This is a genomic window from Azospirillum rugosum, from assembly GCF_017876155.1.
In the GTDB taxonomy this organism is placed as follows: domain Bacteria; phylum Pseudomonadota; class Alphaproteobacteria; order Azospirillales; family Azospirillaceae; genus Azospirillum; species Azospirillum rugosum.
On the sequence record NZ_JAGINP010000037.1, the window covers coordinates 1 to 54,341 of the forward strand.

Sequence of the window (54,341 nt, forward strand, 5' to 3'; positions counted from 1 at the left end):
ATCGCGTGGTCGTTCTGGCGAAGACGCCACCAGCAGCGGGCGCGGCGCTCTCATTGGAAACGCCGCACCCAAACCGATAGAGCCCGGCTGTAGTACTAGGGTGGGGGCCCAACGCGATCACCTCCCACGACCACCTCACTCCGCGATCGGCTCGTAGAACTCAGGCCCGAAATCGGCTGCCTGCCGGCTGGTCACGTTGAAGGGCTTCTTCAGACCGCCGCGGAAATAGCGCTTCACCAAGTCCTGCCAAGTCTCCACCGGGTCCACCCCGCGCTTGGCGCAGAGGTGGCCGAACCAGCGGCGGCCGGCGGCGACGTGGGTGATTTCCTCGTCGTGGATGGTCTGGAGCAGGGCGGCGCTCTCTTCGTCGCCGAACTCGCGCAGGCGGCGGACAGTGTCGGGGGTGACGTCCAGGCCGCGGGCTTCCAGCACCATGGGCACCACGGCCAGCCGGGCGGCGAGGTCGTGGGCGGTGGTGGTGGCCGCCTGCCAGAGGCCGTCATGCGCCGGCAGCTCGCCGTAGGCGGAGCCCATCTGGTTCAGCCGCTCTTCCAGCATCTGGAAATGCCGGGCCTCGTCGTCGGCGACCTGGACCCAGTCGTCGGTGAAGCCCTTGGGCATCCCTTCACCGACGAAGCGGCTGACGAGGTCCCAGGCGAGGTCGATGGCGTTCAGCTCGATGTGGGCGAGCGCGTGCAGCAGGGCGACGCGGTTCTGCGCGCTGCCGCCGCGGCCGCGCTTGGGCATGTCGCGGGGCAGCATCAGCGGCGGACGCTCCGGCCGGGCGGGGCGCTCCGGCGGGACGGCGGCGCCGAACTCCGAAATCCGGCCGTCGCGCCAGGCAGCGGCGTAGTCCCGCGTCAGGCGCACCTTCTCCAGCGGCGCCGCGGTGGTCAGCACCGCGACAGCCGCGTCGCACAGCGTGGTCACGATTGGTCCTTTATTGCCAGCCGTAGGCGATGAAGTTGGGGTTGAGAATGTCGGCCTTGCCGTAGACGAGCGGCGAGCCGTCCGGCTGCTCCACCCGGCCGCCGGCGCCGACCAGGACGGCGTGGCCGGCGGCGGTGTCCCACTCGCTGGTCGGGCCGAAGCGGGGGTAGAGGTCGGCCTTGCCCATGGCGACGGTGCAGAACTTCAGCGAGCTGCCGCAGCTGACCCGGTCCTTCACGGTGTAGCGGGACAGGAAGCTTTCGATCTCGCTGCCGCTGCCGTGCGAGCGGCTGGCGACGACGGTCAGGCCGTCGGCGGGCGGCCGGCGGACCTGGATGGGATAGTCGTGGCGGCCCTCCACCCAATGCACGGCGGTGCCCGGCCCGGCCGCGGCGAAGAGGTCGCCGGTCGCCGGGGCGTAGACGACGCCCAGCACGGGCTTGCCGGCGTCGATCAGGGCGATGTTGACCGTGAACTCCCCGTTGCGGCTGATGAACTCCTTGGTGCCGTCCAGCGGGTCGACCAGCCAGAAGCGCCCGCCGGAGATGTCCGGCTTGTGCCCGGCGGCCATGGCCTCCTCCGCCACCACCGGCACGCCGGGAGCGATGTGGTGCAGGGCGGGGGTGATGACGTGCTCCGCGGCCAAATCGGCCTGGGTGACCGGGCTGCCGTCGACCTTGGTGGCGGCGTCGATCCCGCCGTTGTAGAAGCGCAGGATCACCTGACCGGCTTCGTGCGCGATGGTCCGCACCTTGGGCAGCAATCTCGCGACGTCGGCATCGGTCATGAAGGGAACTCCGTAGGGCAAAGTCGAACGACCACCATAGCGCGCCCGGCATGTGGGCTGGAAGTGCCGGAAAGGGCTGGGACGAAAGGAGAATGCGGATGAGGACGGGCTGGCGGGCGATGGAGCCCGCGGACCTGGACCGGGTGATGGCGATCGCGGAGGTCGTCCACCCCGACTACCCGGAAGAACGCGCGGTCTTCGCCGAGCGGCTGGCTCTGTTCCCGGACGGCTGCCTGATGGCTCTGGCCGAGGGCACGGCGGTCGGTTACGCGGTCATGCATCCGGGCCGGCTGGGCGCGCCTCCTCCGCTCGATTCGCCGTTGGGAGCCCTGCCGGAGGGCGCCGACTGCCTCTACCTTCACGATGTGGCGCTTCTGCCGGCCGCGCGCGGGCTGGGGCTGGGCGTGTCGGCGCTGGAGCGCATGGAGGGCATCGCGGCCGGGCGCGGATTCGCGTGGCTGGCCCTGACCTCGACGCCGAAGGCGCGGGCCTTCTGGGACCGGAACGGCTTTACACCATATGACGGCGGGCCAGCCCTGGCCGCGAAGCTCGCCTCCTACGGCGGTGGAATGGCCTACATGACGCGGCCGGTCAGGAAAGCCCTGGCCTGAGCATCGCTCAGGCCGGTTCGTAGGCCGTGTCGGTGCGCGGCACCAGGGCCTCCAGCGCCGGCTTGGCGAACAGGTAGCCCTGCATCAGCGTGATGCCCAGGTCGCGCAGCGCCCGCGCCTCGGCGGCGGTCTCCACGCCCTCCGCCACCGGCGTGATGCCGAGGTCGCGGCACACCGTCAGGATGGCGGCGACGATGCTGCGCCGCGTGCGGTCGGCGTCGATGTTGCGGGTCAGCTCCATGTCCAGCTTCAGGATGTCCGGCTGGAACTCCGCCAGCAGGTTCAGGCCGGAATAGCCGGAACCGAAATCGTCGATCGCGGTCAGGAAGCCCTGGCGCTTGTACTCGGTGAAGATGCTCTGGAGATGGGCGCGGTCGACCACCCGCTCGTTCTCGGTCACCTCGAAGATGATCCGGTCGGGCGGGAAGCCGGTGCGGGCGGCGGCGGCCAGCGTCGCCCGGATGCAGGTCTCCGCCTCGTAGACGGCGTTCGGCAGGAAGTTGATCGACAGCTTCGCGTCGCGCAGGCCCAGGCGGGAGGCCAGCTCGATCGCCTTGACCCGGCAGCTCTGGTCGAAGGCGTAGCGCGTGTCGTTGGTCACCTGGCCGAGCACCCAGCCGGCGCCCTGGCCCGCGGGGCCGCGGACCAGCGCCTCATGAGCCCAGGGGGTGCCGGTGTCGGCGTCGACGATCGGCTGGAACGCCATGGTGAAGTCGAAACCGACCCCTTCGGCGCACAGCCCGCCGCACCCCTTGCCCGTTTTCGCCGACACCATCACCGCTTCCTTCGTTTGATTACAAACAGGAAATGAAATTGCGGAGACTTTGCATCAATTGCTATCTGTCCGAGGTGTGACATTGCGACCAAAATCGGCCTATGACCGAATCGGCTACTCCGCCGCCTGCCTTAGGCTGTGCTCCTGAATGGCCTGCCAGACGGCCTGCGGGGTGGCCGGCATGTCGATGTGGGTGATGCCGTACTCCGACAGGGCGTCGACCAGCGCGTTGATGACCGCGGGCGGCGCGCCGATGGCCCCGGCCTCGCCCGCGCCCTTCATGCCCAGCGCGTTGGTCGTGCTTGGTACGCAGTTCAGCTTCACTTGGATCGGCGGGATGTCCAGCGCGCGCGGCAGCTGGTAGTCCATGAAGGAACCGGTGAGCAGCTGCCCGCTCTCCGGGTCGAACACCACGCGTTCCTGCAGGGCCTGGCCGATGCCCTGGGCGACGCCGCCGTGCACCTGGCCGATGACCAGCAGCGGGTTCACGACCGTGCCGAAATCGTCCACGACGCTGTAGCCGACGACCTCCACCACGCCGGTGTCGGGATCGACCTCCACCTCCGCCACGTGGCAGCCGTTGGGGAAGGTGCTGGCCGGCGGGGTCCAGCGGGCCACCTCGCTGAAGGCGATGCCGCCGTCCGCGGCGGCCTTCGCCGCCACCTCCTTGAAGGTGACGCTTCGGTCGGTGCCGACGACGCTGAACAGGCCATCCTTGAACTCCACGTCCACGGCGGCAGTCTCCAGCAGGTCGGCGGCCACCTCGCTCGCCTTGGACACGACGCGCGCCGCCCCCTCCGCCAGCGCCGAGCCGCCGACCGGGACGGATCGGGAGCCGCCGGTGCCCGCACCCCAGCTGACGCGGTCGGTGTCGCCCTGCACGACCTCGATGTCCTCCGGCGGGACGCCCAGCCGGTCGGCGAGGATCTGCTTGTAGGCGGTCTCGTGTCCCTGGCCGTTGGTCTGGGTGCCGATCATCAGGACGATGCGGCCGTCGCCGTTGACCTGGACGGTCGCCTGCTCCGCGCCGCCGCCCGAGCAGGCCTCGATGTAGGTGGCGAGCCCGGCGCCGCGCAAGCGTCCGCGGGCCTTCGCCTCCGCCTTGCGGGCGGGCAGGCCGGCGAGGTCGGCCAGGGCCAGGCCATCCTCCAGGTTCTGGCGGAAGTCGCCGGTGTCGTAGGTCTGCCCCATCGGCGTGGCGTAGGGCATGGCGGACACGGGGATGAAGTTGCGGCGGCGGATCTCCGCGGGCCCGAGCCCGGTCTCGCGGCCGGCGTGGTCGATCAGCCGTTCCAGCAGGTAGGCGGCCTCCGGTCGGCCGGCGCCGCGGTAGGCGTCCACCGGCTGGGTGTTGGTGAAGACGCCCTTCACGCGCACATAGACCGCCGGCGTGATGTAGGAGCCGACCAGCATGGCCGAGCCCGCGTCGGTCGGGATGAAGGGCCCATAGTTGGACAGGTAGGCGCCGAGGTTGGCGACGGTGTCCACGCGCAGGCCCAGGAAGCGCCCGTCGGCGTCCAGCGCCAGCCGGGCGCGGCTGACGTGGTCACGCCCGTGGTCGTCGCTGAGGAAGCCCTCCGTCCGCTCCGCCGCCCACTTCACCGGGCGCTTCAGCCGGCGCGCGGCGAACAGGCAGACGACATATTCCGGGTAGTTGAACAGCTTCATGCCGAAGCCGCCGCCGACGTCGGTGGTGACGACGCGGAGCGCCTTCTCCGGCAGCTTGAACAGCTTGGCGAACTGGCTGCGCAGCCCGTGCACGCCCTGGCTGGTCACGTAGATCACAAGCCGCCCGGTCTCCGCCTCGACATCGGCGACGCAGGCGCGGCCCTCCATCGGGTTGGCGACGACACGGTTGTTGACGATCTGAAGCTCTACGACGCGGGCCGCCTTGGAAAGCGCCGCCTCGACCGCGGCCTCCTCGCCCTGCTCCCAGTCGAAGCAGAGGTTGTTTGGTGCCTCATCCCAGACCAGCGGCCGGCCGGCCTCCAGCGCCTCCACGGTGCCGGTGACGGAGGGCAGGTCGTCGTAGTCGACCATCACCAACTCCGCCGCGTCGCGGGCGGCCTCCGGCGTTTCCGCCACCACCACGGCGACGGGATCGCCGACGTGCCGCACCCGCCCCTTGGCCAGCGCCGGGCGCGGCGGCGATACGTAGGAAGAGCCGTCGCGCTGCTTCAGCGCGGCGTTGCAGGGGATCGGGCCGATGCCCTCCGTCTCCAGGTCGTCCACGGTGAAGACGCCCAGCACGCCCGGCTGGCCCGCCGCGTCCGCGCTGTCGATGCCGCGGATCACCGCGTGCGCGTAGGGGGAGCGGACGAAGGCCGCGAAGGTCTGGCCGGGGAGCGACACGTCGTCGGTGTAACGCCCGCCTCCGGTCAGAAGGCGCGCGTCTTCGGTGCGGGGGACCGGCTGGCCGATGCCGAACTTCATCATGGGGCTGGCTCTTTCCTTTGCCGCGGGCGGGGCCGTCTCGAATGGCCTAGGCACGGTAAGGTAGGGGGAAGCCGGGCCGCCGGGAAGTCCCCTTCGCGGCGACGCAGCGCCCCGCCACGCTCACGCCGGCCGTTACACCGGCGCGAACAGGTCGAAGCCCAGCGCCTGCTGCACCACACCGCTCACCGACTCCAGCACCGCCTTGATGGCCGCCTGGACGGCGATCTCGATCAGCTGCGCCTCGGCGATCAGCGTGTTCTGCAACGAGGACAGCTGCATGCCGAACAGAAGCTTGGCCGCCTCCGGCGTGTAGGCCGGGGGAACCTGGGCGAGGTCAGATTCGATGCCGGCGATGGTCTGGGCGATCTGCCGGAACTCCGCCGCGGCATAGGCGGAGGCGCGCGCCCAGTTGTCGCCGAAGGCGCTGGCGCCGGCCGACAGCATCTGCTGCACGAGGGTGTCGACGTTGAGTGCCATGGTGGGGCCTCCGCTCACATCTGGTTGCGTTTCTTGGCGAATTCGACCGCGAGGATGGCGCGCAGCGATTGCGCGGTGATGTCGCGGGTCCGCTGGGCCAGCGGGCCGGTCAGGTAGGTTTCGACCTGATGGATTTGCGCCAGCGTGTCGATCTGGCCCCGGACGTTCCGCAGCATCTGGACCGTGCAGTCGACGCCCCCGCCGCCGGCGGCCGGTGTCGTGTCGGAGGCCGCCGTGACCGGTGCGGGCAGGGCGCCGCCCCCGGCCGCGCCGAGGACCTGGCGGACGACGTCGGGAACCACGCAGCTGTGGGTGACGTCCTGCGCCTCCGCCCGCAAGGTCAGGGTGTCGACCGTCGCCCGCGCGTCGTCGTAGAAGGCGAGGTTGCCGTCGTAGCGGCCGGCCGGGTCCTTGGTCCGGCCGAGGCGGTCCATCTTCAGGATGAAGCTGTCGAGCGACTGGTGATAGGCGGAGACGCCCTTTTCGATCTCCGGATCATAGGGCGTCATCGGCTGCAGCATGGAGCAGGCGGCGGACAGGACCATCAGCGCCAGCAACGCCGCGGCTCGTGCAACATGTCTGTGGATGACGGTCATCGGTGTCCCGTGGAATTCCTTCGGATTGATGATCTTACCGATAACTCGCCATGCGGAAGAAGAATATTCCGCCATTGCTCGTGAGGCGACGTTCAATGTCCGTAGGTTGGGTGGAGCGCAGCGCAACCCAACACACGTTGCCATGCCGACTTTGTTGGGTTGCGCTGCGCTCCACCCAACCTACGGATCTCGGGCACGGAGGGCCCGGCCTGGAAGAAAGAGCGGCGTTCCCTTATCTTTGAGGCCCGGATTTCTCCATCGGTCAGGATGACGGCAGGCCATGTGCGGACGCATGCTTCTCACCACGCCCGTGGCGGAAATCCAGAAGGTCTTCGGCTTTCCGGAACGCCCGAACCTGACGCCGCGCTGGAACGTCGCCCCGACCCAGGAGGTGCCCGCCGTGCGGCGGGAGGAGGACGGGCGGCATCTGGCTCTGCTGCGCTGGGGGCTGGTGCCCTTCTGGGCGGACGACCCGTCCATCGGCGCGCGGCTGATCAACGCGCGCGGTGAATCGGTGGCGGAAAAGCCGTCCTTCCGCGAGGCGTTCCGCAAGCGGCGCTGCCTCGTCCCCACGGACGGCTTCTACGAGTGGAAGGCCGAGGGCAAGCGCAAGCAGGGCTACGCCATCCGCCGGCGCGACCGCGCCCCCTTCGCCTTCGCCGGCCTGTGGGAGCGCTGGAACGGCCCGAAAAGCGGGCCGGCGCTGGAACGGCCGCTGGAGACGCTGACCATCGTCACCACCACGGCGAACGCGGTGCTGAAGCCGCTGCACGACCGCATGCCGGTAATCCTGGACGCGGCGGACTGGGACCTGTGGCTCGACTCGGCGGCCCCGGCCCCGGTGCTGGAAGGGCTGCTGAAGCCGGCGCCGGACGACCTGCTGGAGGCCTACGCCGTCGGCCCGCGGGTCAACAACGTGCGCAACGACGACGAGGATTGCGCGGCGCCGCTCGATGACGCTCCTACGTTGTTCTGATCGGCGCTGGTCACTGGCCTTATGCCTTGCGGCGGCGCTCCTCGGCGCGCTGTCCGTAGGCCGTGCCGGACCGGCTTATGCCCAGGGGGGCACGACCAAAGGAAAGGTCGCCAGCACACCCAATGAGTTGTTAAAAGGTAGGGCGGTTGCCGTGGAAGGCGATCTTCTGTCGCTGAACGGCACGCCGGTTCGCCTGATGGGCATCGACGCTCCCGACCAGGAGCAGAAATGCAAGAACCGGTACGGCCACGAACTCGACTGCTTCCGCATCGCCACGGCCGTGCTGGCAAGCTTGGTCAAGGACGAGGAGGTTTCGTGCACGATCGCCGAGCAGGACAGGTTCGGGCAGAGGATGGGCGAATGCCGCGTCCGCGGCGTCGACCTGGGCGCGGCGATGGTGTCCCGGGGCTGGGCCTTTTCCTACAGAAGCCTGTCGCCGGCCTACACCTCCGGCGAGGCCTTCGCGCAGAGCCGCCGCCTCGGCCTGTGGTCGGGCAAGGTGGAGAAGCCATGGCAGTGGCGATCGCGCCAGTTGCGGGAAAAGGCGCGCTGACGCCGGTTTACACTTTTGGCCCCGTCTTGACCTCTGCCAACGGGGGAAGGGGCACTTAGCTTTTTTTCGGTTCGCCCGTCGGGGTCGGCCGTGATAGTGTTTCAGAGTGTTAACAGTTGATTAAAGTTGCCAAACTCCGACCAGGTCCGGCGCATGGGGCGCCGGGGTCCGGCGGGGGCCAACGAACGGCGCGGAAGAACGGGTCATGCGAGTCTACGCACGCCAACTGTACGATCATTTGCCCTACCTGCGCCGCTACGCGCGCGCCTTGACCGGGGCGACCGAACGCGGGGATGACCTGGTGACCCGCTGCGTCGAGGTCGCGGTGATGGCTCCCTCGCGGTTCGGGCTGGAAAAAGGGGCGCGGGTGCCGCTCTACGCCCTGCTAAACCTGCTGTTCGACGATGAAGGCGAGGGGCGCCCGGCCCCGTCGCCCCATCCCATCGAACGGGCGCTCGCCTCCCTGCCGGAGGGGGAGCGGCGCATGTACCTCCTCATCACGCTGGAAGGCCTGTCGGTGCCCGAGGCGGCGCAGGTTCTGGCCATCTCCACCGCCGACGCCCAGGAACGGCTGACCGTCGCCCGCGACAAGGTGCGCAACGCCCTGACCCAGCGCGTGCTGGTGGTCGAGGACAACCCCGTCCTGGCGATGGAAATCGGGGAACTGGTCACCGACATGGGCCACGTCGTCTGCGGCACCGCCAACAACGAGCAGGAGGCGCTGGAGCTGCTGGAGGCGGAAAAGCCGACGCTGGCGCTGCTCGACGTGCGGCTGGCCGACGGCGGCAGCGGGGTGGAGGTCGCCCGCCGGCTGCGCCAGAAGCGCTCCATGCGGACCATTTTCGTCACGGCCTTCGACGGCGACCTGGAGGAGGCGGACGCCCGCCACCTGGGCCAGATCGTCCGCAAGCCCTTCACCAACGAGGCGATCCAGGCGGCCATCTCCCGCGCCGTGTTCATGCCGACGCCGGTGGCGCTGGCCTGACGGATCGGAATGAAGCGGTCATGAAGAGAGGGCGGCCCGCGGGCCGCCCTCTTGGTCTTTGCGGTCGGGGTGCGGGTGGTCGGACCCCTTATGGATCAGACCCCCCTTGATGGATCAGACCGTCGTGCGGCGGCCGACGACCATGCGGTAGATGGCCAGGATGACGATGGCCCCGACGATCGCGCCGATGAAGCCGGCCCCTTCGCCGGCCCGGTACCAGCCGACCGCCTGGCCGAGATAGGTGGCGACGAACGCACCGGCGATGCCGAGAAGCGTCGTGATGATGAAGCCGCCCGGATCGCGACCAGGCATCAGGAACTTGGCGACGATGCCGGCAATGAAGCCGATGATGATCGTCCAAAGGATACCCATAACCTCTCTCCCTGCTGTTGCGGGACCCTTCCCACGGCTCCATAACGCCCAATGCGCCGGTTTGGTTCTGCCCGAATGGGGGAACCTTTGCGGATGACCCCATGTTGTCGGGCCAAACCCAAACGTTCCTCAGCAAGGGAAACGCCGCATGAATCGCAACCACGCCAAGACTTTGGCCGCCGCCTTCGTGGCTCTGTCCGTGTCCGCCTTCGGCGCCGCCGCGCAGGCGCAGTCCCTACCGCCGACCACCCGTCCGAGCGTCAGCGGCGATCTGCTGTTGCAGGAGGGGGCCGCCAAGGGCATCGCCGATCCCAGCTCGTCGCTCGCCGGCAAGGTCCGGACCCTCGGCGAGGCCTCCACGGCCGACAGCTTCGCGCAGCAGGCTGCGGCCAGCGGCCTCTTCGAGGTCGAGTCCAGCCGTCTGGCCATGGACCGCTCCAACCAGGACGGCATCCGGGCCTTCGCCCGGCAGATGGTCCAGGATCACACGGCGGGCAACCAGCAGCTCATGGCGCTGGCGCGCGCCAACGGCAGCAACCCGGCGCCCATGATGACCGGCCAGCAGGAGCAGATGATCACGCAGCTGCAGCCGCTGTCGGGCCGCGACTTCGACCGCCAGTACCTGGTCAACCAGATCCTGGCGCACCAGGAGACGATCCGCCTGTACGAGACGGCGCGCACCTCCAGCGATCCGGGCATGCAGCCCTACCGCGAGTTCGCGGCGCAGACGCTGCCGATGCTGGGACAGCACCTCCAGCACGCCCAGGCGCTGGCGGGCTCCGGCGTGCCGACGGCGTCGCAGTAACCTTCAAGGATTTTCACCACGGAGGCACAGAGACACAGAGTGGGCTCCAGGCGGGACGACGTTCGGCCGGTGGCCGACGAATCTCCCGGTGAGCTCTGTGTCTCCGTGTCTCTGTGGTAAATCCGTTATCAGCTCATCAACGCAGCTTGCTGATGTTTTCGGCGTAGTGTTGCGGGCCGCCGGTGAAGGTGGCGGTGCCGGCGACCAGGACGTCGGCGCCTGCCTCGATGGCGATGCGGGCGGTTTCGGCGTTGATGCCGCCGTCCACCTCCAGGTCGATCGGCTTGCCCAGCGCGTCGATCCGGCGGCGCAGCTCGCGGATCTTTGGCAGCTGGCTCTGGATGAAGCTCTGCCCGCCGAAGCCGGGGTTGACCGTCATCACCAGGACGAGGTCGATGTCTTCCAGGATGTAGTCCACGACCTCCAGCGGGGTGGCCGGGTTCAGCGAGATGCCGGCCTTCTTGCCCAGCGACTTGATCAGCTGGATGGTCCGGTGCACGTGCGGACCGGCCTCCGGATGGAAGGTGATGATGTCGGCCCCGGCGTCGGCGAAGGCGGCGACATAGGGGTCCACCGGCGCGATCATCAGGTGCACGTCGAAGGGCTTCGCCGTATGAGGCCGCAACGCCTTCACCACCGCCGGGCCGATGGTGAGGTTCGGCACGAAATGGCCGTCCATCACGTCGATGTGGATGTAGTCGGCGCCCGCCGCGTCGACGGCGCGCACTTCCTCGCCGAGCCGGGCGAAGTCGGCGGAGAGGATGGACGGGGCGATCTTGACCGGGCGCATGGGCGGTGTCCTCGAAAGGGCTGTCGGAAAGGCGCCTTCCCATATCACGCCTCGCCCGCGCCCCCAACCCGCGAAATCGCACCCTTTCAGCGCGCCGGGGAACCGGGTTGCGCAGCGTCCCGTGAGAGGGCCTTCGCCAGATAGGACCGGCAGCCGTCCAGCGTGGTCAGCTGCGGATAGTCCAGCTCCGGCACGCGGACGTTCAGGGCGATCTCCAGCTTCATGACGAAATTCAGGAAATCGACGGAGTCGAACTCGAACTGGTCGCGGAACGGCCGGTCGGGTACCAGCGTCGCAAGGTCGGCATCGGGCGCCACCGCGCCGAGGCAATCCAGCACCGCCCGTTCGATCCGATCCGCATCGGTTCCGGTCCCATCGGTTCCAGCCATGGCTTGTCCTCCCGCCTGTCCTGATCCCGCGCTCATTGGCCTGGCTTCCGTCGGCCGCAACTCCAGGGCATCATATCGCAAAAGGCATCACACCCGTCGCCCCAAGGCAATGGTCGGCACCGTGACCGGGCACCCGGCAAAAGGCAAGGCGTGTGAGAGCCGCGAGGGGGAGTGAAACCGCATGCCGGTGCGCGATCTGGATGCCCTGTTCCGCCCCAAGGGGGTGGCGGTCGTCGCCGACGGCGACCCGCCGCTGGCCCGCGTCGCCGCCCGCAACCTCGCCGGCGGCTATGGCGGAGTCGTGCAGCGGGTGGAGACCTCGGCGTTGGGCGGGCTCGCTTCCGTGCCGGAGCTGGTGCTGATCGCAGCGCCCGCGGAGCGGCTGCCCGCGCTGGTCGCGCAGGCCGGGAAGGGCGGGGCGAAGGCGGCGATCCTGCTCGGCGGGCACGGCGATGGCGATCCCAACCTTGCGGACGCGTTGAAGGACGCGGCCCGCGGTTCCGGCCTGCGGCTGCTCGGGCCGGGGAGCCTGGGCGTCGCCATGCCCGGCAAGCGCTTCTGCGCCGGGGCGTTCCACCGCGCTCCGCCGGCTGGGCGCGTGGCGCTGGTGGCGCAGTCCGGCACGCTGGCCGGCGCGGTCGTCGACTGGGCGCAGCGGCGCTCCGTCGGATTTTCCCACGTTGCGGTGACGGGCGACGGGGCGGACATCGGGCCGGGCGACCTGCTGGACTATCTCGCCGCGCAGGACGACTGCCACGCCATCCTGCTGGTGCTCGACCGCCCGCCGGAGGCGCGCCGATTCGTCTCCGCGGCGCGGGCGGCGGCGCGCCAGCGGCCGGTGATCGTCCTGCGGACCGGGCGCGGGGAGGGCGGGGACGCCGTGTTCGACGCGGCCATTCGTCGCGCCGGCCTGCTGCGCGTCTTCACGCTCGAGGAGCTGTTCGACGCGCTGGAGACGCTGGCCGTGGCCGCGCCGATCCGCGGCGACCGGCTCGCCATCGTCGCCAACGGGCGCGGGGTGGGACGACTGGCCGCCGACGCGCTGCTGGACGGCATCGGGCGTTTGGCCGTGCCCGCGGGACTGTCCAACCCGCTGGACCTCGGGGAGGGGGCGGAGGGGGCGGCCTACGCCGGGGTGCTGTCCCGCCTGTGCGCAGACCCGGCGGTGGACGCGGTCCTGCTGCTGCACGCGCCGACCGCGCTCGTTCCGGCGGGGGAGATCGCGCGGACGGTGGCCGCGGCCATCGACACCCACAGCCGCACGCCGGTGCTGACCAGCTGGCTCGGCGAGCGCGACGCCGACCATGCCGCGGCGGAGCTGGCCCGCCACCGCATTCCCGTCTTCGACACGCCCGACCGCGCGGTGCGCGCCTTCCAGCATGCGCTGGCCTTCCGCCGCAACCAGGAGCTTCTGGCCGAAACCCCGCGCTCGACGCCGGAGGACGTCCGCCCCGACCTCGAGGCCGCCCGCCGCGCGGTCGCCACCGCGCGGGAGGCCGGGCGCGTGGCCTTGACCGAGGCGGAGGTGGGGGCTCTGCTCGCCGCCTACGGCGTGCCGTTGGGCGGCGCGGACGCCGTTCCCGGCCACGACCTCGCCGTGGGCTTGAGCGAGGACCGGCATTTCGGTCCGGTGATCACGGTGGGGCACCTGACGGCCCGTCTGGCCGGCGAGACGGCCGTGGCGCTGCCGCCGCTGACCATGACGCTGGCCTGCGACGCGCTGCGCCGCGTTCCCGCCGTCACCCTCGCCGAGGAGGAGGGGCTGGCGCCCGCGGCGCGCGACGCGGCGGCGGCGCTGCTGGTCAAGGTGGCGCAGATCGCCGTCGACCTGGAGGATGTGGCGCACCTGACGCTGGCCCCGCTGCGGCTGGGGCCGGAGGGGCCGGTGGTCGGCGGGGCCTCCGTGCGGCTGGTCGAGGCCGGGCGGCGGCGCGCGCCTTTCGCGATCCTTCCCTACCCGTCGGACCTGGAGCGCCCGCTGCCGCTCGCCGATGGGCGCAGCCTGCTGGTCCGCCCGCTGGTGCCGGAGGACGAGCCGGCCATGAAGGCCCTGTTCAAGCGGCTGACCCCGGCGGAAATCCGCCTGCGCTTCTTCACCCAGAAGCAGGAGCTGAGCCACGGCATCGCCGCGCGCATGAGCCAGCTCGACTACGACCGCGAGATGGGTTTGGCGGTCGCCGACCCCGGCCGGCCCGGCACCACGGCGCTGCATGGCGTGGTGCACCTCGCCCGCGCCGCCGACGGAGAGCGGGCGGAGTTCGCCATCATGCTGGCCCACGACATGGCCGGGCTGGGCCTCGGCCCCGTGCTGATGCGCCGCATCCTCGACCACGCGCGGGCCAAGGGGCTGAAGGAGGTCTATGGGGAGGTGCTGCACGAGAACCGCGCCATGCTGCGCCTGTGCGAGGCCTTCGGCTTCCAGCGCCGCAGCTCGCCGGACGATCCCGGCGTCACCCACGTGGTGCTGGCGCTGTGACCGCCGCCGCGCCGGATCGGGCGGCCTATTGGGCGGCCGAGGCGGTCCCGCTGACCGGGCCGTGGGGCGGCGTCAACATGGCCTGGGCGGCGGTGGACCGGCATGTGGCGGCGGGGCGGGGGGACCGCCCGGCGCTGCGCTGGACCGGGCGCGACGGTGCCACGGCGACGCTGAGCTACGCCGACCTGTCCGAGGCGAGCGGGCGCTTTGCCGCCCTGCTGCGCGGGCTTGGCGTGGGGAAGGGGAATGTGGTGGCGTCGCTTCTGCCGCGCCGGCCGGTGCTGTACGCGGCGGCGCTTGGCGCGCTGAGGGCCGGCTGCGTCCACGCCCCGCTCTTCGCCGCCTTCGGGCCGGAGCCGCTGCGGCTGCGCCTGACGCTCGCCGGGGCGCGGGCGGTGGTGACCACTTCCGCCCTGTGGGCGCGCAAGGCGCCGGCGTCCCTGCCGGACCCGTTCGACGCGCTGCTGGTGGACGGGGAGGGCTGGGAGGATCGGCTGGCCGCCCTGGAACCGGCGCCTTGCGTCTCCACCGGCCCGGACGACCCGGCGCTGCTGCATTTCACCAGCGGCACCACCGGCGCGCCGAAGGGGGCACTGCACGGCCACGGCGCCATCGTGGCGCAGCACGCGACGGCGCGCGACGCGCTCGGCCTGCGGGCGGGCGACGTCTTCTGGTGCACGGCCGATCCCGGCTGGGTCACCGGGACCGTCTACGGATTGCTGGCGCCGCTGGCGGTGGGCGCCACCCTGGTCGCCGACGAGGGCGATTTCGATCCCGCCCGCTGGTACGCCCTGCTGGAGCGGGAGCGGGTGTCGGTCTGGTACACCACGCCGACCGCCATCCGGATGCTGATGCGCGCCGGCTTGGATCTTCCGCGCCGCCACGACCTCTCCGCGCTGCGCCACGTCGCCAGCGTGGGCGAGCCGCTGAACGCGGAGGCGGTGACCTGGGGCGAGGCCGCCTTCGGCCGGCCCATCCACGACACCTGGTGGCAGACGGAGACCGGCGCCATCATGCTCGCCACGCCTCCGGGGCAGCCGGTGGTGCCGGGCACGCTCGGCTTCCCGGTGCCCGGCATCGAGGCGGATGTGCTGGCGCAGGCGGGCGAGGCCGGGGAACTGGTTCTGCGCCCGCCCTGGCCGTCGATGTTCCAGGGCTATCTGCACGACGAGGCGCACAGCCGGGCCTGCTTCACGGACGATGGCTGGTACCGCAGCGGCGACCTCGCCCGGCGCGATCCGGACGGGCGCTTCCGCTTCGTCGGGCGGGCCGACGACATGATCAAGACCTCCGGCCACCTCGTCGGCCCGTTCGAGGTGGAGAGCGTGCTGCTGGAACACCCGGCGGTGGCGGAGGCCGCGGTGATCGGCCGGCCCGACCCGGTGGCGGGGGAGGTGGTGGAGGCCTTCGTCGCGCTGAAGGCTGGTGTCGTGGGGGACGACGCCCTCGCCCGCGACCTGGTCGCCCACGCGCGCCGCCGGCTCGGCCCCGCGCTGGCGCCGCGCGCGATCGCCTTTGCGGACTCCCTGCCGCACACGCGCAGCGGCAAGATCCTGCGCCGCCTGCTGAAGGCCCGCGAGCTGGGACTCCCGGAGGGCGACACGTCGACCCTGCAAGACGGCGGGAGATAAGGCGCGGCGTTCCGGGTTAAGGTGGCAGTCTTTCGCCAGTCGAGCGCCTCATGTCCTTCTTCGTTCCGCCGACGCCCCGGCGCCCCTGGGGACACCGCCTGTTCTTCCCGGCCGCCGCCCTTTACGCGGCGCTCAGCGTGCCGCTGTGGGTGGCCGGCTATTTCGGCTGGCTCGGCATCGGCTGGACGCCGGCGCTGCACGCGCACGAGATGCTGATGGGATACGCGCTGGCGGTGGTCGGCGGGTTCCTGCTGACGCGTCCGTCGAAGGCTGCGCTCGGCCTCGCCTTCGCGGCGTGGCTGGCCGGGCGCGTCGCGGTGCTGGGCGGGGTGCCGCCGGCGATCGCGGCGCCGCTGGCGCTGGCCTATCCGGTGGTGCTGTTCGCGGTGGCCGGGGTGCCCTTCCTGCGCGCGGCGAAGAGCGGCCACAACACGCTGTTCGGCCCGGTGATCGGCGCCTTCGCACTGGCCGAGGCGCTGGCCTGGTGGGGCGGCGACGGCGGGCGCACCGGCGCGCTGTTCGCCCTGCACCTCGTCGGCATCCTGATGCTGGTGATGGGGGGCCGGATCATCCCCTCGGCCACCGCGGGGGAGGTGCGGCGGCAGGGCGGCAAACTCGTCGAGCGCGTGCAGCCCCGGCTGGAATGGGCCGGCGCCGCCGGCGCGATCCTGGCCGCGCTGACGGTCGCGGCCGGCACCTGGCCCTGGCCCGTGCCGTGGATCGGCGCCGCGGGCGCCTTCGTCGCCGGCCTGACCGCCTGGGCACGGCTGGCCCGCTGGCGCACCGACGCGGTGCTGCGCCGGCCCGACCTGTGGAGCCTGCATCTCGGCTATGGCTGGCTTGGGCTCGGCTGGCTGTTCCTGGGGATCGAGCGGCTGGACCCGCTGGCCGACGGGGCGGCGTGGCACGTGATGGGGGCGGGGGCGCTCGGCACCCTGGCAGTGACCATGATGGTCCGCGCGACCTTGCAACGGGAGTCGCTGCCGCCCGATTTCCCGCGCCCCGCAACGGCGGCCGTGGCGCTGGTCAGCCTCGCCGCCGCGCTGCGCGTCGCCGCGGCGAGCACCGCCCCGGAATGGCTGATGCCCGCCGCCGCCGCGGCCTGGGCCGCCGCGCACCTGCTGGTGCTGTGGGTGCTTCTGCGCGTGCCGAAGCGGTTGTGGGTGTAGCCCGCGTTCGTCATTCCCGCGAAAGCAGGAATCCAGCAAGAGCCGCGATCAGCGGCGATATGAGTCGACGCCCGATTCATATGACGCCCGGACGGGCGTCTGGATTCCCGCCTTCGCGGGAATGACGAGAGAGTCTGTTTCGATCCGCGGGCCGGGCGGGAATCCGTGTCCGTTCGGTTCCGTCGCCCAGCGGATCGCCTCGCCCAGGCGGGCGAGCGCTTCGCGGCTTTCCGGCAGTTCCCGGCCGTGCGCCTGGAATTCGTGGGTCATGTGCTCCCAGACCTCCAGCCGGACCTGGGCGCCTTGCTCCTGCACCGTCCGGGCGAAGTCGCGGATCATGTCGACGAGGATTTCCTTGCCGCCGGCCTGGAGGTAGAGCGGCGCCAAGCCCCGGAAGTCCTGGGCGATGGGCGACAGCTCCGCGTCGGTGAAGCCGCCCGACCCCTTCAGCCATTCCGCGAATTGCAAGGTCATGTAGCCTTGCACGAGGTCGTAGCGGTCGTTGCCGAACTGGCTGGCGCCGCGCCGGCCGACGTCGGTCCAGGGGCTGAGGGCGATCCCGATCGCCGGTTGGGGAAGGCCCTCGCCCGGCAGCGCGGCGATGGTCATCAGCGTGAGATGGCCGCCGGCGGAATCGCCGCACAGCACGAGGCGGGCCGGGTCGATCCCCTGGCCGAGCAGGAAGCGGTAGGCCGCCAGCCCGTCCTCGATCTGCGCCGGGTGCGGGTGTTCGGGCGTCAGGCGGTAATCGGGGGCGAAGATGGGCAGGCCCAGCGTGTCGGCCAGCATGGCGATGAAATGGCGCGTCACGGCGGCGTAGAAGCTGTAGCCGCCGCCGTGGAAGTAGAGCAGCGTGGCGTCGCCTTTTGGTGAGTGCGGGATGAACCAGTCGCCGCGCGGCTCGCCGGGGCGGCTCGGCCGGATGTCGACCGCCGGGTTCGCCTCCACCACCGCGACGAGGCTGTCGAAATAGGCCCGGCCCTCGGCGATGTTCCCGAGCGCGAAGGCGTGGTTGAACTGCGCGCGCCAGAACAGGTTGCCGACCTCGAACGGGATCGGCCATTCCGGCACCAGCGGCCGGCCCACGGCGCGGCGGGCCAGCACGCGGAGCGTGGCGAGGGCGAGGGCGGCGAGGCTGCGGGCTTTGTGGCGGAAGCGCCCCTGGAGTAAGATCTTGGACATGGTCGGGCTCCGATGGTCGGTCGGCGCCATCTCGCCGGACGCCCGGCCGGCCGTATAGAACGGAGACGTCAACCCGCCATGGCCTCCACCAGATCCGCCCGCCTGCTGTTCCCGCGCGCGGCCCTGGGCGCTTGCGTCTTTGTCGGCATGGAGCGGGACACGCGCGGGCGGACGCTGACCGACGACCAGCGCTTCAATCACTTCCCGGCCTCGCCGCTGGCGGTGGTCTCCTGGATCTTTGACGGGACGCTCCACATGGTGGAGGAACGCGAACCCGAAGGTGCGCCGCAGCTCGGCCAGCCGCTGCCGCGGCTGTTCCTGACCGGGCCGCAGCGCCGCCCCTTCGCCAGCTGGTCGCCGGGGCCGGTGCACGCCCTGTCGGTCGCCTTCTACCCGGAAGCCCTGGCGCGCCTGACCGGGGCCGGTGCGGACCAGCTGATCGACCGCATCCGGCCGCTGGAGGAGGTGGCGTCCGACCCGTTTCTCGCCGCCTGCCGGTCTCTGTTCGACGCCGGCCCGGACGACGCGCCGTTCCGCCGGCTGGAGGAGCAGTTGGATCCGCTGTGGTCCGGTCCATGCCCGCGCGACGCCCGCGTGGCGCCGTTGCTGGGGGACTGGCTGCGCACATTGGCAGCAAAGGCCGTGCTGTCCAGGGCGGGCCGCGGCGTGCGGCAGATCCAGCGCCGCATCAAGGAGGCGACCGGACAGAGCCAGCGCGACCTGCAGCTCTTCGCCCGCGTGGAGGAGGCGGTGGTCCGCGCCAGCGCCGCGCGCGACGGGGCGCCCCTGGACCTCGCCGGGCTGGCCGGCGACGCGGGCTTCGCCGACCAGTCGCACATGGGCCGGGACATCCGCCGCGTCACCGGCCTGCCGCCGGGACGGCTGGACGAGCGCGTCGCCCGGGACGAGGCCTTCTGGTTCTACCGGCTGATCGGCGAGAGCCTCGGCGGGAAATGACGCTCAGCGCTCCACCGACTCCAGCCCTGCGCCGTCCCCAAGATCGTCCCATTGGCCGGTGCGGAAGAAGGCGTCGATGCGCTCCACCCACGGGTCGATGTCCAGGCCGTTGGCGGCCAGCCAGTCGCGGTTGAAATAGGTGCCGGCGTAGCGTTCGCCCGGATCGCAGATCAGCGTCACGACGCTGCCCTGCCGCCCGGCGCGCATCATCTCGGCGATCAGCTGGATGGAGCCCACCATGTTCGTGCCGGTGGAGCCGCCGCAGGACCGGCCCAACCTCTCCCGCAGGACCCAGACGGCGGCGACGCTGGCGGCGTCCGGCACCTTGATCATGCGGTCGATCACGCCCGGCTGGAAGGACGGCTCCACCCGCGGCCGGCCGATGCCCTCGATGCGCGAGCCGCGGTCCATTGTGGCTTTGGGGTCGTGGTTCCGGAATCCGTCGAAGAAGGCGGAATGCTCCGGGTCGGGCACGCAGACCCGCGTCGCCATCCGGCGGTAGCGCACGAAGCGCCCCATGGTGGCCGAGGTGCCGCCGGTGCCCGCCGCACAGACGATCCAGTCCGGCACGGGGTTCGGCTCCTGCGCCATCTGCTCGAAGATGGACTGGGCGATGTTGTTGTTGCCGCGCCAGTCGGTCGCGCGTTCCGCGTAGGTGAACTGGTCCATGAAGTGGCCGTCGCAGGCCTCCGCCAGCCTCATCGCCTCGGCGCAGACTTCCGACGCGCGCTCCACCATGTGGCAGCGGCCGCCGTAGAACTCGATCTGCGCGATCTTGGCGGGGGAGGTGCCGCGCGGCACCACCGCGACGAAGGGCAGGTCGAGCAGCTGGGCGAAATAGGCCTCCGACACGGCGGTGGAGCCCGACGACGCCTCGATCACCGTGGTCCCCTCGCGCACCCAGCCGTTGCACAGCGCATAAAGGAACAGGGAGCGCGCCAGCCGGTGCTTCAGGCTGCCGGTGGGGTGGGTGGATTCGTCCTTGAAGTAGAGCGTGACGCCCGGCGCCGCCGGGATCGGCAGGCGCAGCAGGTGCGTGTCGGCCGACCGGTTGAAGTCCGCCTCGATGCGGCGCAGCGCCTCGTCCAGCCAGGGACGCGCGGTCGGAAAAGCTCTGGTCATGGCATCCTATCCAACGATGATAGGTACTCGAATAACCGCCTTTTCGACAGTTTGCACCTGTGAAATGGTTGGGCTCAATGGGTGCTTCCCAGATCCTGGACGGAGCCGAAACCGATCAGACCGCGCACATGGGTCAGGAGGTCCACGGGCGAGACCGGCTTGTACAGCAGCGAAATCCCCCGGTCCTTGACGATGGCCGCGGTCTGCCGGGACGTGTCGCCGGTCAGGACGGCGAGGGGAGCGTCGGGAATGTCGTCGGCCAGCAGTGACAGCCGCGCGTCGAACGACAGCCCGTCGTGGAGGTGGTAGTTCAGGACCACCGCCGCCGGGGTGATCTCGAAGCGTTTGCACAGCCGCAGGGCTTCGCCGATCGAGCGGAACGCCAGCGTCTCGTAGCCGGCGGCGGAAAAGAAGACCTGAAGGCTCATAAGAACCAGATCGTCGTCGTCGACGAACAGAAGTATGGGAACGTTCCCTGGTGTTTCCGGCATCGAGTGCTCCTTGTCATCTCCCCGCATCGCGCCCCTTGTCAGGGCAGGAGGCGGTTCGCGAGATCCAGCGCGCTGGCCGGGTCCTGCGCGACGGCGGTCCCCTCCAGCCGGTCGGCGATCCCGGGGGCGGCCGCAAGGGCTTGTCCGCCGATGAGCACGGGCAGGTCGCGCGTGTCGGGGTGCGCGCGGATGGCGCGCAGGATGGTGCGGGCGCTGCGCAGATGCATGCCCATGGACACGGACAGGAGGAGAAGGTCCGGCCGCGCCTCCGCCGCCATGCTGACGATCCCGGCCATGGGCACCGACGCGCCGAGGTAGGTCGTCATCCACCCCGCGGCTCCGAACCGGTCGCAGACGAGGCGCAGCCCGAGGTCGTGCTGGTCGCCGCCGACGGAGGCGGCGACCAGCGACCGGCCGTTCCGGTGCTGTTTGCGCAGGGTGACGATGCGGGGATAGAGCTGCGCCACGGCCAGCTGGGTGATGGCGGAGCAGCGGTGCTCCTCCGCCACGGTGATGCGGTTCAGCTCCCACAGGCGCCCGATTTCATGCTGCACGGGGGTGATGATGCTCTCGCACACCTCCTGAAGCCCGAGGCCTTGCGCGAAGGTCCGCTTGACGAGGGCGATGGCCTGGTCGGTCCGCCCTTCCATGGCCGACAGGAAGTAGCGCCGCGCCAGCCCGTCGAGAGCATCGGGCCCGACGGGCTCGTCGGGGTCGGGAAGGACCGGCGCGTCGTCCAGCGCGGCCCGCGCGGCGGCCAGGATGGGAAGGATCGCCTCGGCCGACGGCTTGGGCAGCAGCCCCGCGATGGCGTCCGTCAGGCAGTCGAGGTTTGCGGCAAGGTCGGCGGGCTGCACGCCCCGGCTGGCCAGGACACGGCGGGTCCACAGCGTGTAGCCGGTGAACAGGGCGGGGCTGTCGAAGGCCGTGGCGTTGACGAGGAAGGCGAGGTGGAAGGTGTTGTCCAGCGTGCAGGAGGCGCGAACCTGTTCGGCCAACGCTTTTGGAATGATGGGCCGCGTGCGGAACAGCTTGGTCATCGTCGCGTCGATCACCCACCAGCTGCGGGCTTCCAGGCGTTCCGCCGCGTCTTCCCGATCCTCGATGGTGGTCATGGGCCGCCTCCAAAGGCCGCCTCGATGGGCTTGGGCGAAGACGCTGGGCGTGTGCACGGCTTCGACGTCTCCTTGGTCAACGGCATGCGTGCGGTGCAGTTCCGCCATCCGTCGGTAGGCGTACCCACCGCCGCGGCTTGACGCATCGTCGTCCGCCCCCGACACTTCCCGCCAACGCCGCGGCAGACGGCAACCGAAAGGCGCGGGCGAACCGCCCGCAGGGGGGACGATGAGCGACGACCACACCAAAGCCCGCGTCGCGGGCGTCATCGGGCTGGGCTCCATGGGCATGGGGGTGGCCCTGTCGCTGCTGCGCGCGGGCTTCCGCGTCATCGGCTGCGACGAGGCCCCGGCCAAGTGCATGAGCCTGGTCACCCACGGCGGGGAGGCCGCCGCCACGCCCGCCGAACTCGGCCGGCAGGTGGACCGCGTGGTGATCCTGGTGGCCACCGCCGACCAGGTCGAATCCGTGCTGTTCGGGCCGAACGGGATCGCCGCCACGCTGCCGAAGGGCGGCTGCGTCGTCCAGTCGGCCACCGTGCCGGCGGCCTACGCCGCGGACGCGGGACGACGGCTGGCCGATATGGGCCTTCTGATGCTGGACGCGCCGGTCAGCGGCGGCCCGGTGAAGGCGGCGGAGGGGCGCATGACGATCATGGCGTCCGGCCCGCAGGAAGCCTTCGCGCGGGCGGAGGATCTGCTGGCCGCAGCCTCCGGCACGCTGCACCGGGTGGGGACGGAGCATGGACAGGGCTCCGTCGTGAAGACGATCAACCAGCTGCTGGCCGGCGTGCACATCGCCGCGTCCGCCGAGGCGATGGCCTTCGGCATCCGCGCCGGGGTGGACCCGCAGCGCATCTACGACGTCATCACCTCCAGCGCCGGCAACAGCTGGATGTTCGAAAACCGCGTGCCGCACATCCTGAACGGCGACTACAGCCCGCACAGCGCGGTGGACATCTTCGTGAAGGACCTGGGCATCGTCGTCGATTCGGCGCGCCGCATGACCTTCCCGACCCCGCTCGCCTCCACCGCGCTTCAGATGTTCACCATGGCGGCCTCGGCGGGCCTTGGGCGGGAGGACGACGCGGCGGTCATCAAGATCTTCGAGCGGCTGGCCGGCATCACGCTGCCGGAGCCCAAGGACAACCCGGAAGGCTGACCACCATGAGCGAGCCCCTGAAGTCCCTCATCGTCACCGGCGGCAGCCGGGGCATCGGCGCCGCGGTCGCGCGGATGGCCGCGCAACGCGGCTACGCCGTCACCTTCTCCTACGTCGGCAACGCCGAGGCGGCGGAGGCCACCGTCAAGGCCATCACCGAGGCCGGCGGGCAGGCCCAGGCCGTCCGCGGCGACGTGGCGCGGGAGGAGGACGTGCTGGCCCTGTTCGACGCCGCGGAGGCGCGCTTCGGCCGCGCGGCCGGGCTGGTCAACAACGCCGGCATCGTCGGCCCCTACGGCCGGCTGGACGAGGCTCCGGCCGAGGGCATCCGGCGCATGCTGGACATCAACGTGCTGGGGGCGATCCTCTGCGCGCGGGAGGCGGTGAAGCGCATGTCCACGCGCCACGGCGGGGCCGGCGGGTCAATCGTCAACCTGGGCTCCATCGCCGCGGTGCTCGGCGCGCCGAACGAGTATGTCGCCTACGCGGCCAGCAAGGGCGCGGTGGACAGCATGACCGTCGGCCTTTCCCGCGAACTGGCGCGGGACGGGATCCGGGTCAACTGCGTGCGTCCCGGTCTGATCGATACCGACATCCAGCTGATCCCCGGCGTCGGGAGCCGGCTGGACAACCCGGCCCTGACGCCGCCCATGGGGCGTCCCGGCACCGCGGACGAGGTGGCGGAGAGCGTGCTGTGGCTGTTGTCCGACGCCGCGTCCTATGTGACCGGCGCCATTCTCAACGTTTCCGGAGGTCGCTGACCCATGACCGCCACCAATCTCGCCTTCGACTACCAGGACGTGGTGGAGGCCGCGCGCCGCCTGGACGGCTACGCGGTGCGCACGCCGCTGCTGGAGAACGCCTTGCTGAACGAGCGGGTCGGCGGGCGCGTACTGCTGAAGCCGGAGGTCTTGCAGCGCAGCGGCTCCTTCAAGTTCCGCGGCGCCTTCAACCGCCTGTCGCAGTTGAGCGAGGATGAGCGCAAGGGCGGGGTGGTCGCCTGGTCGTCGGGCAACCACGCGCAGGGCGTGGCCGCCGCCGCCGCGATCCTGGGCCTGCGCGCCGCAATCGTGATGCCCAAGGACGCCCCGGCGCTGAAAATCGCCAACACCCGCGGCTATGGCGCCGACGTCGTGCTCTACGATCGCTGGACGGAGAGCCGAGAGGACATCGCGCGGGGGATCGCGGAGGAGCGCGGCAGCGCCACCGTGCCGCCCTTCGACCACCCGCAGATCATGGCCGGGCAGGGCACCGTCGGGCTGGAGATCGTAGAGCAGGCGCAGGCGCTGGGCGCGGTGCCCGACGATGTGATCGCGCCGTGCAGCGGCGGCGGCCTCGTCTCCGGCATCGCCACCGCGGTGAAGCACTTCTTCCCCGACACCCGGGTGTGGAGCGCCGAGCCCGCCGGCTTCGACGACGTCGCCCGCTCGCTCGCGAAGGGGGAGCGCGTCGGCAACGAAGGCGGCCACGCGTCGATCTGCGACGCGCTGATGTCGCCGTCGCCCGGCGCGCTGACCTTCCCGGTGATGAAGGACAAGCTCGCCGGCGGCCTCGCCGTCACCGACGCGGAGGTCCAGGCGGCCATGGCCTATGCCTTCACCGTGCTGAAGCTGGTGGTCGAGCCCGGCGGAGCCGCCGGACTGGCGGCCGTGCTGTCCGGCAAGCTTCCCGCCCGGGGCCGCACTGTCGCCGTGGTGTTGAGCGGCGGCAACGTCGATCCGGACACCTTCGTGGATGCGCTGAAGGTCGGGTGAGGAAGCTCCCTCTCCCGCCCCGGGAGAGGGAACATCACTTCCCCTTGCACTTCGCCATCTCGTCCTCGCTGATCGAGAAGGCGTAGGCGTCGGTGCCCGACAGGGTGACGTTGCGCAGGACGCAGCTGCGCTTCTTCTTGTCCTTCACGCTGACGTCCCAGACGCCCGGCGTGACGTCGGACAGCTTCAGGCGCTCGTCCGCCTCCACCGTCTTGTCCTTGTCGTTCAGCGTCTGGTTCTTGCCCCATTTGTTGGTGTTGGGCTCGGCCAGCTTCAGCTCCGTGATCGTCTCGGTGGTCAGGTTCCAGAACTTCAGCGTCTGGGCCTTGGGGGTTTGGGCGTGGGCCGTGCCGGCGAGAGCGGTGGCGCAGAGAACGGTCAGGACGGTGGTGCGGAGCATCGGGATTCCCCTGGGGCGGGTGGCACGGACGCGCACAGCTTGCCCCCGGGCGAACCCGCCGCGACATTGGACGATGGTGCTACGTCCGTGGAAAGCCGGCGGCGGCACGATTATGTCTTACCGTCGAACAAACTATCAGCTACACTGACAATATAGCGAGCAAATCCCGGAGCAACCGGGACGCCGGTTTGGGAGGACGAGACATGCCCGTTTCCCGGTTCCGGGGGCCAACGCGCCTCCGACCCGGCGGGGAGGCGCCATGCGCGTGCTGATCCCCGACGCCAAGTTCACCGATCCCGCCGACATCGAACGAGAGGCCGTTGGGCTTCTGACGGGCGGCTCCGCCCTGGCCTTCATTCCGCACCACGAGGTCCAGCAAGCCGACATCGCGCCCGGCGAGTGGCCGTCCTGCGAGGGCGTGATCGCCTACGACGAGGTGCGGCTGGACGCGCCCTGGCTGAAGCGGCTGGAGCGCTGCCGGGTCATCGTGCGGGCCGGCGTGGGATTCGACAACGTGGACCTGGAGACGGCCGGCGCGCTCGGCATCGCGGTCTGCAACGTGCCGGACTATGGCACCACGGAGGTCGCGGACCACGCCATCGCCATGCTGCTGACCCTGGTGCGCGGCACCGCCAGCTACGACGCGGCGATCCGCGCCGACCTGGACGGGGGCTGGCACTTCGCGCGGGCGCCGCTGGTGCGCCGGACGCGCGGGCTGGTCTTCGGCGTGGTCGGGCTGGGGCGGATCGGGCTTGCCACCGCGCTGCGGGCCAAGGCCTTCGGCATGGAGGTGCTGTTCTTCGACCCGTACAAGCCGACCGGCACCGATCTGGCGCTCGGCTTCCGGCGGGCCGACAGCCTGTCGGCGCTGATGGCCGAGGCGGACGTGGTCAGCCTGCACACGCCGCTGACGCCGGAGACGCGGGGGATGCTGAACGCGACGGCCTTCGCCGACGCCAAGACCGGGCAGATCCTGGTGAACACCGCGCGCGGGCCGGTCGTGGTGCTCGACGCGCTGCTTGATGCCCTGCGCAACGGCCGGCTGGCCGGCGCCGCGCTCGACGTCATCCCGGAGGAGCCGGTGACCCGGATGGCCGACCACCCGCTGATCCGGGCGTGGCGGGCGCAGGAGCCGTGGATCGCCGGGCGCCTGCTGCTCAGCCCGCACGCCGCCTTCTTCGCGCCGGAAAGCATCCGCGACCTGCGCCGCAAGTCGGCGGAGACCGTGGCGGCGGCGCTGGGATCCGGTCGGCTCCTCAACTGCGTCAACCGCGCGTGGCTGTCGCCGCAGCGCGGCTGGTCAACCACCGCGTGACAGAAGGGGCGAACATGGCCTCCGTCGACATCCGTCAGGTCCGCAAGGCGTTCGGCACGTTCGAGGTGATCCACGGCATCGACGTGGACATCGGCGACGAGGAGTTCGTGGTTCTGGTCGGCCCGTCCGGCTGCGGCAAATCCACCCTGCTGCGCATGATCGCCGGGTTGGAGCCGATCAGCGGCGGCGAGATCGCCATCGGCGGCCGCGTGGTCAACATGGTGCCGCCGAAGGAGCGGGACATCGCCATGGTGTTCCAGAACTACGCGCTCTACCCCCACATGACCGTCTTCGACAACATGGCCTTCAGTTTGAAACTGCGCCACGCCGAACGGTCGGTGATCGAGCAGCGCGTGCGGCAGGCGGCGGACATCCTGGACCTGACCAAGTATCTCGACCGCTACCCCCGGCAGCTCTCCGGCGGGCAGCGCCAGCGCGTCGCCATGGGCCGGGCCATCGTGCGGGATCCGCAGGTTTTCCTCTTCGACGAGCCGCTGTCGAACCTCGACGCCAAGCTGCGCGTGCAGATGCGCACCGAGATCAAGGCGCTGCACCAGCGGCTGCGCACGACCTCCATCTACGTCACCCACGACCAGATCGAGGCCATGACCATGGCCGACAAGATCGTGGTGATGCACGACGGTCATGTGGAGCAGGTCGGCACGCCGCTGGAGCTGTACGACCGCCCGGTCAACCTGTTCGTCGCCGGTTTCATCGGCTCCCCCGCCATGAACTTTTTCGAGGGCCGGCTGCGCCGCGACGGTGACCGCGCCTGGGTGGAGGCGAAGGGCGATTTGGTGATGCCGGCGCCGCCCGGCGTGCGTGGAAACGACGGGCAGTCGGTCGTCTACGGCATCCGGCCGGGCCATCTGCGCCTCGCCTCCGACGCGGAGCAGGGCCTGCCCGCCGAGGTGGAGGTGGTGGAGCCGACCGGCGACAACACGTTGGTCTTCTGCCGGCTGGGCGACGCCGTCGCCTGCGCCGCGACGACCGAACGCTTCCCGCTACGGCCGGGCGAGCGGCTGCGGCTGGTGCCGCAGGTGGAAAACGGCCACGTCTTCGACGCGGCCACGGGGGTGCGTCTCTAGGATTTCATCGCAGGACCACCAAAAGCCGACCGGCATCCACAAGCCGGCCGACACGTCTCAACAAGGGAGGTGCGGTCATGGGTTTCAGGGAGGATGGTAAGGGAACGGAGTTCACGCGGCGCGATGTGCTGAAGGCGGGCGCCGCCGTGGCGGCCTTCGGTGCCGGACTTGCGGGCGCCGGCCTCGGGCATGTCGGCACGGCCGTGGCCCAGCAGCAGGACATGCATTTCGAGCCGGAAAAGGGTGCGGAGCTGCGCATCCTGCGCTGGAAGAAGTTCGTCCAGGGCGACGAGGACGGCTGGAACGCCAACACCCAGAAATTCACCGAGAAGACCGGCGTCAAGGTCCGTATCGACGCCGAGTCCTGGGAGGACATCCGGCCCAAGGCGGCGGTCGCCGCCAACGTCGGCAGCGGGCCGGACATCATCTTCGGCTGGTTCGACGACCCGCACCAGTATCCGGACAAGCTGGTCGACCTGACTGACCTCGCCACCTACCTCGGCAACAAGTACGGCGGCTGGTACGAGGCGCCGAAGCGCTATGGCATGCGCGACGGCAAGTGGATCGGCCTGCCGGTGGGGGCCGCCGGCAACTGCATCGTCTACCGCAAGTCCTGGCTGAACGAGGCCGGATTCGAGACGATGCCGCGGGACACCGACGGCTTCCTGAAGGCTTGCCAGGCCATGGCGAAGAAGGGCCACCCGGCGGGCTTCGCGCTTGGCAACGCGGTGGGTGACGGCAACACCTGGACGCACAGCATCCTGTGGGCCTTCGGCGGCCGGATGGTCGACGACCAGAACAACGTTGTCATCAACAGCCCGGAGACGGTCCGCGCGCTGGAGTATGTGGCGGAGCTGTACAAGACCTTCGCCCCCGGCACGCTGTCCTGGCTCGACCCCAACAACAACAAGGCCTTCCTGGCGGGAGAGATCGGTGTCACGGCCAACGGCATCTCCGTCTACTACTCCGCCAAGTCCTCGCAGGACCCGGCGATGCAGGCGATGGCCAAGGACATCGAGCACGCCAACATGCCGGTCGGTCCGGTCGGCCGCCCGACGGAACTGCACCTGTTCACCCAGGCCATGGTGTTCAGGCATTCCAAGTACCCGAACGCCGCCAAGGAATATCTCCGCTTCATGATGGAGAAGGACCAGTACGAGCCCTGGCAGCAGGCGGCCATCGGCTACATCACGCACCCGCTGGCGGCCTATGAGAGCAACCCGATCTGGACGGTCGATCCTAAGCATACGCCGTACCGCGACACGGTGAAGAACATGCTGTGGAACGGCTATTCCGGGAAGCTGGGGCCGGCGTCCGCGGCGGCGATGGCTGACTATGTGGTGGTCAACATGTTCGCCGAGGCGGCCAGCGGGCAGCAGACGCCGAAGGAGGCCGCGGCGAGGGCCGAGCGCCGGGCGGCGCGGTATTACAAGGTTTAGCGGCGTACTTTGCCCCCTCCCTAACCCTCCCCCGCCTTTGGCGGTGGAGGGAACGAGGCCCCCTCTCCCGCGCAAGCGGGGGAGGGATGGGGAGGGGGCCCCATATGGGGGCCTTCATGTTCGTCGACACGAAAACCCAACGCCGCGCGTCCGCGCGCGCCGCACCCGGCCCCCGGCGGTTCCGCCTGGGGGAGAGCCGGGGCGCCATGGGCTTGCTGTTCATGCTGCCGGCGGCGGCGGTGCTGCTGCTGTTCCTGGCCTATCCGCTGGGGCTGGGCGTCTGGCTCGGCATGACCGACACGCGGGTGGGGCGGGCCGGGCAGTACATCGGCATCGAGAATTACGAGATGCTGTGGACCGACAGCGTCTTCTGGACGTCGGTCTTCAACACGCTGCTCTACACCGTGGTGGCGAGCATCGCGAAGTTCGCGCTGGGGCTCTGGCTGGCGCTGCTGCTGAACCGGCATCTGCCGTTCAAGGCCTTCCTGCGCGCCATCGTGCTGCTGCCCTGGATCGTGCCGACGGCGCTGTCGGCCATCGCCTTCTGGTGGATCTACGACAGCCAGTTCTCGATCATCTCCTGGTCGCTGACCCGGCTGGGGCTGATCGAGCACAACATCAACTTCCTGGGCGACCCGGCCTGGGCGCGGGCCAGCGTCATCATCGCCAACGTCTGGCGCGGCATCCCCTTCGTGGCGATCACGCTGCTGGCCGGCTTGCAGACCATCCCGCCGTCGCTCTACGAGGCGGCGACCATCGACGGCGCCACGCCGTGGCAGCGCTTCCGCTACGTCACTTTTCCGATGCTGACGCCGATCATCGCCGTGGTGATGACCTTCTCGGTGCTGTTCACCTTCACCGACTTCCAGCTGATCTACGTGCTGACGCGCGGCGGGCCGCTGAACGCCACGCATCTGATGGCGACCCTGTCCTTCCAGCGCGCCATCCCCGGCGGCAACCTGGGCGAGGGCGCGGCCATCGCCGTCACGATGATCCCGTTCCTGCTGTCCGCCATCCTGTTCAGCTACTTCGGCCTGCAACGCCGGCGCTGGCAGCATGGCGGCAACGACTGAGGGGAGGCGTAGCATGGGCCTGTTCCGCAAGGGCGCCGAGGCCGAAGCGCCTGATGGTGCCGACTTCCTGGAATCGATCCCGCGCCGCGTGGTGACGCTGTGGATCCCGCTGGTCCTGTTCCTGGTCGTGCTGCTGTTCCCCTTCTACTGGATGGGGATCACGGCCTTCAAATCGAACGAGGAGCTGTACAACTACACCGACTTCAGCCCCTTCTGGGTCGTGCACCCGACGCTGGACAACATCCACCGGCTGTTGTTCCGCACCAGCTATCCGCAGTGGCTGCTGAACACCATGCTGGTGTCGGTGGTGTCCACTTTCCTGTCGCTGTTCTGCGCGGTCTGCGCCGCCTACGCCATCGAGCGGCTGCGCTTCAAGGGCGCGCGGTATGTGGGCTTGGCGATCTTCCTGGCCTATCTCGTGCCGCCGTCGATCCTGTTCATCCCGCTGGCCTCCATGGTCTTCGCCTATGGGCTGTTCGACACGAAGTGGGCGCTGATCCTCACCTACCCGACCTTCCTGATCCCCTTCTGCACCTGGCTGCTGATGGGCTATTTCCGCTCCATCCCGTTCGAGCTGGAGGAATGCGCCCTGATCGACGGGGCGTCGCGCTTGCAGATCCTGGTGAAGATCCTGCTGCCGCTGGCGGTGCCGGGTCTGATCTCCGCCGGCATCTTCGCCTTCACCCTGTCCTGGAACGAGTTCATCTACGCCCTGACCTTCATCCAGTCGTCGGAGCAGAAGACCGTTCCCGTGGGCGTGGTGACGGAGCTGGTGGAGGGCGACGTCTACCACTGGGGCGCCCTGATGGCGGGGGCGCTTCTGGGATCGCTGCCCGTCGCGATCCTTTATTCCTTCTTCGTGGAACACTATGTCGCCAGCATGACCGGAGCCGTGAAGGAGTGATCATGCAGGACCGCCTGAGCCAAACCGAGTTGGACGCGCTCGCAGCACTCGACACCCCGACCGTCTGCAACGCGCTGGAGCGTCTGGTGCCGGAACGGCGGGGCTACGGCTACACGACGCGGCCCTTCGTCTGCGCCGACCCCAGCGCCAAGCCGATGGTCGGCTATGCGGTGACCGCCACGGTCCGCGCGCAGCACCCGCCGCGCGAGGACGCCGCGACGCTGCGGGAGCGGCGGCTCGCCTGGTACCGGCTGGTGGATGCGTCGCCGCGGCCGTCCATCGTGGTGATCCAGGACCTCGACCAGCCCGCGGGCTATGGCGCCTTCTGGGGGGAAGTGCACACGGCGGTGCACCGGGGGCTGGGGGCGCTGGGCGCGATCACCGACGGCAGCATCCGCGACCTCGACCAGTGCGCGCCGGGGTTCCAGATGCTGGCGGGCTGCGTCGCGCCGTCCCACGCCTGGGTGCGGGTGGAGGCGATGGACCTGACCGTCACCGTGCACGGCATGACCGTCCATCCCGGCGACCTGATCCACGCCGACCGGCACGGCGCGGTGGTGATCCCGCATGCCGTCGCCCGCCAGGTGACCGAGGCCGCGGCGGCCGTCGCGCGCCGCGAGGCGGTGATCCTGGAGGCCACCCGCCAGCCCGGCTTCAACGCCGAGGCGCTGGCCCGCGCCATGGGAGCGGCCGACGAGATCCACTGACGGGGTGACAAAGAGTCCTCACAGCCGGATATCCACCTGGAACAGTTCGAGGTCCAGGAACTCCATCTTGCTGCGGGGCCGGTTGCGGCGGCGGCGCAGGTCGTGCACGGCGTTGCGCGCGCGGTCGAGGAGGGAGGTGTAGCTCTTGAGCGCGGTGCGCATGTCCGTTCATCCCGGTCGTTGAGTCCGTCGTCAGGCTGTGAACGGACAACAGCAATGCCGGGTTCATGTGACACTTTCTATCATGCCGCGACATGGCCCCGGAACAGGGCTCCCCGCCGCCTGTTCGCATGGGGCAAAGCCAAGGAAACGTAAGGTGAGGAGGCGGCAATGACCGGCATCATAAGGGCCGTCATCTTCGACGTGGACGGCACCCTGGTCGACTCGGTCGACCTGCATGCCCACGCCTGGGTGGAGGCGATCCGGCACTTCGGCTACCACGCCGATTTCGACGAGGTGCGCTCCCAGATCGGCAAGGGCGGCGATCAGCTCATGCCGAACTTCGTGCCCCAGAAGGACCTGGAGCGCATCCAGGACGAGATGGACCATTTCCGGCACGACCTGTTCGCCCGCAAATACATGCCGAAGGTGAAGGGTTTCCGCCGCGTGCGCGGGCTGTTCCAGCACCTGCACGCCGATGGTCTGCGCATCGCGCTCGCCTCCTCCGCCAAGGGCGACGAGCTGGAGCATTACAAGCAGGCCGCGGAGATCGAGGATCTGGTGGACGTCGAGACCTCCTCCGACGACGCCGACAAGTCCAAGCCGCATCCGGACATCTTCCAGGCCGCGCTCGACAAGCTGGGGCTCCAGCCCGACGAGGCGGTGGTGGTCGGCGACAGCCCCTGGGACGCCAAGGCGGCGACCCGCGCCGGGCTGCCGGTCCTGGGCGTCCTGTGCGGCGGCTTCGCGGAGCAGGACCTGCGCCGCGCCGGCTGCGCGGAGATCTACCGCGATCCGGAAGACCTCCAGCGCCGCTTCGCCTCAAGCCTCATCGGCCGGCACAGCCCGAAGACCCTAGGCAACCAGGCCGGGGCTCAGCCCGGCCGGCCATCGGCGCGCGGGCCGAGCAGGATGGGCGCGTAGGCGACGAGATACAGCGCGAAGGCGGCGATCCAGGCCATGCCGGCGCCCTGGAGGGCGTTCCAGTGCAGCTGGCCGGGCAGTTCCGGCGCCAGGACGCGGAGCAGGGCCGCGGCGGTCAGCAGGACATAGGCGGCGACCGTCGGACGGCTCACCACCAGAGCCCGCCCGGTGTGGCCCAGCGACGCGCGGGTCATGACGGCCACGATCATCGTGCTGAACGCCCCGGCGGTCATGGCGTGGAGCCAGGCGGACTCCGGCACAAAACCGCCCAGCGCGTGGCCGGCCTTCAGCGCCAGCGCCACGGGAACCCAGGCGTAGCCGAGGTGCAGGACCCACAGGATCGGCTGGTCGAGGGTCTTCAGCGGCTGCCAGCGGGCCAGCCGCGTCGCGTGGGCCGCCGCGGCGACCAGAGCGAGCAGGCCGGCGACAAGCGACTCCGGCAGCGCCAGGTCGGCCGGGATCATCAGAAGGGTCGACAGCAGGGTCGCCTTCTCCAGCCAGGGGAGCGGGTCCGCCGGGACACGCCGTCCACGGGCGGCCAGCGCGTTGCGGGTGAAGGCCGGCACGATGCGCCCGCCGATCACCGCGATCATCATCAGCACGACGCCGATCGCCAGCGACTCCCCATGGACGACGCCGTCCTCGACCACGCCCATCCAATCCAGGTGGAATCCGAGGTTGGCGAGGGTCAGGAGGGCGAGCAGCGCCAGGAAGGCGGTGTTGCGCAGCTTGCCCGCCGCCACCAGCGGCCGGGCCAGCGCGACGCCGAGCGCCGGGTAGAAGGCGAGGTCGATGGCGGCCGCCACCGGCAGGGCCAAGCCGGTGAAGGGCAGGACCGCGACGCGCCCGGCCAGCCACAGCCCGACCAGCAGGGCCAGCGGCGTTCCTGACAAGGCCTTCGTCCCGGTCCAGCTGGGCACCGCGGTCAGCAGGAAACCGGCGATGGCGGCGGCGACGAAGCCGAACAGCATTTCGTGCGCGTGCCACGCGCTCGCCCCGACGGGGGTGTCCGGCCAGGTGCCGGTGACCAGGATGGCGATCCACCCCGCCAGCAGGGCCGCGGCGGCCGCGCCGGACAGCAGGAAGAAGGGGCGGAAGCCGTAGGCGAAGATCAGCGGTGTCGGGCGACGGTCTGCCGCGCCGGCGACGGATTGGGAATTGGCGGAGTTGAGCATGGGGCGACCCGCGCGTTGAAGGGCATCGAACTTGCCCCACAGTGCGGCCGTCCGGCCCCATCCTCCTTGACCGCCGTCAACCCCGTCGGATCACCTTGCTCAGGCACCCGCGGCCAGCAGCCGCTTCAGCGCGTCGCGGGCCGGGCCGTCCAGCACCGGGACCCCGTCGCGGGCCTCCAGCACGAAGGAGCCGGGATCGGCCAGCGTGCGCATGGCGAAGCCGGCCACGCGCGGCGGGCCGGCGGACAGCGGCTCGTCCCCGTAGATAGGGGAAAAAGTGCAGCCCATCAGCATGGCGCGCAGCATCAGCGCCTCGTCGGTGGAGACGCCGGACGCCGGGCCGTTGATGCCGAACAGCAGCCGCTCCGCCTCGCCGTCGGTGACCAGCCCGCGTTCCAGCAGGATTTCAACCATGGCGGAGGTGGTCATCACCGGCGCCGCGCGCCCTTTCCAGCAGAAGCGGCCGTCGTCCCAGCCGATGTCCAGGCAGCGGTAGATCATGTGCGGATCGACCCCGCCCGGCGTGCCGGCGACGATGTAGTTGACCCGCAGAAGGCCGTTCCACGCGCCGGCCGGGGCGACGATGCACGAAACTCCGCGCCGGGTCAGGCGCAGATAGGTGTCGTTGATGCCCGAGGGCTCGAAGTCGAACAGCATGGCTGCCTCACCTTGATCGGGAGATCCTCGCTCCTCACGAACGAGAAAGGTGAGCCTCTGTTCCCGCATGGCAACATGGCCATGCGTACGATCCCCTTTTGCGTCGACGCGAAATGGCTATAGGCGGGCCGTCAGACCTTCGGCCCGACAAACCGCAGCCCGTCAGGCTTTCGGCCGGAAGGCCTGGCAGACCGCCGGGTCGGTGTCGATCCAGGCGCCGCCGATCAGGTCCAGGCAGTAGGGGATGGCCGGGAACACGGCCATCAGGCAGTCGTGGATGGCCGAGGGCTTGCCCGGCAGGTTCACGATCAGGCTGGTGCCGCGGATGCCCGCCGTCTGGCGCGACAGGATGGCGGTCGGCACGACAGCGAGGCTGACCGAGCGCATCAGCTCGCCGAACCCCGGCATCATCTTGTCGCAGACGGCCTCCGTGGCCTCCGGCGTCACGTCGCGCGGGGCCGGGCCGGTGCCGCCGGTGGTGACGATCAGGTCGCAGCCCTCGCGGTCGGCAAGTTCCGCCAGGGTGTCCTTGATGCCGTCGAGATCGTCGGGGATCACGCGGACCACCGGCTCCCACGTGGAGGCGATGATGCGGTCCAATTCGGCGCGGATCGCTGGGCCGCCCTTGTCCTCATAGACCCCCCGGCTGGCCCGGTCGGACACGGTGACGACGCCGATGCGCAGCGGGCGGTTCTTGCCGGGGGTGGTCATGATCGAGACTCGTCAGTTGGCCGGGCCGAGGAACACCGACTTGTAGGCGTCCTTGTCCCCGTTGGCGGTGTCGGTCAGCTGGAAAGTCAGCGGGGTCGACGCGGCGGTGACGGAGGCGCGGGGGGCGGTGACGTAGACCCGGTAGGTGGCCACGCTGTCCGGCGACGCGGAGATGTGGCTGGTGTGCTCGCCCGTCTCGGCCTCGTTCTCGCCCACCACCTTCACCTCGGCGCCGGGGACGCCGCCGGCGACCAGCGCGTAGGCGCGGTTCTGGCGGGTCTTGTTGGCGACCTTGAAGGTGTAGGCGTTGCGGATCGCGCCGTCCTGCAGCGTCACGAACAGCGGCGCGCGGTCGCGCTGCACGGAGATGTCCAGCCGCGGGCGCAGGGCGTAGGTCCAGCCCATGGCCCCGGCGATGACCAGCATCAGCAGGCTGTAGACGATGGTGCGCGGGCGCAGGAAGCGCCAGAGGTAAGGCTTGCCCAGCGCGCGGCTCTCCTGCGCGGCGAGGCTGTCGAAGCGGATCAGGCCGGTGGGCAGATTCTGGCTGACCATGATGCCGTCGCAGGCGTCGGCGCACAGGCCGCAGTTGATGCAGTCCGCCTGCTCGCCCGTGCGGATGTCCACGCCGACCGGGCAGACCTGCACGCACTGGCCGCAGTCGATGCAGTCGCCGAAGCCCTGGCCCCGCCGCTCGTCCCAGCTCTGGGACTTGCGCTTCGGGCCGCGCCGGTCGCCGCGCATGGTGTCGTAGGTGACGACGAGGCTGTGCTCGTCCAGCATGGCGGTCTGGATGCGCGGCCACGGGCACATGTAGTAGCACATCTGCTCGCGCGTCCAGCCGGCCATCACGTAGGTCATGCCGGCGAACAGCAGGAAGAAGCCCGCCGCCTCGTAGGTGGCGTCGAAGGTCAGCAGGTCCACCGCGAGCCGCGGCGCGTCGGTGAAGTAGGCGACGAAGCCGAAGCCGGTGACCGCGCTCAGCGCCAGCCAGCCGGCGTGCTTGCCGGCCTTGCGCAGGACCTTCCGGGTGGTCCAGGGCGCCTTGTCCATGCGGATGCGCTCCGCCCGGTCGCCTTCGAAGAAGCGCTCGATCTGCACGAACAGGTCGGTCCACACCGTCTGCGGGCAGGCGAAGCCGCACCAGACGCGCCCGGCCAGCGACGTCGCCAGGAACAGGCCCAGCGAGGCGATGATCAGGATGCCGGTCAGGTAGTAGATTTCCTGCGGCCAGATCTCCACCCAGAAGACGAAGAAGCGCGGGGCCGTCAGGTCGAGCAGAACCGCCTGGGCCGGCGCGTCGGGGCCGCGTTCCCAGCGGATCCACGGCGCGATGAAGAAGATCGCCAGCAGGACCCAGATCGCGATCGTCTTCAGTCGCCGGTAGCGGCCGGAGACGGCCTTGGGATGGATCGTCTTGTGGTCTTCGTACAGCTTGACTTTCGCCGGCGTGGCTAGGCTTCCGTCGGGCATATCGCGCGCCTTGGCTCCGAATGGGATCGCAGGACGGCACAATAGGCGACGCGGTCCCGTTTCCCCTTGATCACGGTCAATCCATCCGTGCCCGGGACGCGATGGGGACATCCCTTTGGGAGTACAAGGTCTTTTCCGCGGCGCGGCTGCCCGCCCGAACTGGGCGAAGGTAATACTTCGCCTGGAAGCCGGGCTCAAGGTCGTTTTCGCAGTGCAAAAATCCCCCGGCCTGTTTAGACCGCGGCAACCAACGCCGCGTAGCGCGCGCCCTTGCCCAGCGTCACCAGCAGCAGGAACAGCCGGAAGTCCACCCGCAGGATGCCGGCGACCAGCGTCAACGGGTCGCCGAGCACCGGCATCCAGGCCAGAAGCAGCGACCACACGCCGAAGCGCTGGTACCAGCGGGTCGCGCGGTCGACCATCGCCGGCTTGATCGGGAACCAGCGCCGGTCCTGAAAATGCATCAGGTAGCGGCCGATCGCCCAGTTGACCACGGAGCCCAGCACGTTCCCCGCCGTCGCCACCAGCAGCAGTGCCAGATGGTCGTAGGCGCCCGACGCGTGCATGCCGGCGAGAAGAAGCTCCGACTGGGCCGGAAAGATCGTCGCGGCGAGGAGAGCGGTCATGAAGAGACCGCCGTAGGCGGCGATGTCGGTCATCGGCGGAGGCCTGCCTTTCCCGTTGCGGCGGACGCGAACGTTAGAACATGGGGAGGCTGCGTCCGATCCACGAGGATGCGCCGATCCGTTCGCTGGAGCATGGGCGCTGCCGTGGAATTGGTGTATTGTTCCCGCAACCAGCCCGTGCCCGGTGCGGGCCGGGTCGCGATGCGGGGAGGATGCGCGTATGGCGGGTGCCGGTCTGGCCCGCTTCGATGCCGAAGGATGTCTGGTCTGGGCGAACCCGGCCTTTCGCGCCGCCCTTCCCTGGGCTTCGGGGGCAAGCCTGCGCGCCTTGCTCTCCGGTGTGGCGCCCCCGGACTCGGTCGAGCGGCTGGCGTCCGGCGGGACGGTCGCGGTCACCGCCGTCGACGGGCGCCGGCTGACGCTCGCCGCCGCAGAGGGGGAGGAGGGGGAGACGCTTCTCACCCTGGTCGAGGCCGGAGCGGACCGGGAGGCCTCGCCGGACCTGTCGGCCAACCGCGCGACCTTTCAAACCGTCTTCGACGCCATGTCCGACGCGGTCTGCGCCTTCGACGCGCAGATGCGGCTGGTCGTCTGGAACCGCCGGTACGAGGAGCTGTTCCGGCTGCCGCCGGGCCTGGCGGTGCCGGGCTGTCCCATGGCGGAGCTGATCCGCTACACGGCCATGCGCGGGGATTACCAGCCGGCCGTCGCGGAGGAGGCCGACCTCCAGCGCATCGTCGCGGAACGGTTGGAGCTGTGCCTGCCGGCGGATCCGCTGTCCTACCGCCTGAACCGGGCCGACGGGCTGATCCTCGACGTGCGCCATTCGCCGCTGCCGGGCGGCGGCTTCCTGCGCGTCTTCACGGACGTCACCGAACGCGCCCGCGCGGAGGAGGCGCAGGGCCAGATCATGCAGACCATCGCCTTCCCGCTGGTGGTGACCCGGGTGGCCGACGGCGTCGTGCTGGCCGGCAACCATCCGGCGGCCGAATTGTTCGGCGTGCCTGTGGCCGAGGCGGTGGGGCGCGCCCGCGCCTACGACTATTACAGCGACCCGGTGGAGCGGGAGCGGCTGCTGGAGGCGTTGCGCAGCGGCGGCGGCCGGGTGGATGCCTTCGAGACGCGGATGCGCCGGGCCGACGGGAGCGAGATGTGGGTGATCGCTTCCGCGCGCCTGTTCCGCTACCAGGGCGAATCGGCCATGCTCGCCTGCGTGACCGACATCACCGCCCGCAAGCGCGCGGAGCAGGCGCTGGAGGCGCAATGGACGCAGACCAGCGCCGTCCTGAACGGGCTGAGCCAGGGCGTCATGGCCTTCGACCGCGACCTGCGGCTGGTCGCCTGGAACCGGCGGGCGCTGGAGCTGCTGTCGGTGGACGCGGCGTTCGCGCGCTTCCACCGGCCTTTCGCAGAGATCGCCCGCCATGTGGCGGAGCGCGGCGGGTACGGCAAGGGTGGCCTGGACGCGTTGGTGGAGGAGCGCGTGGCGCGGCTGCGCGCAGCCGGCGGCGAGCTGCGGGAGGAGCGGGTCCGCGCGGACGGGCTCGTCGTCGAAAGCCTGACCACGCCGCTGCCCGAAGGCGGCATCGTCACCACCTACACCGACGTGACGGAGCGCAAGCAGGCGGAGCATGAACTGGCCGCCAGCCGGGAGCTGTTCGAACTGGCGATCCGCGCGGCGCGGGAGGGCATCTCCCAGTGGGACCTGCGCACGAACGAGCTGTGGTTCTCACCGCAATGGTGGGGCCTGCTCGGCTACGGCGAGGAGGAGATGTCCAACACGTTTGCCCGCTGGACGGCGCTGATCCTGCCGGAGGACCGGGAGGCCATGCTCCGTCTCGTGGACGAGTTCGCGGCCGGAACGCGGGAGGAATGCCAGCTCCTGCAACGCTACCGGCACAAGGACGGGCATGTCGTCCACCTCTTCACCCGCGCGATCCGCGTGGTGGATTCGGACGGCCGGGCCTTCCGCATCGTCGGCTCGCACACCGACGTCACGGAACGTGTCCGCGCCGAGGAGCAGGCCCACGCCGCGCGTGAGGAGGCGGAATCGGCGCTGCGCAACCTGAAGGAGGCGCAGGCCCATCTGGTCCAGTCGGAGAAGATGGCGGCGCTCGGTTCCCTGGTCGCCGGCGTCGCGCACGAGATCAACACGCCCGTGGGCATCGCGCTGACCGGCGCGTCCCTGCTGTCGGAACGCATCCGGCTGATCCGCCGCGATTTCGAAGCCGGGCAGATCCGCAAGCCGGACTTCGCCGACTTCCTGGACACGGCGAGCGAGGCGACGCAGCTGATGCTGCTGAACATCGACCGGGCCGCCCAGCTGATCCAGAGCTTCAAGCAGATCGCCGTGGATCAGGCGAGCGAGGAGCGGCGGGTCTTCGACCTGCGCGACTACATCCACGAGATCCTGCGCAGCCTCGGCGTCCGCATCAAGCGGGCGGCGCACACGGTGATCGTCGACTGCCCGGACGACCTGCTGATCGACGGGTATCCGGGGGCGGTCAGCCAGGTGCTGACCAATTTCGTGATGAACTCGATCATCCACGGCTTCGCCCCGGGCCAGCACGGAACGCTGCGCGTCACCGTGCGCAGCGTCGGCGAGGACGAGGTGGAGCTGGTCTACGCCGACGACGGCCGCGGCATCCCGCCGGACCTGCACGGCCGAATCTTCGACCCCTTCTTCACGACCAACCGCGGGTCTGGGGGCAGCGGGCTCGGCCTCAACATCGTCTACAACATCGCGACCCGGACGCTGAAGGGGCGCATCGCGCTGGACAGCGTCCCCGGCCAGGGCACCACCTTCACCCTGCGCTTCCCCCGCGTCGCCCCGGCGGAACTGGTGGTGGCGTGAGGGGAGGGGTTGCTTTGGGCCCCCACCCAACCCTCCCCCACCTTCGGCGGGGGAGGGCTTTTAGGGACGAGCGGCGGCAGTCCCATCCCTCGCCGAAGGTGGGGGAGGGTTAGGGTGGGGGCCCAGTGCGACGATTTCCCTCAATCCGCCCCCACCCAGGCGATCCGCAGGATGTTGGTGTTGCCGGGGGTGCCGAAGGGCACGCCGGCTGTGATGACCAGCCGCTGGCCTTCCACCGCCAGCCCGTCCTCGTGGGCGCAGCGGGCGGCCTTCTGGACCATCTCGCTGAAGTTGGCGACGTCCGCCGAATGGACGCTGTGGACGCCGTAGGCCAGTTGCAGGCGGCGCGCCGTCTCCAGGCTGGAGGTCAGGCACATGATCGGCACCTCCGGCCGCTCGCGGGCCGCGCGCAGCGTGGTGGAGCCGCTGGTCGTGTAGGTGACGATGGCGGCCGCCTGGATGGTGTGGGCGACCTGCCGCGCCGCCGCGGTGATGGCGTCGGCGGCGGTGTGCTGCGGGTCCGGATGCTGGGCGTCCATGATGGTGCGGTAGAGCGGGTCCTGCTCCACGCGCCGGGCGATGCGGTCCATCATCGACACCGCCTCGATGGGGTAGCTGCCGGACGCCGTCTCGGCCGACAGCATCACCGCGTCCGCCCCGTCATAGACCGCGGTGGCGACGTCCGACGCCTCGGCGCGGGTGGGGGCGGGGGCGCCGATCATCGACTCCAGCATCTGCGTCGCCACGATCACCGGCTTGCCGGCGCGCCGCGACTCGCGAACGATGCGCTTCTGGATGGAGGGCACGTCCTCCGCCGGCAGCTCCACGCCCAGGTCGCCGCGGGCGACCATCACGCCGTCCGACAGCTCGATGATCTGGTCGAGGTGCTGGATGGCCTGCGGCTTCTCCATCTTGGACATCAGCGCGGCGCGGCCGGCGATCAGCTTGCGCGCCTCCGCCACGTCGTCCGGACGCTGCACGAAGGAGAGCGCCACCCAGTCCACGCCCTGGTCCAGCGCGAAGGCCAGGTCCTCATGGTCCTTCTCGGTCAGCGGCGACAGCGGCAGCACCACGCCCGGCACGTTCACGCCCTTGCGGTCGGACAGGCGCGTTCCGGACACCACGACGCAGTCCGCATGGTCCGGGCTGCAATCCAGCACGCGCAGCCGCACCTTGCCGTCGTCCACCAGAAGCTCGGACTCGGGCTCCAGCGCGGCGAAGATCTCCGGGTGGGGCAGGCCGACGCGGGTCGCGTCGCCGGGCGCGGTCGACAGGTCCAGGCGAATGCGGTGGCCGGCGCCGACGGTCACCGGGCCGGCGGCGAAGGTGCCCAGCCGCAGCTTCGGACCCTGGAGGTCGGCCATGACCGCGATGGGGTGGTCCAGCTCCGCCTCCAGCGCGCGGATGGCGGCGAGGCGCCGCCCGTGGTCCTCGTGCGTGCCGTGGCTGAAGTTCAGGCGGAACACGTCCACGCCGGCCTCGAACAGGCTGCGGATCATCTCCGGCGAGGAGGACGCCGGCCCCAGCGTGGCCACGACCTTGGTCAAGCGGAAGCGTCGAACGGGGCTGCCTGTGCGGATCATCGGTCGTGCCTTCGGGATCGTGCCTGCGGAGGGGGCGGGATTCTCGTCGCGCTTGCGCATCTCAGAAGCTGCGGCGATGCTTGTCAACGGCGGGAAAGCCGCAGGCGTCGCGCAGGCCGCGCGAATTGCGCCGGGCATGCTGAATCGCCTTGACAAGAATTCGACTTTTTCTATATTCGGCCCCTCCCTGCCGCCCAGACGGGCCGGCGGGTATCTTTTGCGTCCCGAGGTCGGGTCCCCCGGCATTGGGAAACAATCGGTGTGTAGGCAGCCCACAAGGGTTGCCGTTGAGATATCGAGGAGAGCAGGCGTGGCGCGTATCGCTGGCGTCAACATCCCCGCGCAGAAGCGCGTGGAGATCGGGTTGACCTACATCCATGGCATTGGTCCGTTCAAGGCCAAGGAAATCTGCACGAAGCTGAGCATCCCGGCCGAGCGCCGCGTGAACCAGCTGACCGACGACGAGATCCTGAAGATCCGCGAGACCATCGACGCCGAATACCAGGTCGAAGGCGACCTGCGCCGTTCGGTCGCGATGAACATCAAGCGTCTGATGGACATGGCCTGCTACCGCGGCCTGCGTCACCGCAAGGGCCTGCCGGTCCACGGCCAGCGCACCCACACGAACGCCCGCACCCGCAAGGGTCCGGCCAAGCCGATCGCCGGCAAGAAGAAGTAAGAGGACGAACCAACCATGGCTAAGCCCTCCGCCGCTTCGCAGCGTCTTCGCCGTCGTGAGCGCAAGAACATCACCGCCGGCGTCGCCCACGTGAACGCCTCCTTCAACAACACGATGATCACCATCACCGACGCGCAGGGCAACACCATTGCCTGGTCGTCGTCGGGCACGATGGGCTTCAAGGGCTCGCGCAAGTCGACGCCCTACGCCGCCCAGGTGGCTGCCGAGGACGCCGGCCGCAAGGCTCAGGAGCACGGCATGAAGACCCTCGAGGTCGAGGTGAAGGGTCCGGGTTCGGGCCGTGAGTCGGCCCTGCGCGCCCTGCAGTCGATCGGCTTCCAGATCACCTCGATCCGCGACGTCACGCCGATTCCGCACAACGGCGTCCGTCCGCCGAAGAAGCGTCGCGTCTAAGCATTCTGTTCACTCCGCACCCGCGGGGACCCACCGTTCCGGGACAGGCGCCGCAGCCATCGCGGCGCCATCGGATGGGAACGGTCGGTCGCCGCGGGCCTGCGTCCAACCGATGGCATGAGGTATGACTGTGGCTCTTCAGAAGAACTGGCAGGAACTGATCAAGCCGAACAAGCTGGACATCCAGCCCGGCGACGACGCCGACCGCACGGCCACCGTGGTGGCTGAGCCGCTGGAGCGCGGCTTCGGCCTGACGCTCGGCAACGCGCTGCGCCGCGTTCTGCTGTCCTCGCTTCAGGGTGCGGCCGTGACGTCGATCCACATCGACGGCGTGCTGCACGAGTTCTCCTCCATCCCCGGCGTGCGCGAGGACGTGACCGACATCGTCCTCAACATCAAGTCGATGGGCCTGCGCATGGGCGGTGACGGCCCGAAGCGCATGCGCCTGCGCGCCGAAGGCCCGGGTGAGGTGAAGGCCGGCATGATCGAGACCGGTGCGGACATCCAGGTGATGGACCCGGATCTGGTCATCTGCACGCTGGACGCCGGCGCCCGCCTGAACATGGAACTGACGGTCGAGACCGGCAAGGGCTACGTCCCGGCCAGCCAGAACCGTCCCGAGGACGCGCCGATCGGCCTGATCCCGGTGGACGCCCTGTTCTCGCCGGTCCGCAAGGTGTCCTACAAGGTCGACAACGCCCGCGTCGGGCAGGTCACCGACTATGACCGCCTGTCGATGGTCGTCGAGACCAACGGCGCCGTGAAGCCGGACGACGCGGTGGCGCTCGCCGCCCGCATCCTCCAGGACCAGCTGCAGCTGTTCATCAACTTCGAGGAACCGACCCACGCGGTCGCCGAGGAGAAGCACGAGGAGGTTCCGTTCAACAAGAACCTGCTCCGCAAGGTGGACGAGCTGGAACTGTCGGTCCGTTCGGCCAACTGCCTGAAGAACGACAACATCGTCTACATCGGCGACCTGGTGCAGAAGACCGAGGCGGAGATGCTCCGCACCCCGAACTTCGGCCGCAAGTCGCTGAACGAGATCAAGGAAGTGCTGGCCCAGATGGGTCTGCACCTGGGTATGGAAATCCCGAACTGGCCGCCGGAGAACATCGAAGAGCTGGCCAAGCGTCTGGAAGAGCCGTACTAAGTCTCGTCGTTTTTTGCCCCCTCCCTAACCCTCCCCCGCCTTCGGCGAGGGAGGGGACCAATCTCCCTCTCCCGCGTGAGCGGGGGAGGGTCGGGGAGGGGGCGCAAGTTCCCAGGGCCGCAACTGGCCCGCCCCGCGCCGTACCAACCATTGCGGATTGGGCGGCGGGGTTCACCACCGGCTCCCCGAGGGGGGCCACGCCATGAAGGAGGACCGTCATGCGTCACGGCGTTTCCGGACGTAAGTTCAGCAAGACCAGCAGCCACCGCAAGGCCATGTTCTCGAACATGGCGAACGCGCTGATCAAGCACGAGCAGATCAAGACCACCCTGCCGAAGGCCAAGGATCTGCGCCCGATCATCGAGCGCCTGATCACGCTCGGCAAGAAGGGCGGCCTCGCCAACCGCCGTCTCGCCTTCGCGCAGCTGCGCGACGACGCGATGGTGGCCAAGCTCTTCACCGTGCTGGCCGACCGCTACAAGGACCGCCAGGGCGGCTACTCCCGCGTCCTGAAGGCCGGCTTCCGCTACGGCGACGCCGCCGCCATGGGCGTGATCGAGCTGGTCGACCGCGACGTCGACGCCAAGGGCCAGGACTCCGGCCCGGTGGAAGTCGCCGAGGAGACCGAGGCCGCGGCCTGATCTCCGAGACCCGATGAAATCCCGTCGTTGCCATTGCCCCCGCGGCTTCGGCAACCGATATGGGTGATCGACCGGCCCTCCCTCCGGGTTCATTCCCGGGGGGAGGGTTTCCGGTGTCTGGGTTCCGTTACGGACGGGGGAGCGCCGCGCGCGCGGTATGCTGAGACCTCTCTACAATCGCATCCTGCAGCTCTCCGCCCGTAAGGACGCCGTCTGGTGGATGGCCGGCGTGTCCTTCGCGGAAAGCTCCTTCTTCCCGCTTCCGCCGGACGTGATGCTGGTTCCGATGTGCCTGTCGGAACCGAAGAAGCTCTGGCGCTACACGAACATCTGCGCGCTCGCCTCGCTGATCGGAGGGCTGTTCGGCTACGCCGTCGGCTTCTACCTGTTCGAGAGCATCGGCCGCCTGATCATCGATTTCTACAACGCCCAGGACTCGTTCCAGCGGTTCCAGGACATGTTCGCCGAGTTCGGCCCCTGGTTCCTGATCCTGAAGGGCGTGACGCCGATACCCTACAAGCTGCTGACGATCACGGCCGGATTCGCGCACCTCGACCTGACGGTGTTCATCCTGTGCTCGATCGTGGCGCGATTCTCGCGATTCTACATGATCGCCATCCTGCTGCACTTCTATGGGCCGCAGGTGCGCGACATCATCGAGAAGCGGTTGATGCTGGTGACCACCGTGCTGCTGGTGATCGTCATCGGCGGCCTGCTCAGCTTCAAGTTCGTGTAGAGCGCAGCGCCCCTCCGTGTGGGGAGGGGCGCGGCACCGTCAATCCGGCATGCCCTGGTCCTGCGAGTCGCGCCGGGACGGGGGCAGGGCGGCGCGGTCACGGCGGTCGCGCAGCACGATGAAGCCGATGGCGGCGGCCATCGCCGCTCCGCCCAGCACCGGGACGATGAGTTCGCCGACGCTGACGTCCGGCCGTGCCAGCATGCGCCCGACCAGCATCACGAGGCCGATGGCGAGCAGGGCCACGAAGACGATGATCGAACTGCGCCGGCGTGGAGGCTGACCTCCGCTGGTGGGGCCCATTTGAGTCATTCCCTTATCGCTTGCCTTCCCGGCATAGTGGGCGCCGAGCCCGCGGCCGGTCCATTCCGGACCATCCGCCAACCACAGGGGCCGTGCAAGAACAATGGGAGCCGTAGCCGCGATGTTCCGTCCGATCACCATCCTTGGGCCGGTGCTGGCCTTAGCCCTCGTCGCGCTGTCCGCCTGCTCGGACGGCCCGGCCCGGCGGTCCGGCCCCGCGGCCGGTGGCCCGGCGCCGACCGCCTCCACGGCGTCGCCCGGCACCTCCGCCCCGCAGCGGTCGCTGCCCGCGACGCGTCCGGGGACGGACGACCAGTCGCTGCGCCTGGGCGGCACGGGCGACGGCAGCGGCGATTCGTGCCGCGTGCAGTGCGAGCGCAGCAACAACTCCTGCATGGACTCGGTCGCCGCCCGCTCGCAGAGCGGCGTGGAGCGCCCGGATCGGATGGAGCCCTTCACCCCGACCGACAATTGCCAATACCAGCTGCGCCAGTGCTACCAGCGCTGCGGCGCGGCGACTCGCTGAGGTCGTGAGCCTGGGGTCGCGATGAGCAAGCGCGCCGACACCGGCGGCACCGGCGGCCTGTTCGAGGCGGGTGCCCCCCGCCCGCTGGCCGACCGGCTGCGCCCGCGCACCCTCGGCGAGGTCGTCGGGCAGGAGCATCTGCTGAAGCCCGACGGCCCGCTCGGCCGCATGGTCGCGGCGCGGCGGCTGGCCTCCATGATCCTGTGGGGGCCGCCCGGCTGCGGCAAGACGACCATCGCGCGCCTGCTCGCCCAGTCCACCGACCTGCATTTCGAACCGCTGTCCGCGGTCTTCTCCGGCGTCGCCGACCTGCGCAAGGTCTTCGACGCGGCCAAGGCGCGCCGCGCCGCGGGGCAGGGCACGCTGCTGTTCATCGACGAGATCCACCGCTTCAACCGGTCGCAGCAGGATGGATTCCTACCCTATGTCGAGGACGGCACGGTCACGCTGGTCGGCGCCACGACGGAGAACCCGTCCTTCGAGCTGAACGCCGCCTTGCTGTCCCGCGCCCAGGTCTTCGTGCTGAACCGGCTGGACGACGCGGCGCTGGAAAAGCTGCTGTCGCGCGCCGAGGCGGAGATGGGCCGCTCCCTGCCGCTGGAGCCGGACGCGCGCGCCGCGCTGAAGGCCATGGCCGACGGCGACGGCCGCTTCTGCCTGAACCTGTGCGAGGAGCTGTTCGCCCTGCCGGAAGGCACGGTTCTGGACAACAACGGCCTCGCCACCACCATCCAGCGCCGCGCGCCGATCTACGACAAGGCGCAGGAGGGGCACTACAACCTCATCAGCGCGCTGCACAAGTCACTGCGCGGCTCCGACACCGACGCGGCGCTCTACTGGTACAGCCGCATGCTGGAGGGCGGGGAGGACCCGCGCTACATCGCCCGCCGCCTGACGCGATTCGCGGTCGAGGACATCGGGATGGCCGACCCCAACGCCCTGACCCAGGCCATCGCCGCCTGGGACGCCTACGAGCGGCTGGGCAGCCCGGAGGGCGAACTGGCCATCGCGCAGCTGGTCATCTATCTCGGCACCGCGCCCAAGTCGAACGCCGGCTACACGGCCTACAAGAGCGCCGTGCGCGCCGCCAAGGAGACGGGCAGCCTGATGCCGCCCAAGCACATCCTGAACGCGCCGACCAAGCTGATGAAGCAAATCGGCTATGGTCAGGGCTACGCCTACGACCACGACACGGCCGACGGCTTCTCCGGCCAGAACTACTTTCCCGACGGCATGGCGCGGCGCGACTTCTACCAGCCGGTGGAGCGCGGATTCGAGCGCGAGATCAAGAAGCGCCAGGACTACTGGGCGAAGCTGCGGGAACGGAAGTCGGGCGAGGGGTGACGGCGGTTACGGCGTTGCGCTCAAGACGGACATCGGCCGGAAATCGGTCGGCGCCGTGCCATAGTCCGGCCAGACCTTCTCCAGCCCGTCCGCGATGACCGCAAGGCAGGTGTCCACCGCTGTGGCGTCGAGCTTGTGCCCCCGCAGAGCGCGGACCTCCGCCTCCGCCGCCGCGATGCCCAGGGCGGGACGGTAGGGGCGATGGGAGGTCATGGCCTCCACGATGTCGGCCACCGCGACGATGCGCGCCTCCAGCGGGATCGCGTCGCCGCGCAGGCCCTGGGGGTAGCCGCTGCCGTCCAGCCGTTCATGGTGCTGGCCGACAACCGCGTGGACGGCGGCGTCGAAGTCGATCTTGGCGACGATGGTCGTGCCGATCCGGGCGTGGCCCTTGACGAGGTTGAACTCGTCCGGGCTGAGCCGGCCCGGCTTGGAAAGGATCTCGGCGGGAATGGCGATCTTGCCGACGTCGTGGAGCAGGGCGCCGGTGCGGATCGCGTCCACCCGGTCCGCCGGCAGGCCCATCCGCTCCGCGATCGCCACCGATAACGCCGACACGCGCGCCTGATGGCCGGCCGTGTAGGGATCGCGCTGGCTCAGCGTGTGCGACAGAGCCTCCACCGACTGCTGGAGCAGCAGAACCAGGCGCTCGGTGGCCTTGACCCTGGCCTCGTCGGCCTCGCTCCGGCGCTTCAGCTCGCGGACCAGCAGCCAGCGCAGCGCGACGGCGGTCACCGTAACGAACAGCAGGCCCTTGCCGATCTCGAACAGGCTGTGGGTCGCGAGGTCGGTTCCGAAAATCCGGCTCACGGCTTCGCCGCTCACCAGAATCCAGGCCGTGCCGGCAACCGTGTAGGCGCCCGCGACGCGATTGGCGAGAGAGGATTGGGGCATGGCGGGACAGGGCTGGTGGAAAGGACGGCGCCTGTTCAGTGTTGCGCAGGGGAGCCGAAGCCTCCAGGGTCATTTTGGCGCCGCACGGAAATTTCCGCGTTCCTTCGATGGACTTCTGACCGGTGAGACATTTCTTGGCCGAAACGAGCGAACAGGTTCCAGCCTTCCCCCGCTTCATTGCCGTCGACTGGTCCGGCGCGCGCGGGCGGCGCTACGCCGGGATCGCGGTGGCGGAATGCGCGTCCGGCGATGCCCCGCCGCGACTCGTCGAACCGCCGGCCGGCTGGTGGTCGCGCACGGAGGTGTTCGCGTGGCTGCTGGCGGCGCTGGAGCGTGGCCCCGCGCTGGTCGGCATCGACTGCGCCTTCTCGCTGCCCTTCGACGTCGCTGCGCGCTACTTCCCCGACCCGGAGGCCGCGACGGTCTTCGACCTGTGGGATCGGGTGGAGGCGGTGGCCGCCGGCGACCCGGACTTTGCCGGGGGTGCCTTCGCGGAGCATCCGGACTATGGCGCGGACTTCTGGCGGTCCGGCTTGCAGCCGGACTGGTACCGGGACCCGCATCGCCTGACGGAGCGGATGTGCCGCGCCGACGGCTACGGCAGCCCGCAGAGCCCCTACAAGCTGATCGGCTCCAAGCAGGTGGGGAAGGGGGCCTTGGCCGGCATGCGGATGCTGCGCGCCCTGAAGCGGGCCGCCCCGGACCGGGTCGCCGTCTGGCCCTTCGATGCCCCGCGGCCCGGGCACATGGTCTTCTGCGAGATCTACCCGCGCCTGTTCCTCAAGCGCGCCGGCTTCGGCCTGCGCAAGATCCGCGATGCCCAGGACGTCGACACGGCACTCGGCTTCCTGGGGGCGCGGCCCGCCCGACTTTCCGGTCGTGTCACCGACCATGACGCCGACGCGCTGGTGTCCGCGGCCGGGATGCGCTGGCTGGCGGAGCGGCCGGAGGTATGGAACCCGCCCGCCATGGACGCCCGCGCGCGCCGGCAGGAGGGGTGGATTTACGGCGTGGGGGACGGCGGCGGCACGCTCACGAACGCTTGAGCGGACGGAACACCGGGCGGACGCGGCCTGTTGGCCGGGCTTTGCTTCTCCGGAGAGGTCCCTGTGTCCCAAAACGATCCCGCCGCGCCCCCGTCCGACCCGCTGCGCTACGACCCGTCCGTCGAAACGCCCGAGGCGGACGAGTCTGAGACCGCCGCGGCGCTGGCGGACACCATGCTGTCGATCAGCAAGACGACCTACAAGGACGGTGGCCACGGCCTGCGCAGCGTCCACGCCAAGAGCCACGGACTGCTCGTCGGCCAGCTGGAGGTGCTGGACGGGCTGCCGCCGGTCCTCGCCCAGGGGCTGTTCGCGCGGGCGGACCGCTATCCGGTCGTCATGCGCCTGTCCACCACGCCGGGCGACATCCTGCCGGACAGCGTGTCGACCCCGCGCGGCCTCGCCATCAAGGTGATGGGCGTGCCGGGCGAGCGGCTGCCGGGGTCGGAGGGGCAGACCACACAGGACTTCGTCCTGGTCAACGGGCCGGTCTTCGCGGTGCCGGACGGCAAGTCGTTCCTGGGGAGCCTGAAGCTGCTGGCGGCGACCACCGATCGCGCTCCGACGGCGAAGAAGGTGGTGTCCGCCGGCCTGCGCGGCGCGGAGGCGGTGGTCGAGGCCTTCGGCGGGCAGAGCGTGACGCTGAAGACCATGGGCGGCGAGCCGGAGCGGCACATCCTGGGCGAGCGCTTCTACAGCCAGGTGCCGATCCGCTACGGCGACTACATGGCCAAGGTCAGCGTCGTGCCGGTGTCGGAGGAGCTGGTCGCGCTGAGCGGCGCGCCCTTGAACGTCAACGGCAAGCCGGACGGGCTGCGCGAGGCGGTGGTGGACTTCTTCGGCCGGCATGGCGGGACGTGGGAGCTGCGGGTGCAGCTCTGCACCGACCTGGAGGCCATGCCCATCGAAAACGCCGCGGTGGAGTGGCCGGAGGACAAAAGCCCCTACGTCACGGTCGCCCGGATCACCGTGGACCCGCAGGTGGCCTGGAGCCCGGAGCGGTCGAAGGCCGGGGACGACCGGCTCTCCTTCAGCCCCTGGCACGGGCTTGCCGCGCACCGTCCGCTCGGCTCCATCATGCGGATGCGCCGCCACGCCTACGCGATGTCGGCCCGCTTCCGTGCGGAGCGCAACGGCGACGATGTGGGTGAGCCCGACGGCGGCTCCTTCCGCCTGCCGGCCTGACGGGCATTGTTGGGCGGGGGAAACCGTTCCGACACGCGGCCATGCGCCCCCAACGCGTGACAAGTCGCCGGATTTCTGGCTCTAATCCGCCCGGAACCCGAAAACCCCAACCCGATCCCCCCATCGCCGTCGGAGGGCACGTGCTCGCATCCCCCGCCTCTCTCGTCGCGGTCGCCGTCGGCGGCGCCGTCGGGTCGGTGGCGCGCTACCTGCTGATGACGGCGGTCGGCCAGTGGCTCGGCACGCAATTCCCCTATGGAACGCTGACGGTCAACGCCATCGGCTGTTTCACCATGGGCGTGCTGGCGGAGCTGGCGGCGCTGGTGTGGTCGCCCTCGCCGGAGCTGCGCGCGCTGATCATGGTGGGCGTGCTGGGCGGGTTCACGACCTTTTCCTCCTTCACGCTGGACGTGGGGCTTCTGGTTTCCCGCGACGCCTTCCTGTCGGCGGCGGGTTATGTGCTGGCCTCGATGGTGCTGACCATCGCGGGCTTCTTTGCCGGCCTCGCGGTCGTGCGTTCTCTTGTGTCGGTACCCTTGTGATGAGTGAAACGAAAGCCCCCGCCCAGAACAGCGCCCAAAAGGCCGACCCCCAAAAGGCCGGCAACGTCGAGACGCGGACGGTCACGGCCGACGAGGCCGACATCCGGCTCGACCGCTGGTTCAAACGCCATTTTCCCGACGTGGGGCACGGCTATCTGCAGAAGCTGCTGCGCACCGGCCAGATCCGCGTGGACGGCAAGCGGGCGGAGACCTCGACTCGCCTCGGCGCCGGGCAGGCCATCCGCATCCCGCCGCTGGCCGACTGGGCGAAGCCGGAGGGGGCGCCCGCCCAGCCCGCGGCGAAGAAGCCGGCCATGTCGGAGAAGGACATCGCCGCGCTGCGCGCGCTGGTGCTGTTCAAGGACGGCGACGTGATCGCGCTGAACAAGCCGGCGGGCCTCGCCGTGCAGGGCGGCACGAACACCGCCAAGCACCTGGACGCCATGCTCGACGCGCTGCGCTTCGACGCGAACGAGCGGCCGAAGCTGGTGCACCGGCTGGACAAGGACACCTCGGGCGTCCTGCTGCTGGCGCGCAACACTTTCGCGGCGTCCAAGCTGACGGAGCTGTTCCGCGGCCGTGACGTCCGCAAGATCTATTGGGGCGCTACAGTCGGCGTGCCGAAGCCCTATCAGGGCAAGATCGACCTGGCGCTGGCCAAGGAAGGCGGGCCGCATGGGGAGCGTGTGGCTGGCGACGACGACGACGGCAAGCGCGCCATCACCTACTACACGGTGCTGGAGAACGCCGGGAAGCAGGCGGCCTTCGTCGCCATGTGGCCGCGCACCGGCCGCACCCACCAGCTGCGCGTCCACATGAACGCCATCGGCACACCGATCCTGGGCGACGGCAAGTACGCCGGGCAGGGGGCCTTCCTGGCCGGTGCGGAGGTGCCGAAGAAGCTGCACCTGCACGCCCGCCGCCTGATCCTGCCGCACCCGCGCGGCGGCAACCGGGTGATCGACGTGACGGCGCCGCTTCCCGACCACATGGCGACGACCTGGAAGTACCTGGGCTTCAGCCCGAACCTGAAGGGCGACCCGTTCGAAGACGTGGATTGAGGGGATGGGGAGTGGTCGCGTCGGGCCCCCACCCTAACCCTCCCCCACTTCGCGGGGGAGGGGATTGACTCCTCCCCCCGTCGAAGATGGGGGGAGGTCGGGAGGGGAGCCCAGTGCGACCACGCCCCTTAGGAATTCATTGATCACCTCGACCAGAAGCGCCTCGTTCTCCCGGTGCGGCACGTGACCGGTCTTGGGGAGGATGCGCGCGGTGCCGCGCCCGGCGGCGATGCGCGTGGGGTGCTCATCGGATCCATACTCGTCCCACTCACCGTGGATCGCCAGCACCGGGCAGCGGACCTTGGCGAGCGCCTTGTCCAGGGTCCAGTCCGCGAATTCGGGTGACAGCCAGGTGTTGATCCAGGCGTCCGCCACCCATTCCGTCTTCTCGCCGTGGTATTTCGCGAGCTTGGCGAGATTGGCGGGATCCTCGAACCCCCGTTGGGCGACGCGGATCCCCGCGAGCGTCTTGTCCTCCACGAAGGCCTGGGCGGCGATCGTCACCAGCGCCCGGCAGCGGACGGGAAACAGGGCGGCCGTTTCCACGGCCATGCCGCCGCCGACGCTGTGCCCGCAGGCGACGAAGTCGGCAATTTCCAACTGATCGCACAGCGCGGGAATGGTGCGTTGCCCTTCCGCCGCGACGAACTCGACGTCCAGCCTCCCCGGATGCGGATCGGAGCGGCCGAAGCCGAGCCGGTCGTAGGCGACGACGCGCCGCCCGGTCGTCGCGGCAAGCCGCCGCGGAAAGCCGCGCCACAGGTCGACGCTGCCCAGGGAATCGTGGAACAGGATGATGGGCGCGGGCGCCGCGGCATCCCGGGCGTCCGGCGTCCAGACCTTCGCGAAGAGGGAACCCTCGGCGATGCGGATCCGGGTTTCGGTCTCGTCGACGTTCGGGAGCGGGGTCTCAGACGTGGGCATGTCGGCCGTGGCTGTGTCCAACGATGGCTTTACGCAATAGGGCTTCGCGCAGCGCCTGTCGAGACGGACGGAACGCTTATCCCGCCACGCGATCCTTGAGGAACGCGGCCAGCTGCTCCGCCGCCTCGCCGACATGCTCCGCCACGAGGCGTTCGGCGGTGGCCCCGTCCCCTGCGCGACAGGCGTCCAGAAGGGCGCGATGCTCGTCCTGGGAGCGCGGCTGGTAGCCGAGCGCGGCGAACTGGAAGCGCAGATAGCGGTCGGCCGCCAGCAGATGCTGCTCCGCCAGCGCCAGCAGGCGCGGTCGCCCGGCGCGGCCGTAGAGCGTCATGTGGAAGCGCCGGTTCAGTTCCCCCATTCGGCCCGGGTCGGTTTCCCCGTCCATCTCGGCGATCAGCTCTTCGGCCTGGGCGAGGTCGTCCGTGGTCAGGCCCGGCAGGGACAGGCGCAGGGCCATGGGCTCCAGCGCCATGCGGATCGCCCCGATGTCGGCCGCGTCGGTGGCCGAGATCTCCGCGACCACGGCGCCGCGGTGCGGGTGGAATTCCGCCAGCGCGCGCGCTTCAAGCTGCCGCAGCGCCTCGCGCACGGGCATGCGGCTGACCCCGAAGGTTTCCGCCAGATCCTCCTGCCGCAGCGGCGTGCCGGGCGCGATGGCGCCGGTCAGGATGGCCTCGCGCAGGGTGGCCTCCACGAACTCCGCCGTGGTGCGGAAGCGCGGCTGCGCCCGCGCGACGAGGCGCGCCAGCGCGTCGTTGACCGGCATGCGGACTCTCCCCTTGCCAGGATATTGTATCCAATCTAACACTGCGGCTCTTTCCATGCACGCCCGATGAAGGAGCCGCGGCATGCCCGACCATCAATTTAGCCCGGCGACGGGCATTTCGGCCAAGGCGGTGGCCGCCGGCCTGCTGACGGCGCTGGTCGGCTACGCCAGTTCGGTCGCGGTGGTCATCCATGGCCTGACCGCCGTCGGGGCGAGCATGGAGCAGGTCATTTCCGGCCTCGTCCTGGTCGGCTTCTCCATGGGGCTGGTCGCCATGGGCCTCAGTCTGCACCGGCGCAAGCCGATCAGCATCGCCTGGACGACGCCGGGCATGGCTCTGCTCGCCGCGACCGGGCCGGTGGAGGGCGGCTTCTCCGCCGCGGTGGGGGCCTTCGTGGTCACCGGCCTGCTGATCGTGGTGGTCGGGCTGTGGTCGCCGCTCGGCCGCTGGGTCGGGGCGATCCCGAAGCCGCTGGCCAACGCGATGCTCGCCGGCATCCT

Annotated in this window: 57 protein-coding genes (1 of these 57 running past the window's edge); 32 read left to right on the plus strand and 25 right to left on the minus strand. The window is 70.1% G+C overall.

Going from position 1 to position 54,341, the window contains the following annotated elements; translation table 11 throughout:
- Positions 1-135: 135 nt before the first annotated feature.
- Entirely contained in the window at positions 136-933 is a 798-nt protein-coding gene (locus J2851_RS33365) for a ferritin-like domain-containing protein (protein WP_209772953.1), read from the minus strand.
- Between the two features lie 7 nt (positions 934-940).
- Positions 941-1,717, minus strand: coding sequence for a 3'(2'),5'-bisphosphate nucleotidase CysQ (gene cysQ, locus J2851_RS33370; RefSeq protein ID WP_209772714.1), 777 nt, complete (start codon positions 1,715-1,717; stop codon positions 941-943).
- A 98-nt stretch (positions 1,718-1,815) separates the two neighbouring features.
- On the opposite strand from cysQ, the gene J2851_RS33375 reads away from it, so the two are divergent.
- A complete protein-coding gene (locus tag J2851_RS33375) occupies positions 1,816-2,328 on the plus strand; it encodes a GNAT family N-acetyltransferase (protein WP_209772716.1) in 513 nt (170 codons plus the stop codon).
- A 7-nt stretch (positions 2,329-2,335) separates the two neighbouring features.
- Here J2851_RS33375 and J2851_RS33380 read toward each other — a convergent pair whose 3' ends face one another.
- The 4 genes from J2851_RS33380 to J2851_RS33395 all read right to left on the minus strand — a co-directional run bounded on the left by J2851_RS33380 (position 2,336) and on the right by J2851_RS33395 (position 6,612).
- Positions 2,336-3,103 carry an EAL domain-containing protein gene (locus tag J2851_RS33380; protein ID WP_370881333.1) on the minus strand — a complete coding sequence of 256 codons (768 nt, stop codon included), beginning with the start codon at positions 3,101-3,103 and terminating at the stop codon, positions 2,336-2,338.
- 114 nt (positions 3,104-3,217) lie between these two features.
- On the minus strand, positions 3,218-5,536 hold the full coding sequence (locus tag J2851_RS33385; protein ID WP_209772972.1) for a xanthine dehydrogenase family protein molybdopterin-binding subunit: 2,319 nt from the start codon (positions 5,534-5,536) through the stop codon (positions 3,218-3,220).
- A gap of 135 nt (positions 5,537-5,671) precedes the next feature.
- Entirely contained in the window at positions 5,672-6,016 is a 345-nt protein-coding gene (locus tag J2851_RS33390; protein WP_209772729.1) for a hypothetical protein, read from the minus strand.
- Positions 6,017-6,030: 14 nt separating this feature from the next.
- Positions 6,031-6,612 carry a hypothetical protein gene (locus J2851_RS33395; protein ID WP_209772732.1) on the minus strand — a complete coding sequence of 194 codons (582 nt, stop codon included), beginning with the start codon at positions 6,610-6,612 and terminating at the stop codon, positions 6,031-6,033.
- Positions 6,613-6,892: 280 nt separating this feature from the next.
- Between J2851_RS33395 and J2851_RS33400 the strand changes: the two genes are divergently transcribed.
- The 3 genes from J2851_RS33400 (at position 6,893) to J2851_RS33410 (ending at position 9,126) form a co-directional block, all read left to right on the plus strand.
- Positions 6,893-7,588, plus strand: a complete 696-nt coding sequence (locus J2851_RS33400; protein WP_246501107.1) for an SOS response-associated peptidase — start codon at positions 6,893-6,895, stop codon at positions 7,586-7,588.
- Between the two features lie 151 nt (positions 7,589-7,739).
- The gene (locus J2851_RS36160; protein ID WP_307420918.1) at positions 7,740-8,141 is read left to right on the plus strand and encodes a thermonuclease family protein; all 402 of its coding nucleotides are present in this window, start codon (positions 7,740-7,742) and stop codon (positions 8,139-8,141) included.
- A gap of 205 nt (positions 8,142-8,346) precedes the next feature.
- Positions 8,347-9,126, plus strand: coding sequence for a PhyR family response regulator anti-anti-sigma factor (locus J2851_RS33410; RefSeq protein WP_209772738.1), 780 nt, complete (start codon positions 8,347-8,349; stop codon positions 9,124-9,126).
- 114 nt (positions 9,127-9,240) lie between these two features.
- On the opposite strand, the gene J2851_RS33415 is transcribed toward J2851_RS33410, so the two are convergent.
- Positions 9,241-9,498, minus strand: a complete 258-nt coding sequence (locus J2851_RS33415; RefSeq protein WP_209772740.1) for a GlsB/YeaQ/YmgE family stress response membrane protein — start codon at positions 9,496-9,498, stop codon at positions 9,241-9,243.
- A 148-nt stretch (positions 9,499-9,646) separates the two neighbouring features.
- On the opposite strand from J2851_RS33415, the gene J2851_RS33420 reads away from it, so the two are divergent.
- A complete protein-coding gene (locus J2851_RS33420) occupies positions 9,647-10,303 on the plus strand; it encodes a DUF4142 domain-containing protein (RefSeq protein ID WP_209772742.1) in 657 nt (218 codons plus the stop codon).
- 136 nt (positions 10,304-10,439) lie between these two features.
- On the opposite strand, the gene rpe is transcribed toward J2851_RS33420, so the two are convergent.
- Entirely contained in the window at positions 10,440-11,093 is a 654-nt protein-coding gene (gene rpe, locus J2851_RS33425; protein WP_209772744.1) for a ribulose-phosphate 3-epimerase, read from the minus strand.
- Between the two features lie 86 nt (positions 11,094-11,179).
- Complete coding sequence (locus J2851_RS33430) at positions 11,180-11,482, minus strand: acyl carrier protein (protein WP_209772746.1); 303 nt, start codon at positions 11,480-11,482, stop codon at positions 11,180-11,182.
- 181 nt (positions 11,483-11,663) lie between these two features.
- Between J2851_RS33430 and J2851_RS33435 the strand changes: the two genes are divergently transcribed.
- Genes J2851_RS33435 through J2851_RS33445 form a run of 3 tightly spaced genes read left to right on the plus strand, consistent with a single transcriptional unit; the run spans position 11,664 to position 16,758 of the window.
- A complete protein-coding gene (locus tag J2851_RS33435; protein ID WP_209772748.1) occupies positions 11,664-13,958 on the plus strand; it encodes a bifunctional acetate--CoA ligase family protein/GNAT family N-acetyltransferase in 2,295 nt (764 codons plus the stop codon).
- Positions 13,955-15,589: an AMP-binding protein gene (locus J2851_RS33440; RefSeq protein ID WP_307420921.1), complete on the plus strand. Its 1,635-nt coding sequence runs from the start codon at positions 13,955-13,957 to the stop codon at positions 15,587-15,589. Before J2851_RS33435 ends, J2851_RS33440 begins: the two co-directional genes overlap by 4 nt.
- 50 nt (positions 15,590-15,639) lie before the next feature.
- Positions 15,640-16,758, plus strand: coding sequence for an NnrS family protein (locus J2851_RS33445; RefSeq protein WP_209772750.1), 1,119 nt, complete (start codon positions 15,640-15,642; stop codon positions 16,756-16,758).
- A gap of 48 nt (positions 16,759-16,806) precedes the next feature.
- Here the strand turns inward: J2851_RS33445 and J2851_RS33450 are convergent, their stop codons facing one another.
- Positions 16,807-17,940, minus strand: a complete 1,134-nt coding sequence (locus tag J2851_RS33450) for an alpha/beta hydrolase (protein WP_209772753.1) — start codon at positions 17,938-17,940, stop codon at positions 16,807-16,809.
- Between the two features lie 78 nt (positions 17,941-18,018).
- Here J2851_RS33450 and J2851_RS33455 point away from each other — a divergent pair, with 78 nt between their 5' ends.
- The gene (locus tag J2851_RS33455; RefSeq protein WP_209772756.1) at positions 18,019-18,897 is read left to right on the plus strand and encodes an AraC family transcriptional regulator; all 879 of its coding nucleotides are present in this window, start codon (positions 18,019-18,021) and stop codon (positions 18,895-18,897) included.
- Between the two features lie 3 nt (positions 18,898-18,900).
- Here J2851_RS33455 and J2851_RS33460 read toward each other — a convergent pair whose 3' ends face one another.
- From J2851_RS33460 to J2851_RS33470, 3 genes are all read right to left on the minus strand, one after another.
- Positions 18,901-20,019: a PLP-dependent cysteine synthase family protein gene (locus tag J2851_RS33460; protein WP_209772760.1), complete on the minus strand. Its 1,119-nt coding sequence runs from the start codon at positions 20,017-20,019 to the stop codon at positions 18,901-18,903.
- Between the two features lie 74 nt (positions 20,020-20,093).
- Positions 20,094-20,510: a response regulator gene (locus J2851_RS33465; protein WP_209772762.1), complete on the minus strand. Its 417-nt coding sequence runs from the start codon at positions 20,508-20,510 to the stop codon at positions 20,094-20,096.
- A gap of 38 nt (positions 20,511-20,548) precedes the next feature.
- Positions 20,549-21,625 carry a cobalamin B12-binding domain-containing protein gene (locus tag J2851_RS33470; RefSeq protein WP_209772778.1) on the minus strand — a complete coding sequence of 359 codons (1,077 nt, stop codon included), beginning with the start codon at positions 21,623-21,625 and terminating at the stop codon, positions 20,549-20,551.
- A gap of 229 nt (positions 21,626-21,854) precedes the next feature.
- Here J2851_RS33470 and ltnD point away from each other — a divergent pair, with 229 nt between their 5' ends.
- Genes ltnD through J2851_RS33485 form a run of 3 tightly spaced genes read left to right on the plus strand, consistent with a single transcriptional unit; the run spans position 21,855 to position 24,541 of the window.
- A complete protein-coding gene (gene ltnD, locus J2851_RS33475) occupies positions 21,855-22,787 on the plus strand; it encodes an L-threonate dehydrogenase (protein ID WP_209772780.1) in 933 nt (310 codons plus the stop codon).
- A gap of 5 nt (positions 22,788-22,792) precedes the next feature.
- The gene (locus J2851_RS33480; RefSeq protein WP_209772782.1) at positions 22,793-23,548 is read left to right on the plus strand and encodes an SDR family oxidoreductase; all 756 of its coding nucleotides are present in this window, start codon (positions 22,793-22,795) and stop codon (positions 23,546-23,548) included.
- A gap of 3 nt (positions 23,549-23,551) precedes the next feature.
- Positions 23,552-24,541, plus strand: coding sequence for a threonine ammonia-lyase (locus J2851_RS33485; protein ID WP_209772795.1), 990 nt, complete (start codon positions 23,552-23,554; stop codon positions 24,539-24,541).
- A gap of 34 nt (positions 24,542-24,575) precedes the next feature.
- Here J2851_RS33485 and J2851_RS33490 read toward each other — a convergent pair whose 3' ends face one another.
- A complete protein-coding gene (locus tag J2851_RS33490) occupies positions 24,576-24,941 on the minus strand; it encodes a hypothetical protein (protein WP_209772797.1) in 366 nt (121 codons plus the stop codon).
- A gap of 259 nt (positions 24,942-25,200) precedes the next feature.
- Here J2851_RS33490 and J2851_RS33495 point away from each other — a divergent pair, with 259 nt between their 5' ends.
- The 6 genes from J2851_RS33495 to J2851_RS33520 all read left to right on the plus strand — a co-directional run bounded on the left by J2851_RS33495 (position 25,201) and on the right by J2851_RS33520 (position 31,467).
- On the plus strand, positions 25,201-26,256 hold the full coding sequence (locus J2851_RS33495; protein ID WP_209772799.1) for a C-terminal binding protein: 1,056 nt from the start codon (positions 25,201-25,203) through the stop codon (positions 26,254-26,256).
- Positions 26,257-26,270: 14 nt separating this feature from the next.
- Positions 26,271-27,344, plus strand: coding sequence for an ABC transporter ATP-binding protein (locus J2851_RS33500; protein ID WP_209772801.1), 1,074 nt, complete (start codon positions 26,271-26,273; stop codon positions 27,342-27,344).
- 77 nt (positions 27,345-27,421) lie between these two features.
- The gene (locus J2851_RS33505) at positions 27,422-28,783 is read left to right on the plus strand and encodes an ABC transporter substrate-binding protein (RefSeq protein WP_209772804.1); all 1,362 of its coding nucleotides are present in this window, start codon (positions 27,422-27,424) and stop codon (positions 28,781-28,783) included.
- A 206-nt stretch (positions 28,784-28,989) separates the two neighbouring features.
- On the plus strand, positions 28,990-29,856 hold the full coding sequence (locus J2851_RS33510) for a carbohydrate ABC transporter permease (RefSeq protein ID WP_246501108.1): 867 nt from the start codon (positions 28,990-28,992) through the stop codon (positions 29,854-29,856).
- Positions 29,857-29,869: 13 nt separating this feature from the next.
- Positions 29,870-30,760, plus strand: coding sequence for a carbohydrate ABC transporter permease (locus J2851_RS33515; protein WP_209772807.1), 891 nt, complete (start codon positions 29,870-29,872; stop codon positions 30,758-30,760).
- A gap of 2 nt (positions 30,761-30,762) precedes the next feature.
- A complete protein-coding gene (locus J2851_RS33520) occupies positions 30,763-31,467 on the plus strand; it encodes an RraA family protein (protein ID WP_209772823.1) in 705 nt (234 codons plus the stop codon).
- A gap of 18 nt (positions 31,468-31,485) precedes the next feature.
- Here J2851_RS33520 and J2851_RS33525 read toward each other — a convergent pair whose 3' ends face one another.
- Entirely contained in the window at positions 31,486-31,629 is a 144-nt protein-coding gene (locus J2851_RS33525; RefSeq protein ID WP_209772825.1) for a hypothetical protein, read from the minus strand.
- Between the two features lie 168 nt (positions 31,630-31,797).
- Between J2851_RS33525 and J2851_RS33530 the strand changes: the two genes are divergently transcribed.
- The gene (locus J2851_RS33530) at positions 31,798-32,550 is read left to right on the plus strand and encodes an HAD family hydrolase (protein WP_209772827.1); all 753 of its coding nucleotides are present in this window, start codon (positions 31,798-31,800) and stop codon (positions 32,548-32,550) included.
- Here the strand turns inward: J2851_RS33530 and J2851_RS33535 are convergent.
- The 5 genes from J2851_RS33535 to J2851_RS33555 all read right to left on the minus strand — a co-directional run bounded on the left by J2851_RS33535 (position 32,502) and on the right by J2851_RS33555 (position 37,225).
- Positions 32,502-33,725: an NnrS family protein gene (locus tag J2851_RS33535; protein ID WP_209772837.1), complete on the minus strand. Its 1,224-nt coding sequence runs from the start codon at positions 33,723-33,725 to the stop codon at positions 32,502-32,504. The genes J2851_RS33530 and J2851_RS33535 overlap by 49 nt on opposite strands.
- A gap of 99 nt (positions 33,726-33,824) precedes the next feature.
- Positions 33,825-34,382 (minus strand): hypothetical protein, encoded by a 558-nt coding sequence (locus tag J2851_RS33540; protein ID WP_209772839.1) that lies wholly within the window; start codon positions 34,380-34,382, stop codon positions 33,825-33,827.
- Positions 34,383-34,544: 162 nt separating this feature from the next.
- On the minus strand, positions 34,545-35,093 hold the full coding sequence (gene mog, locus J2851_RS33545) for a molybdopterin adenylyltransferase (protein WP_209772841.1): 549 nt from the start codon (positions 35,091-35,093) through the stop codon (positions 34,545-34,547).
- 12 nt (positions 35,094-35,105) lie between these two features.
- Positions 35,106-36,566 carry a cytochrome c oxidase accessory protein CcoG gene (ccoG, locus tag J2851_RS33550; protein WP_209772843.1) on the minus strand — a complete coding sequence of 487 codons (1,461 nt, stop codon included), beginning with the start codon at positions 36,564-36,566 and terminating at the stop codon, positions 35,106-35,108.
- Positions 36,567-36,799: 233 nt separating this feature from the next.
- Positions 36,800-37,225, minus strand: coding sequence for a YqaA family protein (locus tag J2851_RS33555; protein ID WP_209772847.1), 426 nt, complete (start codon positions 37,223-37,225; stop codon positions 36,800-36,802).
- Between the two features lie 187 nt (positions 37,226-37,412).
- Here J2851_RS33555 and J2851_RS33560 point away from each other — a divergent pair, with 187 nt between their 5' ends.
- Positions 37,413-40,046, plus strand: a complete 2,634-nt coding sequence (locus J2851_RS33560) for a PAS-domain containing protein (protein WP_209772850.1) — start codon at positions 37,413-37,415, stop codon at positions 40,044-40,046.
- A 140-nt stretch (positions 40,047-40,186) separates the two neighbouring features.
- Here J2851_RS33560 and pyk read toward each other — a convergent pair whose 3' ends face one another.
- Positions 40,187-41,629, minus strand: coding sequence for a pyruvate kinase (gene pyk, locus J2851_RS33565; protein ID WP_209772860.1), 1,443 nt, complete (start codon positions 41,627-41,629; stop codon positions 40,187-40,189).
- Positions 41,630-41,939: 310 nt separating this feature from the next.
- Between pyk and rpsM the strand changes: the two genes are divergently transcribed.
- From rpsM to J2851_RS33590, 5 genes are all read left to right on the plus strand, one after another.
- Positions 41,940-42,308, plus strand: a complete 369-nt coding sequence (gene rpsM, locus J2851_RS36165) for a 30S ribosomal protein S13 (RefSeq protein ID WP_209772863.1) — start codon at positions 41,940-41,942, stop codon at positions 42,306-42,308.
- A 15-nt stretch (positions 42,309-42,323) separates the two neighbouring features.
- Entirely contained in the window at positions 42,324-42,722 is a 399-nt protein-coding gene (rpsK, locus tag J2851_RS33575) for a 30S ribosomal protein S11 (protein ID WP_012974490.1), read from the plus strand.
- Positions 42,723-42,846: 124 nt separating this feature from the next.
- Positions 42,847-43,872, plus strand: a complete 1,026-nt coding sequence (locus tag J2851_RS33580) for a DNA-directed RNA polymerase subunit alpha (RefSeq protein WP_209772866.1) — start codon at positions 42,847-42,849, stop codon at positions 43,870-43,872.
- 218 nt (positions 43,873-44,090) lie between these two features.
- Positions 44,091-44,513, plus strand: a complete 423-nt coding sequence (rplQ, locus tag J2851_RS33585; RefSeq protein ID WP_209772869.1) for a 50S ribosomal protein L17 — start codon at positions 44,091-44,093, stop codon at positions 44,511-44,513.
- A 157-nt stretch (positions 44,514-44,670) separates the two neighbouring features.
- Positions 44,671-45,249: a YqaA family protein gene (locus J2851_RS33590; protein WP_209772872.1), complete on the plus strand. Its 579-nt coding sequence runs from the start codon at positions 44,671-44,673 to the stop codon at positions 45,247-45,249.
- A gap of 39 nt (positions 45,250-45,288) precedes the next feature.
- On the opposite strand, the gene J2851_RS33595 is transcribed toward J2851_RS33590, so the two are convergent.
- A complete protein-coding gene (locus tag J2851_RS33595) occupies positions 45,289-45,552 on the minus strand; it encodes a hypothetical protein (protein ID WP_209772875.1) in 264 nt (87 codons plus the stop codon).
- A gap of 121 nt (positions 45,553-45,673) precedes the next feature.
- Between J2851_RS33595 and J2851_RS33600 the strand changes: the two genes are divergently transcribed.
- Together J2851_RS33600 and J2851_RS33605 are read left to right on the plus strand one after the other, a co-directional pair.
- The gene (locus tag J2851_RS33600) at positions 45,674-46,078 is read left to right on the plus strand and encodes a hypothetical protein (RefSeq protein WP_209772887.1); all 405 of its coding nucleotides are present in this window, start codon (positions 45,674-45,676) and stop codon (positions 46,076-46,078) included.
- A gap of 21 nt (positions 46,079-46,099) precedes the next feature.
- The gene (locus tag J2851_RS33605; protein WP_209772890.1) at positions 46,100-47,422 is read left to right on the plus strand and encodes a replication-associated recombination protein A; all 1,323 of its coding nucleotides are present in this window, start codon (positions 46,100-46,102) and stop codon (positions 47,420-47,422) included.
- A gap of 6 nt (positions 47,423-47,428) precedes the next feature.
- On the opposite strand, the gene J2851_RS33610 is transcribed toward J2851_RS33605, so the two are convergent.
- Positions 47,429-48,316 (minus strand): HD-GYP domain-containing protein, encoded by an 888-nt coding sequence (locus J2851_RS33610; protein ID WP_209772905.1) that lies wholly within the window; start codon positions 48,314-48,316, stop codon positions 47,429-47,431.
- Positions 48,317-48,450: 134 nt separating this feature from the next.
- On the opposite strand from J2851_RS33610, the gene J2851_RS33615 reads away from it, so the two are divergent.
- From J2851_RS33615 to J2851_RS33630, 4 genes are all read left to right on the plus strand, one after another.
- The gene (locus tag J2851_RS33615; protein ID WP_209772909.1) at positions 48,451-49,362 is read left to right on the plus strand and encodes a hypothetical protein; all 912 of its coding nucleotides are present in this window, start codon (positions 48,451-48,453) and stop codon (positions 49,360-49,362) included.
- A gap of 63 nt (positions 49,363-49,425) precedes the next feature.
- A complete protein-coding gene (locus tag J2851_RS33620) occupies positions 49,426-50,547 on the plus strand; it encodes a catalase family protein (RefSeq protein ID WP_307420934.1) in 1,122 nt (373 codons plus the stop codon).
- A 140-nt stretch (positions 50,548-50,687) separates the two neighbouring features.
- Entirely contained in the window at positions 50,688-51,089 is a 402-nt protein-coding gene (gene crcB / locus J2851_RS33625) for a fluoride efflux transporter CrcB (RefSeq protein WP_209772911.1), read from the plus strand.
- Positions 51,089-52,150 (plus strand): RluA family pseudouridine synthase, encoded by a 1,062-nt coding sequence (locus J2851_RS33630; RefSeq protein ID WP_211114517.1) that lies wholly within the window; start codon positions 51,089-51,091, stop codon positions 52,148-52,150. The genes crcB and J2851_RS33630 overlap by 1 nt, the downstream gene beginning before the upstream one ends.
- Before the next feature lie 33 nt (positions 52,151-52,183).
- On the opposite strand, the gene J2851_RS33635 is transcribed toward J2851_RS33630, so the two are convergent.
- Positions 52,184-53,095 (minus strand): alpha/beta fold hydrolase, encoded by a 912-nt coding sequence (locus J2851_RS33635; protein WP_246501109.1) that lies wholly within the window; start codon positions 53,093-53,095, stop codon positions 52,184-52,186.
- Positions 53,096-53,150: 55 nt separating this feature from the next.
- Complete coding sequence (locus J2851_RS33640) at positions 53,151-53,840, minus strand: GntR family transcriptional regulator (protein WP_209772913.1); 690 nt, start codon at positions 53,838-53,840, stop codon at positions 53,151-53,153.
- A gap of 82 nt (positions 53,841-53,922) precedes the next feature.
- Between J2851_RS33640 and J2851_RS33645 the strand changes: the two genes are divergently transcribed.
- Positions 53,923-54,341, plus strand: partial view of a benzoate/H(+) symporter BenE family transporter gene (locus J2851_RS33645; RefSeq protein WP_209772921.1) — the start only. The gene runs 781 nt beyond the window's last position; the window shows 419 of its 1,200 coding nt (coding positions 1-419); its start codon is at positions 53,923-53,925; its stop codon lies beyond the right edge, outside the window.

What these genes read in the sequence shown, in the direction of transcription:
- J2851_RS33560 (WP_209772850.1), top strand. Translation starts at nt 37,413, where the DNA reads ATGGCGGGTGCCGGTCTGGCCCGCTTCGATGCCGAAGGATGTCTGGTC.
- J2851_RS33415 (WP_209772740.1), bottom strand. Translation starts at nt 9,498, where the DNA reads ATGGGTATCCTTTGGACGATCATCATCGGCTTCATTGCCGGCATCGTC.
- J2851_RS33530 (WP_209772827.1), top strand. Translation starts at nt 31,798, where the DNA reads ATGACCGGCATCATAAGGGCCGTCATCTTCGACGTGGACGGCACCCTG.
- J2851_RS33385 (WP_209772972.1), bottom strand. Translation starts at nt 5,536, where the DNA reads ATGAAGTTCGGCATCGGCCAGCCGGTCCCCCGCACCGAAGACGCGCGC.
- ltnD (WP_209772780.1), top strand. Translation starts at nt 21,855, where the DNA reads ATGAGCGACGACCACACCAAAGCCCGCGTCGCGGGCGTCATCGGGCTG.
- ccoG (WP_209772843.1), bottom strand. Translation starts at nt 36,566, where the DNA reads ATGCCCGACGGAAGCCTAGCCACGCCGGCGAAAGTCAAGCTGTACGAA.
- J2851_RS33480 (WP_209772782.1), top strand. Translation starts at nt 22,793, where the DNA reads ATGAGCGAGCCCCTGAAGTCCCTCATCGTCACCGGCGGCAGCCGGGGC.
- J2851_RS33470 (WP_209772778.1), bottom strand. Translation starts at nt 21,625, where the DNA reads ATGACCACCATCGAGGATCGGGAAGACGCGGCGGAACGCCTGGAAGCC.
- J2851_RS33490 (WP_209772797.1), bottom strand. Translation starts at nt 24,941, where the DNA reads ATGCTCCGCACCACCGTCCTGACCGTTCTCTGCGCCACCGCTCTCGCC.
- rpsK (WP_012974490.1), top strand. Translation starts at nt 42,324, where the DNA reads ATGGCTAAGCCCTCCGCCGCTTCGCAGCGTCTTCGCCGTCGTGAGCGC.
- mog (WP_209772841.1), bottom strand. Translation starts at nt 35,093, where the DNA reads ATGACCACCCCCGGCAAGAACCGCCCGCTGCGCATCGGCGTCGTCACC.
- J2851_RS33535 (WP_209772837.1), bottom strand. Translation starts at nt 33,725, where the DNA reads ATGCTCAACTCCGCCAATTCCCAATCCGTCGCCGGCGCGGCAGACCGT.
- J2851_RS33515 (WP_209772807.1), top strand. Translation starts at nt 29,870, where the DNA reads ATGGGCCTGTTCCGCAAGGGCGCCGAGGCCGAAGCGCCTGATGGTGCC.
- rpe (WP_209772744.1), bottom strand. Translation starts at nt 11,093, where the DNA reads ATGCGCCCGGTCAAGATCGCCCCGTCCATCCTCTCCGCCGACTTCGCC.
- J2851_RS33375 (WP_209772716.1), top strand. Translation starts at nt 1,816, where the DNA reads ATGAGGACGGGCTGGCGGGCGATGGAGCCCGCGGACCTGGACCGGGTG.
- J2851_RS33500 (WP_209772801.1), top strand. Translation starts at nt 26,271, where the DNA reads ATGGCCTCCGTCGACATCCGTCAGGTCCGCAAGGCGTTCGGCACGTTC.
- J2851_RS33395 (WP_209772732.1), bottom strand. Translation starts at nt 6,612, where the DNA reads ATGACCGTCATCCACAGACATGTTGCACGAGCCGCGGCGTTGCTGGCG.
- J2851_RS33510 (WP_246501108.1), top strand. Translation starts at nt 28,990, where the DNA reads ATGGGCTTGCTGTTCATGCTGCCGGCGGCGGCGGTGCTGCTGCTGTTC.
- J2851_RS33455 (WP_209772756.1), top strand. Translation starts at nt 18,019, where the DNA reads ATGGCCTCCACCAGATCCGCCCGCCTGCTGTTCCCGCGCGCGGCCCTG.
- J2851_RS33610 (WP_209772905.1), bottom strand. Translation starts at nt 48,316, where the DNA reads ATGCCCCAATCCTCTCTCGCCAATCGCGTCGCGGGCGCCTACACGGTT.
- J2851_RS33630 (WP_211114517.1), top strand. Translation starts at nt 51,089, where the DNA reads ATGAGTGAAACGAAAGCCCCCGCCCAGAACAGCGCCCAAAAGGCCGAC.
- J2851_RS33460 (WP_209772760.1), bottom strand. Translation starts at nt 20,019, where the DNA reads ATGACCAGAGCTTTTCCGACCGCGCGTCCCTGGCTGGACGAGGCGCTG.
- J2851_RS33465 (WP_209772762.1), bottom strand. Translation starts at nt 20,510, where the DNA reads ATGCCGGAAACACCAGGGAACGTTCCCATACTTCTGTTCGTCGACGAC.
- J2851_RS33540 (WP_209772839.1), bottom strand. Translation starts at nt 34,382, where the DNA reads ATGCTGTTCGACTTCGAGCCCTCGGGCATCAACGACACCTATCTGCGC.
- J2851_RS33450 (WP_209772753.1), bottom strand. Translation starts at nt 17,940, where the DNA reads ATGTCCAAGATCTTACTCCAGGGGCGCTTCCGCCACAAAGCCCGCAGC.
- J2851_RS33555 (WP_209772847.1), bottom strand. Translation starts at nt 37,225, where the DNA reads ATGACCGACATCGCCGCCTACGGCGGTCTCTTCATGACCGCTCTCCTC.
- J2851_RS33525 (WP_209772825.1), bottom strand. Translation starts at nt 31,629, where the DNA reads ATGCGCACCGCGCTCAAGAGCTACACCTCCCTCCTCGACCGCGCGCGC.
- J2851_RS33400 (WP_246501107.1), top strand. Translation starts at nt 6,893, where the DNA reads ATGTGCGGACGCATGCTTCTCACCACGCCCGTGGCGGAAATCCAGAAG.
- J2851_RS33595 (WP_209772875.1), bottom strand. Translation starts at nt 45,552, where the DNA reads ATGGGCCCCACCAGCGGAGGTCAGCCTCCACGCCGGCGCAGTTCGATC.
- J2851_RS33410 (WP_209772738.1), top strand. Translation starts at nt 8,347, where the DNA reads ATGCGAGTCTACGCACGCCAACTGTACGATCATTTGCCCTACCTGCGC.
- J2851_RS33445 (WP_209772750.1), top strand. Translation starts at nt 15,640, where the DNA reads ATGTCCTTCTTCGTTCCGCCGACGCCCCGGCGCCCCTGGGGACACCGC.
- J2851_RS33430 (WP_209772746.1), bottom strand. Translation starts at nt 11,482, where the DNA reads ATGGCTGGAACCGATGGGACCGGAACCGATGCGGATCGGATCGAACGG.
- J2851_RS33420 (WP_209772742.1), top strand. Translation starts at nt 9,647, where the DNA reads ATGAATCGCAACCACGCCAAGACTTTGGCCGCCGCCTTCGTGGCTCTG.
- J2851_RS33640 (WP_209772913.1), bottom strand. Translation starts at nt 53,840, where the DNA reads ATGCCGGTCAACGACGCGCTGGCGCGCCTCGTCGCGCGGGCGCAGCCG.
- pyk (WP_209772860.1), bottom strand. Translation starts at nt 41,629, where the DNA reads ATGATCCGCACAGGCAGCCCCGTTCGACGCTTCCGCTTGACCAAGGTC.
- cysQ (WP_209772714.1), bottom strand. Translation starts at nt 1,717, where the DNA reads ATGACCGATGCCGACGTCGCGAGATTGCTGCCCAAGGTGCGGACCATC.
- J2851_RS33485 (WP_209772795.1), top strand. Translation starts at nt 23,552, where the DNA reads ATGACCGCCACCAATCTCGCCTTCGACTACCAGGACGTGGTGGAGGCC.
- J2851_RS33390 (WP_209772729.1), bottom strand. Translation starts at nt 6,016, where the DNA reads ATGGCACTCAACGTCGACACCCTCGTGCAGCAGATGCTGTCGGCCGGC.
- J2851_RS33580 (WP_209772866.1), top strand. Translation starts at nt 42,847, where the DNA reads ATGACTGTGGCTCTTCAGAAGAACTGGCAGGAACTGATCAAGCCGAAC.
- J2851_RS33520 (WP_209772823.1), top strand. Translation starts at nt 30,763, where the DNA reads ATGCAGGACCGCCTGAGCCAAACCGAGTTGGACGCGCTCGCAGCACTC.
- J2851_RS33505 (WP_209772804.1), top strand. Translation starts at nt 27,422, where the DNA reads ATGGGTTTCAGGGAGGATGGTAAGGGAACGGAGTTCACGCGGCGCGAT.
- J2851_RS33600 (WP_209772887.1), top strand. Translation starts at nt 45,674, where the DNA reads ATGTTCCGTCCGATCACCATCCTTGGGCCGGTGCTGGCCTTAGCCCTC.
- rplQ (WP_209772869.1), top strand. Translation starts at nt 44,091, where the DNA reads ATGCGTCACGGCGTTTCCGGACGTAAGTTCAGCAAGACCAGCAGCCAC.
- J2851_RS33380 (WP_370881333.1), bottom strand. Translation starts at nt 3,103, where the DNA reads ATGGTGTCGGCGAAAACGGGCAAGGGGTGCGGCGGGCTGTGCGCCGAA.
- J2851_RS33495 (WP_209772799.1), top strand. Translation starts at nt 25,201, where the DNA reads ATGCGCGTGCTGATCCCCGACGCCAAGTTCACCGATCCCGCCGACATC.
- J2851_RS33605 (WP_209772890.1), top strand. Translation starts at nt 46,100, where the DNA reads ATGAGCAAGCGCGCCGACACCGGCGGCACCGGCGGCCTGTTCGAGGCG.
- J2851_RS33590 (WP_209772872.1), top strand. Translation starts at nt 44,671, where the DNA reads ATGCTGAGACCTCTCTACAATCGCATCCTGCAGCTCTCCGCCCGTAAG.
- J2851_RS33435 (WP_209772748.1), top strand. Translation starts at nt 11,664, where the DNA reads ATGCCGGTGCGCGATCTGGATGCCCTGTTCCGCCCCAAGGGGGTGGCG.